Source organism: Thioclava sp. 'Guangxiensis' (assembly GCF_045348365.1).
Taxonomy (GTDB): domain Bacteria; phylum Pseudomonadota; class Alphaproteobacteria; order Rhodobacterales; family Rhodobacteraceae; genus Thioclava; species Thioclava kandeliae.
Map to the genome: position 1 here is coordinate 2375560 of NZ_CP155822.1, position 57032 is coordinate 2432591.

Here is a 57032-nt window from a genome sequence, read left to right on the forward strand (position 1 = left end):
CGAGAAAGATGCCGAACGCGCCGCGGCCATTCATGCCGCGATGGGCGAGGCAGATGTGGGGCAGGGATGTGTGGTCTCGAACGGGCTATGTCTGGCCGTCGAAACCCAGCCCGGCACCGATGCCATGCTCGAGTTCGTGGCACAGCACAAGGCGCTCAACCCGGGCGGCGGCGTGTTCTTCAAGGCCCCCAAGCCCACCCAGGACCGACGGATCGATCTGCCGGTGATCGGGCCGCAGACGGTTGCGCAGGTGGCCAGAGCGGGGCTCAAGGGCATCGTGATCGAAGCCGGCGGCGTGATGGTGCTCGATCAGGCGGCCACCGCTGCGGCTGCGACAGAAGCCGGTCTCTTCCTCTGGGTGCGTCCCTGATGCGGGTCTTCATCATCGCGGGTGAACCCTCGGGCGACAAGCTCGGTGGCGCGTTGATGGCGGGTCTGAAGGCGATGGTGCCGGAGGTCGAGTTCACCGGGATCGGTGGCCAGCACATGGAAGAAGAGGGGCTGTCCTCGCGCTTCCCGATGGAAGAACTCTCGGTCATGGGCATTGCCGAGATCCTGCCGAAATACCGCGAGCTGAAACGCCGCATCCGAGAGACTGCCGAGGCGGTCATCGCGGAGAGACCCGATGTGGTGATCTCCATTGACAGCCCCGATTTCTGCCTGCGTGTCCATAAGATCGTAAAACAGAGCCATCCGTCGCAGAAGGTCGTGCATTACGTCGCTCCATCTGTCTGGGCGTGGCGGGCAGGGCGCGCGGCCAAGATGGCCAAGACGGTCGATCATGTGTTGGCCCTGCTGCCTTTCGAACCGCCCTATATGGAAGAAGCCGGAATGAGCTGTGATTTCGTGGGCCATCCGGTCGTGACCGAGCCGTTGGCCAGCCGCGAGGAGGCGAGCGCCTTCCGCGAGACCCATATGATCGGGGCGGACCAGCCGCTCGTCCTGTGCCTGCCCGGATCGCGCAAATCCGAGGTCTCGCGTCTGGGGCCGCGGTTCGATGAGGCGCTGATGCAGCTGCGCGACCGGGAGCCGGGCCTGAGGGTCGTGGTGCCCACCGTGCGGGGGGTGTCGAAATTCGTGCGGCAGATGACGGCGCGCTGGCCGGTGGCCCCGATCGTGGTCGAAGCCACCGAGGACAAACGTGCGGCTTTTGCCGCAGCCGATCTGGCGCTTGCGGCCTCGGGCACGGTCTCGCTCGAACTGGCGGCCAATCGCACACCGATGGTCATTGCCTATGATGCCTCGCGCATCACATGGCATATCGTTTGGAACATGATGAAGATCGATACGGTCACGCTGGTCAATCTGGTATCGGATACCCGCGAGATCCCCGAGTTTCTGGGGCCCAACTGCCAGCCCCGACTAATTTCGGAGAAGCTTTCGCAGATCCTCGACGATCCCGAGACGCGGGCCGGTCAGGTGGCGGCGATGGAACTGACGATGCAGCGTCTGGGCGAGGGCGGCGAGGCCCCGGGTCTGCGGGCCGCCCGCTCCGTGTTGGAATTCATGGGCCGCTAGATTCGGGACAACGGCCTGCCGTTGGCATCACACCGCGTCAAGATGCGGGCGCGGGATCACATCCACGGCCTGTGTTGTCTTGGCGCCGCCCACACCGCGCAGCGCCCCGCGCACGGGGGCCACATCCGCGTAATCGCGACCATAACCCACGGTGATGTAATCGGTGCCCGCGAACTGGTCGTTGGTCGGGTCGAACTCGACCCAGCCCATCTCGGCACCGGCCCAGGCACGCACCCATGCGTGCATCGCATCCGCGCCCTCCAGCCGCTCCTGCCCTTCGGGGGGATTGGTGCGCAAAAAGCCCGAGACATAGCCTGCCGGAATACCGATCCCGCGCAAAGCGGTGATCATGATATGCGCGAAATCCTGACAGACGCCGCGCCGTGCCTCGAAGGCCTCATGCGCAGGCGTCTCGGCCGTTGTGGCAGAGGCGTCGAATTCCATCTCGCGATGGATGGCATGCCCGATTGCCGCAATCGCCTCATAGGTGCTCATGGCGGGGCTCACACAATCCGCGCCGAAAGCCGTGATGGCCGGCACGCGCGGAATGCGCGGCGAGGGATGGGTGAAATGGTGGGGCGCATCGGGTTTGAGTGACATCGACGCCGCCAGCTCACGCGGCAGGGCAGTCAGGCGCGCCGAGAAATCCATCTTGCGAGGGTCTTCCTTGCGCTCGACCTTGGCCCGCACCTCGAACCGCAGCGAGGACACGGGCCGCGCCCATGCCACCTGGGACATGCAGGTGCCGAAATAATCAGTCAGATCATGCTGTTCGTCAGGGACAGGATCGATGTGGAGGGTCGCTTCATGGACCGCTTGCACCCCCGCCAGGGAGCGGGGCATCAGCCGCAGCATATTGCGGGCGCGATCCGTTGGATAATCATAGTGATAGGCGATGACGAGTTTCAGATCATAGAACATGGGTCATCATCTCAGATAGGCTGTGGTCAGGAGATCGGACAGCTCGCCCAGTTCGCGTCGCAGCCGTGCAAGACGCTCGGGGGTCATGTCACGCGGCTCGGCACAGCTGAACTCGGTCGAGAGCTGCATCAGACGGCGCATCAAGGGCCCCGGACGGGCATGATCCATAGCGTTGGGCATCCTGCGCGCGATGTTCTCCATCCGGCAGATCAGGAAGGCGAGCGCACGCGGATTGTCACCATCGAGTGCGAGCAGGTCCAGCACCGTGTCACGGCTGGTTTCCACGCGGAAGCGCCGCTGATGGGTGATCACGCTGTCACAGACCTCGACCGCCAGATCGAGCCCGCCCTCGGGCGCGTCAGGGGCGGCGTAAAGCTCGAGAAGCGTCGCGGTGGCATCGGCACGTTCAAGCGCCCGCCCGAAGGACAGGAAATGCCATGCGGAGAAGCGATACATATTCTCGTGCACCAGCCCCGAGAAGCCGGTGATCTTGCGCAGGAACACCGACATCGCGCGCGCCGCGTCATCGCCGTTCTTGGTCTTGCCCTGCAGTCGGCGGGCGGTCTCCAGAAGATCGCTCAACGCATTCCAGCCATCGGTCGAGAACCGGTCCCGCACCTTGGCGGCACAGCTGCGCGCCATCTCGAACCGCCCCAGAAGCGTATCGGGGATCGCTTTCTCGAATGTATAGCCCACCGAGGACAGGTAGACGCGCATCAGCCTGAGCCGCGGATCGGCGGCATTGCCGGTGGCGGCAAGGCGCAGGTGATAGGCCCGCAGGAGCCGGATCGCATCCTCCGTGCGCTCGATATAGCGTCCGAGCCAATAGAGGTTATCGGCCGCGCGCGCGGGCAGGATGCCCTGATCGCTGCGCTGGAACCGTCCTGTGGTCTCTGCGGCAAGGCTCTCTTGCGGCACGGGTCGGTCAGACACCACCCAGACATCGGCCACCGATCCGCCGCGCTGCATCGCGAGTGCTGTCGGATCCTCGGACTGGCCGATACGGGCGTAGCCGCCATGCAGGAAGCGCCAGCCGTCTTCGGTGCGTGCGGCAAAGACCCGCACCGTCATCGGGCGCGGGGTGATCCTTGCCTGACCGTCTCCCTGGCGCGACCATGCGGGTGTGGTCGAGAGCGTGACGGCTTCCTGACCCACCAATGCGCGGCCTTCCTCCTCGAGCCACTGGCTGACAGAGCCTTTGGCGCGGCCACGAAACTCCCCGCCGAGCGCGGTTGTGGCGTTCAGGTCGAAGGGCAGATCCACCGCATAGGCCGATCCGATCATCATCCGCTTGACATTGGCTTCGACATAGGAGCGCGCCTCGGGTGCACCGCACCACCATGTGGCGATATTGGGGAGTTTGAGCGGCTCGCCCAGCATCACCTCGCTGATACGCGGCAGGAAGGCCAGCATCGAGCGCATTTCCATGATCCCCGAGCCGAGCGCATTGGCCATCCCCAGATGCCCGCGCCGCACGGCTTCCATCAGACCGGGTGTGCCGATCTGGCTGGTCTCGTCGAGTTCGATCGGGTCGGCAAAGCCCGAATCGATGCGCCGCCAGAGCGCCCCCAGCGGCTGCGGCCCCGAGATCGTGCGCACCTTGGCACGGCCATCCTCGACGACGATATCCTCGCCCTCCAGAAGCGGCACCCCAAGATAGCGCGCGATATAGGTATGTTCGTAATAGGCCTCGTTGGAGGGGCCGGGCGTGAGGATCGCGGGGATCGCCTGACGCTGGTCCCGATCCTCGGCCAGCCGCTCGGAGGCACCCAGAAATGCTCCGAAGAACCCTGCAAGCCGGTGGATATAGGCCCGCGGGAACCGCTCGGGGAAGGCACGCCCCGTGGCCATCCGGTTCTCGAGCGCAAAGCCCGCCCCCGACGTGGCCTGCGTCCGGTCCCCCAGCACGAACCACGATCCATCAGGCGAGCGCCCGATCTCGAAGGCCAGAAAATGCAGATAATGCCCGCCCTTGGGTTTGACCCCCACCATCGGGCGCAGGAACTGTTTCGACCCCGCGATCAGCTCGGCCGGCAGATGACCTTGCGCCACCAGATCGGCGGAGCCGTAAAGATCGGCCATTACATGTTCCAGCAGTTCGGCGCGCTGGGTGAGCCCCTCGCAGATATGGTCCCACTCGCTATCATGCAGGATCACCGGGATATGGCTGAGCGGCCAGCTGCGCTCGGTCAGCGGATCGTTGGAATATTGCCGGTAGAACACGCCCGCATCGCGCAGATAGAGATCGGCCCGCTCGAACCGCGCCTCGATTTCCTCGGGGCTCAGCCGCACAAAGCGGTCGATGAAACGCCGCCAGACAGGGCGCATGCGGCCCTGTGCGTCGAAGAGCTCGTCCGCGACCCCCTTTACAGGGCGATAGCCTGCCAGCAGGGCGCTGGCAGGATGCTGTTTTTTCTCGGCCATTGGTCTGCCTTGATAACTTCCGGGCTCAGATCAGCCCGATGGGACGTCGAAGGTCAAGCGTCAAGGGGAATTCGGGATGCGGATATTCCATCGGCGGCACATAGGCCCCCGGGGTATGCCCGAATGGCTGGAACCGCGCCAGACGCCGCGCCTCCGCCTCATTGGCATTGACAGGGAAGGTGTCGTAGTTGCGCCCGCCCGGATGGGCCACGTTATAGGTGCAGCCTCCGATCGCGCGGTTTGACCATGTGTCATAGATGTCAAACACCAAAGGCGCATTGGTAGGCAGGGTCGGATGCAGCGATTCCGGCGGCTTCCATGCCTTGTAGCGCACGCCCGCGACCGAGGTGCCCGAGGTGCCCGTGGGCGTCATCGGCAGGAAGCGCCCGTTGCAGGTGACCTTGTAGCGGTCCTGATGGAGCGAGGTCATCTTGACCTGCATCCGCTCGACCGAGCTGTCGGTATAGCGCACAGTGCCACCGATCGCGCCGGTCTCGCCCAGCACATGCCAAGGCTCGAGCGCCTGTTTCAGCTCCAGATGCACGCCCTCGACTGTGATCTGTCCGCAGAAGGGGAAGCGGAACTCCTCCTGCGCCACGAACCATGCCGGATCGAAGGCGTAGCCATGCTCTTTCAGCTCGGCCAGAAGGCTCAGGAAATCCTCCCAGATGAAATGCGGCAACATGAAGCGGTCATGGAGCACCGTGCCCCAGCGCACCGGACGCCCTTCGACGGGCGCTTTCCAGGCCCGCGCGATGATCGCACGGATCAGGAGCTGCTGGGCCAGCGACATGCGCGGATGCGGCGGCATCTCGAAGCCGCGGAACTCCACGAGGCCCAGACGGCCTGTCGGGCCATCGGGCGAGTAGAGCTTGTCGATACAGATCTCGGCGCGGTGGGTATTGCCCGTCACGTCGATCAGGATATTGCGCAGCAGGCGGTCGGTCAGCCATGGCGGCACGGCCATGCCCGGCTGGATCTGGTTCAGCGCGATCTCGAGTTCGTAGAGGCTGTCATGGCGGGCCTCGTCGATGCGGGGCGCCTGCGAGGTCGGGCCGATGAACATCCCCGAGAAGAGATAGCTGAGCGAGGGATGGCGCTGCCATGTCAGGATCAGCGATTTCAGAAGGTCGGGACGGCGCAGGAAGGGGCTGTCATTGGGCGTCTCGCCGCCCACCACCACATGGTTGCCGCCGCCCGTGCCGGTATGGCGTCCATCGATCATGAACTTGTCGGCCCCGAGCCGCGAGAGGCGCGCCTCCTCATAGATCGCCTCGGTCGTGGCCACGCAATCCTCCCAGGAATGGGCGGGGTGGATATTGACCTCGATCACGCCCGGATCGGGGGCCACGCGGATCACATTGAGCCGCGGGTCATGGGGCGGCGCATAGCCCTCGATATGGACCTTGAGCCCCAGATTGGCCGCAGCCGCCTCGGCGGCACGCAGCAGGTCGAGATAATCCTCGAGCCAGACCACAGGCGGCATGAACACACATAGCCGCCCGTCGCGCGGCTCCACCGAAAGCGCGGTGCGCACGAAGCCGTCGATCTCGGGCGAGCCCTGCGGTGTGAAGCCTTCCCCCATCGGTTCGGAAGGTATGAAAGAGGCCATCGGCTGGCTCAGCCGCTCGGCCGGTTTCACCGGATCGCGCTTGGGCAGGGGCGGGCGCGGGATCGTCGGGTCGGCGGGGTTGTGATAGGGGTATTGCGCCGCACTCAGATGCGGCAGCGAGGCCAGCGGCAGACGGTAGCCCGCAGGGCTGTCACCGGGAGCCAGAAGCATCGCGCCGCGCCGCAATCGCCAACGCTCCGAACGCCAGCCCGCGCCGCCCGCCTTGGCCTGCCAGCGCTGGACCGGCAGCACGAAGGCAGTGGGCGTGGTCAGGCCACGGTCGAAGACCCGCGCGATGCGGTGGCGCGCCTCGGCATCCTCCAGCTTGGAATTGGCCGGCGTGACGTTCTCGGGGAGCTGCGCCTCGCGCACCAGCCACTCGGCAGGGTCCTCATAGGCGGGAATGACGTAATTCTCGTCCACATCCAGCTGGCTCGCGATTTCCCGCATCAGCTCCTGCGCCTGCAGCGGCGTGGCATCTTGCGATGTGCCCTCGGGGGCGATCAGGTCAGTGTTCGACCAGACCGGCTGCCCGTCATGGCGCCAGTAGAGCGAGAAGGTCCAGCGCGGCAGCGTCTCGCCCGGATACCATTTGCCCTGACCGTAATGCAGGAAGCCACCCGGTGCGAAACGGTCCTGCAGCTTGCGGATCAGCACATCGGCACGGTCGCGTTTCTGTGGCCCCACGGCGGCGGTGTTCCATTCCTCGGACTGGAAATCATCGATGGACACGAATGTCGGCTCGCCGCCCATCGTCAGGCGGACATCGCCCGAGGCCAGATCGCGGTCGACCTGTTTACCCAGATCGTTGAGCGCCTCCCATGCCTCGTCCGAAAACGGCTTGGTAATGCGCGGGTGCTCGGCCACGCGGGTCACCTCCATGTCGAAATCGAATTCGACCTCGGGGGTGCCATCGGCGGTAAAGCCACCGGCGATAGGGGCGGCGGTGCGGTAATGCGGCGTGGCGGCCAGCGGGATATGGCTCTCGCCGGTCATCAGGCCGGAGGTCGGATCAAGCCCGATCCAGCCCGCACCGGGCAGATAGACCTCGACCCATGCATGCAGATCGGTGAAGTCATGCTCGGTCCCCGAGGGGCCATCGAGCGCCTTCACATCGGGTTTGAGCTGGATCAGATAGCCCGAGACAAACCGCGCCGCAAAGCCCAGGCGCCGCAGCACCTGCACCAGAAGCCAGCTGCTGTCACGGCAGGAACCCGATTTAAGCGTCAGCGTCTCCTCGGGCGTCTGCACGCCCGGTTCCAGCCGGATCGTGTAATCGACGAGGTTCGAGACCTGCATATTGAGGCCCACGAGGAAATCGACCGTGCGCTCCTTCTTGCGCGGGATGGTCGCAACGAATTCGTCGAGCGCCTCCGAGCCTTCCTCGGGTTTGCGGTAGACGGCAAGATCTGCGGCATAATCCGACGGATAGTCGAAGGGCCAGTATTCGGCACATTCCTCGACGAAGAAATCGAACGGGTTATAGACCGTCATATCGGCCACCAGATCGACCTCGATCTTGAACTCGCGCACCGGCTCGGGGAAGACAAACCGCGCCAGCCAGTTGCCATAGGGATCCTGCTGGAGGTTCACGAAATGCTCGGCCGGTGTGACTTTCAGCGCATGCGAGATCACCTTGGTGCGCGAGTGCGGCGCCGGTCGCAAACGGATGATCTGCGGGCCAAGCATGACGTCGCGGTCATATTTGTAATGGGTAAGGTGATGAATCGATGCGTAAATCGCCATAGCACGCAGTCCTTGGAAACAGGTTATGCCAAACTAGGCAAGTGCTGGGATCAAGGGCCAGTGTTTTCGACATTCTGGCCAAATTATCGCCGGATACGCTTAAAATTTACGCACTCTACAATAGCGACATGAGGGCGATCCAGCCGAGGATCTCGGAGGCCTGCTGGCTTGCGCCCAGCACATCGCCGGTCTGCCCGCCGATCTGGCGCTTGGCGAGATAGGCCACGGCCGCCCCGCCCAGCACCACGGCCAGCCCGATGAGCGGCGCATAGATGCCCGTCAGCGTCAGCCCCAGCGCGCCATAGACAAGCGCGAGGATCAGGGCGTTTTTCGGAACCCCGGTGGCGGCATGGCCCATCCCGTCGGGGCGGGCCACCGGCATCAGGCTTTGCCAGATGGCGATCTGCGCGCGCGAGGCCATGGCCAGCGCGATCAGCGCCGCTGCCGCCAGATGGGCGCCTTGGGCATAAAGCGTCGCGATACCGCAGGCGCGCAGGCCATAGGCCAGGATCAGCGCGGTTACCCCGTAGCTGCCGATCCGGCTGTCGCGCATGATATCGAGCTTTTTCTCACGCTCGCGACCACCGCCGAACCCGTCCGCCAGATCGGCCAGCCCGTCCTCATGGAGCGCGCCCGTCAGGAAGGTCAGCGTGACAAGGCACAGGAGGGCCGCCGCAAAGGGCGGCAGCCCCAGAAGGGCCGAGAGCCCCAGCGCCAGCGCTCCTCCCGTGCCGATCAGCAGACCCGCGATCGGATAGGCCCAGACCGTCTGGCCGAGATTGATCTTATCCTCCGGCAACCGGCCTGCAGGCAGGCGCGAGAGCAGGATGACGGCAAGCTGCAATTCGGCCAGACGGGCGCGGATCATTGGGCGGCATCCATGGTCGTGTCATCCTCGTGCGCTTCATCGACACCTGCCTCCGAGAAGGTCGCCATGCCGTTATGGCATTCGAGCGCCGAGCGCAGGATGCCGAGTGCAAGGGCCGCGCCGGTGCCTTCGCCCAATCGCATGTCGAAACCGAGGATCGGATCCTTTCCAAGGTGGCCAAGGATCTTCCGATGGCCGGGCTCGGCGCTGACATGGCCGACGAGGCAGTGCTCCAGAAGCCGCGCATCGACCCCGAAGAGGGGGGCGGCCGAGGCCGTGCAGATGAAGCCGTCAAGGAGCACCGGAATCCGGTAGAGCCGTGCGGCCAGCACCGCGCCGCAGATCGCAGCCTGCTCGCGCCCGCCAAGGGCGGCAAGCGTTTGCGCCGCGCTCAGGCCCTGATGGCGTTCGAGGCCACGTTCGATAGCCGAGATCTTGCGCGCGACCCCCGCATCGTCCGACCCCGTGCCACGCCCGACCCAATCGGCCACATCGCCCCCGAAGAGCGCCGAAGCCAGTGCCGCCGCAATGGTCGAATTGCCAATACCCATCTCGCCCAATATCAGCACATCCGCCTTTGGGTTCACGGATGCCGCCCCGCGATTGAGCGCCTCGAGCGTCTCGGCCTCGTCCATCGCGGGGCCTTGCGTGAAATCACGCGTGGGGCGGTCGAGATCGATGGCGACGGCCGACAACTCGGCCCCGTTCGCGCGGCAGAGCTGGTTGATCGCAGCGCCGCCATGTTCGTAATTGGCCACCATCTGCGCGGTGACCGATTGCGGGAACGGGTTTACCCCTTGCGCGCAGATCCCGTGGTTTCCTGCAAACACAATCGCCTGTGCCTTGCCGATGCGGGGCCTGTCGGTGACCCGCCAGCCTGCCATGAAGACCGCCAGATCCTCCAGCCGCCCCAAGGATCCCGGCGGCTTGGTGAGCTGGCCCTGCCGCGTGCGGGCCGCCTCGGCGGCCTCGTTGTCGAACGCGGGCAGCCTTTCGGCGAGACCGTCGAGCTGGGACAGGGTGGAAAGCGGAAAGAGGCTCATTGTGGTTTGACCTTTAGTGCATAGCCGCAGGTGACAAGATGGACCTCATCCGCCACGGCGGCTATTTTCTGGTTAAGCTGTCCTTGCGCGTCGCGGAAGCGGCGCGCAAGAGCGTTTTCAGGAACGATTCCCATTCCGACCTCGTTGGTGACGAAAATAACCGGCGCGTCGAGCTGTGGCAAACAGCCGATAAGGGCCTCTGTCTCCGCCTCGATATCGCGGTTCTCCATCATCAGGTTGGTCAGCCACATCGTCAGGCAGTCGACAAGACGCGGCGCGCCCCTGTCGGTATCCCTAAGAGCGCCGACGAGATCGAGCGGCGCCTCGATATCGCGCCAGCCCGTAAGACGACGGGCGCGGTGTTCCTCGACCCGCGCCTGTGTTTCGGCATCCCAGATCCGTGCCGTGGCAATATAGATCGCGGGAGAGCCGAGGCTCAGGGCCTGGTTCTCCGCGAGGCGAGACTTGCCTGAACGCGCGCCGCCGGTCATTAGAATGATCTTGCTCATCGGGCGATGAGAAAGCAGAAACGGGCTGGAAAGCAAAGAGGTAGTTTATGTCGATCACGCAGCCGTCAGCGCTCCCGCCGCCCGAGGACGGTCCGCAATGCGAGCTGGTGCTGATCCGGCATGCCCCCGTTATAGGCGATGGGTGTGTCTATGGACGCCGCGATCTGCGTGCAGATCTCGCGGACCGGGCGGCCTTGGCGCGGGTGGCGGAGGCGGTGCCAGAGCCCGCGCGCATCGTGGCAAGTCCCGCGCTGCGCTGTGTCCAGACCGCGCGCGCGCTCTGGCCCGATCTGCCGATCGGGACCGAGCCGGATTTCTGGGAACAGGATCTCGGGGAATGGGAGGGCCGTCCCTATGCCGAACTGCCCGATCTGGGGCCGCTACCGCTCGAGGTGCTGGCCGCACATCGACCACCCGGGGGCGAGAGTTTTCTCGATCTCTGCGCACGGGTGCCGCGTGGTCTTGCGCCGCTGTCGGGGCGGGTGACGGTGCTCGCCCATGCCGGAACCATCCGCGCCGTGCTGGGGCTGGCCCTGGAGGTGCCCGCTGCAGGGCTGCGCTTCGAGATCGCGCCGCTATCGCTCACGCGGGTGAGCTTCCTGTTCGGGGGCGCGGTGATCCACGAGGTCAATCGATGCGTCTGACCCCTAGCACGCGCCTGCGGGTGGCCGGACATTTCGGCGAGTTCCTGCAGGGACGGATCGGCAGCACGGGGCCGGTTGCGCTGGTCTCGGTGCCCTGTCCGGTGCTGGGCGTCACGCTCGATGTCAGAGCCGCACCCACAGGCCATGTGCATGACCCGCAACGCCTTCTGCCTGCGGGAGCACTGGCGCAGATCCAGCGGATGCTGCGGCGCCCCTTGCGCGGAGCGGTCCGGCTCGGCGCCTCGATGGTGGCGGGGGCGGGTTGTGGCGCCTCGACCGCCGCGCTGACGGCGCTGATCCGCCATATGGCGCCCGCGCTGCCCGCGTCGCAGATCATGCGGCTCTGCTGGAAGATCGAGGGCGCGAGCGATCCGCTGGCACATGCCTATCCGGACTGCCATCTCTGGGCCTCGCGTCAGGGAGAAAGCCTCGGCGTCTTGCCCGCGCCGCCGCCGATGCGCCTGATTGGCGGGCTCTGGGGTGCGCCCGAACCCACCCGTCCGCAAGATCAGCACTTTGCCGATATTTCGGATCTTCTGCCATCCTGGCGGGCGGCCTGCCTGCGCGGCGATCTGGCACAGGTGGCTGCACTGGCGGCCCAGAGCGCCGCGCGCACGACCGCTCTGCGGGGGCCCGCGGCCGATCCCACATCAGGGCTCGCATGCGAGGTGGGGGCCTTGGGCTATCTGCGCGCCCATACGGGATCGGCACGGGCGCTGGTCCTGCCACTTTCGGCGTCGCGCCAACAGTGCGATGCAATCCGTGACAGGCTGCGCGCGGCAGGCTATGGGCGAGTGGTGGAATTCACGCTCGGCCAGCGGAGGGGATCATGACCGGAGCGCTCATCATGCTGATCGGTTTCGGGATCGATGCGGTCCTTGGATGGCCCGCAGCCGTATTCCGGCGCATCGGCCATCCGGTGACATGGCTGGGGGCGTTGATCCATGCGCTGGAGGGGCGCCTCAATCGCGCGCATTGGTCCGATAACGGGCGGTTCTGGGGCGGGGTTGCGACCACGCTCTGCGCGATTTTCTTGCCCGTGATGCTCGCCATCACCATCACATGGCTTGCGCCCGCGAACTGGCTCGGGACGCTGATCCTGTCGCTTTGTGCTTGGCCGCTGATTGCCGCGCGCTCGATGTATAGCCACGTGGCCGCCGTTGCCCGCCCGCTTTCTGCGGGCGATGTGCCGCAGGCCCGCGTGGCGGTGTCGATGATCGTCGGGCGCGATCCGGCCCGGCTGGATGAGGCCGGGGTGGCGCGTGCGGCGCTCGAAAGCCTTGCCGAGAACAGTTCTGACGGGATCATCGCGCCGCTCTTCTGGGGGGCGCTTCTGGGGCTGCCGGGGATTGCGGCTTACAAAGCCATCAACACGCTCGATTCCATGATCGGCCATCGCAATGACCGCTATGAATGGTTCGGCAAATTCGCGGCCCGTCTGGATGATGGGGTGAACCTGATCCCCGCGCGTCTGACTGGGCTGATCTTTGCGCTGGTCTCCGCGCCTGTGCGGGCGCTCAAGGTGATGGCGCAGGATGCGGGCAAACACCGCTCGCCCAATGCCGGCTGGCCCGAGGCGGCATTGGCGGCGGGTTTGAACGTGCGCCTGTCGGGGCCGCGGGTCTATGGTGACCATGTGGCGCATGAACCCTATGTCAATGAAGGCGCCCCCGATCCGCGCCCGCAGGATCTGACGCGCGGGCTCTCCCTCTATCTCAGGGCGATGGGGCTTGCGGCCTTGTGTCTTGCCCTCCTGTCCTGTCTCTGAAAAGGCCCCGATATGCGTGATCACGGCGGAAATCTCGATTGGGCCATGGCCGAATATGGCCGGACGGGCGGGCAGGGCGAGTGGGTCGACCTCTCCACAGGGATCAACCGCGTGCCCTATCCCGTGGGCACGCTCCCGCCCGCGGCCTATACCGACCTGCCCACCGGCGCGTCCATGGCGGCGCTGCTGGCCGTGGCGCGCCAGAGCTACGGCATGACCGGTGGGGGGATCGCCGCGCTGGCCGGTGCACAGGCGGCCATCCAGATGCTGCCGATGCTGCTGGACGGCCCGCGCGAGGCCCGCGTCCTCTCACCCACCTATAACGAGCATGCCGCGTGCCTGCGTCAGGCGGGCTGGCAGGTCGAGGAGGTCCGTCACCTTCACGATCTGGAGGGCGCGCGGCTGGCCGTGGTGGTCAATCCCAACAATCCCGACGGGCAATGCCACAGCCCCGAGGCACTGATGGCCTTGCGCGGTAGGGTCGGCACGCTGGTGGTCGATGAAAGCTTCGCCGATCCGCGTCCCGATCTGTCGCTTGCGGGGCAGGTTGGAGAGGAGGATCTCTTCGTGCTGCGCTCGTTCGGCAAGTTCTACGGGCTGGCGGGGCTACGGCTTGGCTTTGCACTGGGGGCCGAAGCCCGGATCGCGCGGCTGCGCGAGATGGCAGGCCCTTGGCCTGTCTGCGGTGCGGGGCTTGCCATCGGCACCAGAGCGCTGGCAGATCGCGACTGGCAGAGCACCACGATCGCGCGGCTGGTTCAGGACATGGGCCGTATGGACGCGCTGGCCGCGCAGGCAGGCTGGGACCTTATGGGCGGGACAGAGCTTTTCCGGCTTTACGCGACCCCCGATGCGGTTCGGGCGCAGTCTCGACTGGCCCGCGCCCATATCTGGAGCCGCATCTTCCCTTGGCATCCGCGCTGGATCCGCCTCGGCCTTCCCGGCAACGAGACAGAATGGGCGCGCCTTGCGCATGCACTAACGGGCAAGGCCGAGTAAGCCGTCCACATCCAGATGCGCCTCCAGATGGGCGGCCAAGGCGTCGAGCGTGGCTTCCACCAGGGCTCCATGCGCAATATTGCCCGACCGCGCTCCGAGCGTGCCCAGCCATGCCGCACGGAACCCGTCCTCACCGAACATCCCGTGCAGATAGCTGCCCATGATCCGGCCATCGGGCGAGATTGCCCCTTCGGGCACGCTCGCGATCATCGCAAAGGGCCTTGCACGATCAGGCCCGTCACTACGCCCGATATGGATCTCGTAGCCCGAGAATCCGCATCCCGTCGGTGCATGGAGGGCCTCCACCCGTGTCAGGCGCTTGTCCTCTACCATCACCGTTTCGATATCGAGAAACCCCAGACCGGGATCGCTGCCCGCAGGCCCTTCAAGCCCGTGCGGATCATGCACGACACGCCCCAGCATCTGGTAGCCGCCGCAGATCCCGAGGATCCGCCCGCCACGCCGCACATGCGCCTGCAAGTCCACTTCCCAGCCCTGCGCGCGCAAAAAGGCCAGATCGCCACGGGTGGATTTGGAACCGGGAATGATCACCAGATCGGTATCACCGGGCAGGGGCTGGCCCGCCCGCAAAATGCTCAGCGACACATGCGGCTCCTGCATCAGCGGATCGAGATCGTCGAAATTGGCAATCCGCGAAAGCCCCAGACAGACCACCCTGAGCCCCGAGCCACCCGAGGCATTCGGCAAATCCAGCGCATCCTCGGCCGGCAGACGGCCAGCCTCCGCAAACCACGGCAAAACGCCAAAACCGCGCCAGCCCGTGCGCGTCTCGATCATCCGGTAACCTTCGTCAAACAGCCGCGGATCGCCACGGAACTTGTTGATGAGAAATCCTGCGATCTGCGCGCGGTCGGCCGCGTCCAGCACGGCCTGAGTGCCCACGATCTGCGCGATCACCCCGCCACGGTCGATATCTCCGGCCAGCACCACCGGCACATCCGCGGCACAGGCAAAGCCCATATTGGCAATATCACCCGCGCGCAGGTTCACCTCGGCAGGGCTTCCCGCCCCCTCGACGATGACCAGATCATGGGCGGCCTTTAGCCGCGCGAAACTCTCCAGAACCGGCGCCATCAGCGAGGGCTTCAGGGCCGCATAGTCGCGCGCCTTCACGGTCGCCCGCCGCTTGCCCTGCACGATCACCTGCGATCCGGTCTCGCTTTCGGGTTTCAAGAGGATCGGGTTCATATCGACCACAGGCTCCAATCCGCAGGCCATCGCCTGAAGCGCCTGCGCCCGCCCGATCTCGCCACCATCCACGGTGACGGCGGCATTATTGGACATGTTCTGCGGCTTGAAGGGCGCAACGCTCAACCCGCGCAGCCGTGCCGCGCGACACAACCCCGCCACCAGCATGGATTTTCCCACATTCGAGCCCGCGCCCTGGATCATCAGCGCCTTCATGATGCGCAACTGCCCGGACGCAAGGGCGGAGGCACCGCATCTCGACCGCGCCATTGGCAGCTGACTTCGGGAAATGCGGTGCGCCCACCTTCTGCCACCATCGGGACCCTGCCGAGTGAGGCAGCGCCTTTATCGCGCAACATCGTTAAGATTGCCTTGTTTTCCATTGTCCGAAAATATCCCGGGGGTGAATTGCGCCGATAGGCGCAAGAGGGGGCAGAGCCCCCGCTCAGAACTCGACGCCTTTCTGCCCCTTGATACCGGAGCGGAACGGATGTTTCACCAGCGTCATCTCGGTCACCAGATCGGCCAGCTCGATCAGCGGCTCCTTGGCATTGCGCCCCGTCAGCGCCACATGGGTCATGGCGGGCTTCTCGTCGCGCAGGAACGCCACCACCTCGTCGATATCGAGATAGTCATAGCGCAGCGCGATATTGATCTCGTCAAGCAGCACGAAGCGGATCTCGGGGTCGCGGATCAGCTCCTTGGCCTTTTCCCAGCCACGTTTGGCCATCGCCACATCCCGCGCGCGGTCCTGTGTCTCCCAGGTAAAGCCTTCGCCCATCGCATGGAACTGGCACAGGCCGGAGAAATGCTCCTCGATCAGCCGCCGCTCGCCGGTATCCCACGCGCCCTTGATGAACTGCACCACGGCACAGGGCATCTCATGGGCGATACAGCGCAGGATCATCCCGAACCCCGCCGAGGATTTTCCCTTGCCGGCGCCGGTATTGACGATGATCAGGCCCTTCTCGCCCTCTTTCGTCGCCATGATCTTGTCGCGGGCGGCCTTTTTCTTGGCCATCTTCATCGCGTGGCGGTCCTCGGTGGCGGTGTCCTGATCCGGCATTCCTTCGGGGGCGGTCTCGCTCATGGGGGATCTCCTTCCTTGACAAAGCGCGGGCTTGCGCGTCTTTTAAGCACGCACACAGGTTCCTGTTTATGACAGGTGAAAAGGGAATGCGATAGGGGACGGGATCCCCAAGCGCAGCCGCCCCCGCGACCGTGACCGAAGAGGTGACATGTCACTGGATAGACCCGGGCTTCCGGTTCCGTCCGGGAAGGCGTCACCGGCAGGCAAGGGCCCATGAGGCCGCCTGACTTCGCAAGCCGGGAGACCTGCCTGTGGCGAGAGACAGGAACGGGCGATCGGGGTGTGTCGCAGCGGGAAGAGGGGCAGAACCTTGTGGTTCCGGCGCTCGACCTTTGCTATGTGCGGCCCGAAAAAGGGAGAGCATATGAGCAATGTAACGGTCACGATCTGCACCACCTGCCGGCGCATGGGCGATGATACCAGCCCGCGTCCGGGCACAAGGCTGCGCGATGCGGTGGCGGGTGCTGGCATCGAGGGGGTGACAGTCAGGGGGGTCGAGTGCCTCTCGGCCTGCTCGCGCTCCTGCTCGATGGTGCTGTCCGGCGGGCCGGACCGCTGGAGCTATATCTATGGCGATCTCGACCCTGCCACCCATCTCGACGACATCCTCGCGGGCATCCGCGCCTATGGCGAGACCGCCGATGGTCTGGTGCCATGGCGCGCGCGCCCTGTCGTCTTCCGTAAACAATCCATCGCGCGTATACCGCCGCAGAACGATCCGCAGGAGTGATCCATGAGCAATCTCGCAAAAGTGCCGGTAACGATCGTCACGGGGTTTCTGGGGGCGGGCAAGACCACGCTGATCCGTCACCTGATGCAAAATCCGCAGGGCAAACGTCTGGCGGTTCTGGTCAATGAATTCGGGACCGCGGGTGTGGATGGCGACATCCTCAAATCCTGCGCCGACGAGAACTGCCCCGAGGACAATATTCTCGAGCTTGCCAATGGCTGCATCTGCTGCACCGTGGCCGATGAGTTCATCCCGACCATCGAGAGGCTTCTGGCGCTGCCGGAGACGCCCGACCATATCCTGATCGAGACCTCGGGTCTGGCGCTGCCCAAACCGCTTCTGAAGGCGTTCGAATGGCCCGCGATCCGCTCGCGGATCACCGTTGATGGTGTGGTGGCGCTGGCCGATGCCGAGGCCGTGGCCTCGGGCCAGTTCGCCCCCGATCTCGTCGCGGTCGATGCGCAGCGTGCCGCCGACCCCTCGCTCGATCACGAGACGCCGCTTTCGGAGGTCTTCGAGGACCAGATCGCCTGCGCCGATATCGTGCTTCTGTCGAAGGTCGATCTGGCGGGCGAGGAAGGTCTGGCCCGCGCCCGCGCCGTGATCGAGGCCGAGGCGCCGCGCAAGCTGCCGATCCTGCCGATGTCCGAGGGCGTGATCGACCCGCAGGTGATCCTCGGGCTCAATGCGGCCGCCGAGGATGATCTCGAGGCGCGCCCCTCCCATCATGATGGCCATTTCGACCACGAGCATGACGATTTTGACACGATCGTCGTCGATCTGGGCGAGATCGAGGATGTGGCCGCACTCGAGGCGCGGATGGTCGCCATGGCGGGCGATCTCAACATCCTGCGGATGAAGGGCTATCTGGCGGTCAAGGGCAAGCCGATGCGCTATCTGGTACAGGCCGTGGGCACCCGCCTGCGCGGGCAGTTCGACCAGCCCTGGGGGGCACGCGCGCGCGCCTCGCAGCTGGTGGTGATTGCCGAGCATGACCATATCGACCGCGCCTCCATCGAGGCGGCGCTGGGTCTGGCGGTGGCCTGACCGATGCATGTGGTCTTTCGCGAAACGCATGGGCTGGACCAGTCGGACCAGCCGCAGGATCTGGGGCAGAGCCCTGCCGATCTTGTGGCGCTGTCCTTCAGTGACAGCGACCTCGGTGCGTTCGCGGCAGGCTGGAAGCGGGCCGGCACTCTGCCGAGCCTACGCCTTGCCAATCTGGTGGCGCTGAAACATCCGCTCTCGGTCGATACCTATCTCGACCAGACCCTGCGCCATGCCAAGGGCATTCTGGTGCGCATCATCGGCGGCGAGAGCTACTGGCCCTACGGGCTCGCCTCGCTACAGGATATGGCGCGGCGGCAGGGCATAGCACTTGCGGTACTGCCCGCCGACGGGCGCGAGGATGCCCGTCTCGATGCGCTCTCCACGCTGCCTGTCTCCACATTGCGGCGCCTTCAGGCGCTCTGTGATGCGGGGGGCGCGGTGGCAGCGCAAGCGGCGCTGGCGCAGCTCTCGCTTGCGGCGGGGCTCTATGCGGGGCCGGTTGCGGGCGTGAAATCGGTGCCCGATTGCGGGTTCTATCTGCCACAGACGGGGATCGTGGCGGCACCGGAGGCGGGCAAGGATATCGCTCTGGTCACCTTCTACCGCTCCTATCTGACCGCCGCCGATACCGCGCCCGTGGATGCGATGATCGAGGCGCTTCGGGCGCGTGGCCTGAACGCCTATGGCGTCTTTGCGCCCTCTCTGAAGGCACCGGGCGTGCCGGAGTGGCTGCGGCGCGAGATCGCGCGGCTCGAACCGGTTGCAGTGGTCAATGCCACCGCGTTCTCGGCGCAAGGCGCCGAGGGTGGATCGCCTCTCGATGCGGCAGGTGTGCCGGTGGTGCAGGTGGCGCTTTCCACGGCGCGCAGGCGCGACTGGGCAGGCTCCGAGCGCGGGCTGGCACCCTCGGATCTGGCGATGCATGTCGTTTTGCCGGAGGTCGATGGCCGGATCTTCGGCGGGGTGATCTCGTTCAAATCTCCCTCGCAACGCGACCCCGATTTGCAATATTCGCGCTTCATTCATCGGCCCGATCCGGGCCGCGTGGCGCAGGTGGCCGATCGGGTCATGGCGCTGTGCCGCTTGGCGCGCCCTGCGGCAGAGAAACGACTGGCCTTCGTGCTCTCGACCTATCCGGGCAAGAGTTACCAGATCGCCCATGCAGTGGGGCTTGACGCGCTGGCCTCGGTGGAGGGGCTTGTCGCGGCGCTGCAGGCCGAAGGGTATCCCCTGACCAAGGTCAGCGACCTTGGCGCGGTGCTGCAACATGCAACCTTGGACTGGCCCATTGACGATTACCGTCTGGCGCTGGCCGATCTGCCCGATAGGTTGCGCGATGATCTTCACGAGGCTTGGGGTGCGCCCGAGGAGGATCCGCTCTATCGCGATGGGGTCTTCCGGTTTCCCGCCATCCAAAGCGGTTCGGGTCTTGTTGCGCTACAGCCGGAACGGGCGGATCGTGCAAGCCGCGATGCCGATTACCATGACCTCTCGCGCATGCCGCGCCATGGCTATGTGGCCTTCTACCTCTGGCTCCAGCGTCAGGCGGATGCGCTGATCCATATGGGGGCGCATGGCACGATGGAATGGCTGCCGGGGAAATCGGTCGCTTTGTCGGAAACCTGCTGGCCCGAAGTGCTGACCGGTTCCCTGCCGGTGGTCTATCCGTTTATCGTCAATGATCCGGGCGAGGCCGCGCAGGCCAAGCGCAGGATTGCAGCGCAGACCATCGGCCATGTGCCCCCGCCCTTGGCCCAAGGGCGGATGCCCGACACTCTTATCCGGCTCGAGACGTTGATGGATGAGTATTCCACCGCTGACGGGCTCGATCCCGCGCGCCGTGACCGGCTGATCGCCGATATCCGCGCGGAGGCTCAGGGACGGGGTGTCGAGGAGGACCTGGGGATCGAGGCTGCGGCCTCGCCCGCCGAGGCGATCACGCGGCTGGATGCTTTTGTCTGCGATATCAAGGAGAGCCAATATGCCGAAGGGCTTCATGTCTTTGGCACCGGTAGATACGGCGCGGATGAAACGCAAGGTGTGATCCGCGCGCTTGCGGGGCAGTTCGTGGCTCCCGGCCCGTCGGGCAGCCCGCATCGGGGGCGCTCGGATGTGCTGCCAACAGGGCGCAACCTCTTTACCACCGATCCGCGCTCTGTGCCCTCGCGCGCGGCCTATGCCCAGGGCGTGAAACTGGCCGAGGAGCTGGTGCGGCGCCATCTTCAGGATCATGGCGATTGGCCGAAAGGTCTGGTGGTCGATCTCTGGGGATCGGCCACGATGCGCACAGCGGGCGAGGAATTCGCCATGGCGCTGCATCTGGCAGGTGTCAAACCGGTTTGGGATGCGGGTTCCGAGCGGGTTTCGGGGATCGAGATCCTGCCGCTGGCGTTGATGAACCGCCCCCGGATCGATCTGACACTGCGGGTTTCGGGGCTTTTCCGCGACGTCTTCCCGGGGCTTGCGCAGATGTTCGAACTGGCCTGCGAGGCTTTAGCCCAGCGCGACGAGACGCCCGAGGACAATCCCTATCTGGCAAGGTCTCCCCGCGTCTTCGGTCCGAAACCCGGTCTTTACGGGCTGAATATGGGCGGTGCGCTCGAGGATTACACCGAAGAAGGCCGCGCTTTGGCGGGTGAGGCATGGCTCGATGCCTCATCGCATGCGATCGATGCGCAGGGCAATGTCACGCCCGCACGCGCGGCGCTGGAGCAACGTCTGGCGGGGGCAGACAGCTTCGTTCATCTGCAGGACCTGCCAGAAACCGATCTTCTGGTGGCCTCCGATTATGCCGCCCATGAGGCCGGATTTGCTGCGGCGCTGGCGCGTCTGGGGCGGCCTGCGCCTAAATCCTATCATCTGGATGCAACGCGCCCCGACCAGCCGCGTGCACGGGCACTGACCGAGGAGATCGCGCGTATTGTGCGCGCCCGCGCAGCCAATCCCGACTGGGCCGACAGCATGATGCGTCACGGCTTTCGTGGCGGGGCGGAGATCGCGGCGACGCTTGACCATCTCGCGGCTTTTGCCCATCTGTCGCGCGCGGTACCCGACCATCTGTTCGACCTCTATTTCGAAGCCACGCTTGGCCGCGCGGATCTGGTCGAGTTTCTCGGCCGCGAGAATCCGCAGGCTTTAAGGGCGCTCTGGGACCGTTTCAAGGCCCTTGCCGCGGCGGGGCTCTGGACGAGCCGGCGCAATTCCATACAGAATGCTCTGGCCGGTTCGAATTCCGGAGAGGTTTTTTCGGGAATGCAGGAATGGCAGTAAGCACCGCCTGGTATCGCAGCAAGGCAAAGATCTCACCGGCCGATCCGCAGATCCGTGGCTGGTGCCCGGGCGCGCGCCGTCCGATGATGTCGGGCGATGGTCTGGTTGTGCGGGTGCGCCCGTGGTATGGGCGTCTGACCAAGGGACAGGCAGGCGCGCTGGCGGGGATTTCCGCGCAGTTCGGCAACGGGTTGATCGACCTCTCCTCACGCGGCAATCTGCAGCTTCGCGGCATTCGACGCGAAGATCATGACGCGCTGCTGATGGCGCTGGCCACGCTCGGTCTGCTCGATGCCTCCGTCGCCGGAGAGACGCGGCGTAATGTGATTACGCAGCCGTTCTGGCAGATGGGCGATCTGACCCAACGGCTGGGCGATGATCTGAGCGCGGTCCTTTCGCAAGAGGACGGGCCGGAGCTGCCTGCCAAATTCGGCTTTGCGGTGGATTGTGGCCCCGTGCCGCTTCTGCAGGGAAGCTCTGCCGATATCCGCATCGAACGGACGCAGGATGCGCTGATCATCCGCGCTGATGGCGCCGAGCGTGGGCGCGCAGTCAGGCCCGAAGATGCGGTTGCGGCGGCACTCGAGATGGCACAATGGTTTCAGGACACTGGCGGCATTACAGATGGGCGTGGACGTATGGCGCGCCATCTGGAGGCGGGGGCCACGCTGCCTGCGGCATGGCGCACCCATGCCATGCACAGAGGCCTGCCTCCGCCGGCGCCCGGGATCTATGACGAGGGAGCGCTGTTTGGTGTGGGCTTCGGGCAGATCCATGCCGAGGAACTGGCCGAGATCGCCAGTATGGGCAAGCTTCGCCTGACCCCATGGCGGATGATCCTGATCGAGGGCGCGCGGGTCTTTCCCGAAGTTGCAGGGGCGGTCACCGTCCCCGATGATCCGCGGCTGCGGATTTCGGTCTGCACGGGCGCGCCCGGTTGTCCGCAAGGGGCGCAGCCGACCCGTGCGCTGGCGCGCCGGATCGCCCGTCAGGGACTGCCGGAGGGGCAGGCGCTTCATATCTCGGGCTGTGCCAAGGGATGTGCGCATGCCGGGGCTTGCGATCTGGTAGCGGTGGCGTCAAAGGAAGGCTGGGCATTTGGGCGCGACCAGCGTGCCCGCGACCTTACGCAAGGCACGCTCGACGAGCGCGCGCTGAGAGAAAAAATCAAGACGGGCCAGAAGTGAACTGGCACGAGGACGGGCACGGGGGACGACATGCCACATAGCTATGAAACCGACGGCGCGAAGATTTATGCCGAGAGTTTCGCCACGATCCGTGCCGAGGCAGATCTGGCGCGGTTCGATATGGATGAAGAACCGGTTGTCGTGCGGATGATCCATGCCGCCGGTCTGGTGGGGCTCGAACGCGATGTGGAATTTTCCACCGGAATGGCGAAGGCGGCGCGTGCTGCGCTGCAGGCGGGCGCACCTGTCCTGTGTGATGCGCGGATGGTCTCCGAAGGGATCACCCGCGCGCGGCTTCCGGCACAGAACGAGGTGATCTGCACGCTGCATGCGCCCGATATCGTCGAGCGCGCGAAAGCGATGGGCAATACCCGCTCGGCGGCAGCCCTCGAGCTGTGGCGTCCGCATCTGGAGGGGGCTGTTGTGGCCATCGGTAATGCGCCGACCGCGCTCTTTCATCTGCTGAACATGCTTGAAGACCCCGATTGCCCGCGTCCTGCGGCAATTATCGGCTGTCCGGTGGGTTTTGTGGGCGCGGCCGAGTCGAAAGCCGCGCTGATGGAGGACCAGCCTGTGCCCTCTCTCATCGTGCGCGGTCGTCTGGGCGGCTCGGCGATCACGGTGGCCGCCGTAAACGCGCTTGCCAGCCGGAAGGAATAAGATGGGACGGCTCATCTGTGTGGGGCTCGGCCCCGGTGATCCCGATCTGATGTCGGTAAAGGCGCATCGGCTGGTGTCGGGCGCGCGTCATGTGGCCTTCTTCCGCAAGAAGGGCCGGATGGGGCAGGCACGCCGTATCGTCGATGGGATGCTCTTGCCGGAGGCCGTCGAATATCCGATGGATTATCCTGTCACCACCGAGATTCCCTTCACCGATCCCGAATATAACCGTCTTCTTTCGGCCTTCTATGACGGTTGGGCGGAGCGGCTTGCTGCGCTTTGTGTCATGCAAGATGTGATCGTGCTCTGCGAGGGTGACCCCTTCTTCTACGGCTCCTTCATGCATCTTTATACCCGCCTCAAGGACCGGATTGCGGTCGAGGTGGTGCCGGGGATTACCGGCATGTCGGGCTGCTGGACGGCCACGGGACTGCCTGTGACATGGGGCGATGATGTGCTGACGGTTGCTATGGCGACACTCCCCGAAGAGGACCTGACCGCGCGGATCGGTCAGACCGATGCGCTGGTCGTCATGAAGATCGGGCGCAACCTGCCCAAGCTGGCCCGCGCCTTGCAGGCCGCCGGAAAATATGACGATGCGTGGCTTGTGACCCATGGCACGATGGCAAACCAGACCGTGCAGAAACTCTCCGAGATCAGCGGCGAGGTGCCTTATTTCTCGATCGTGGTCGTGCATGGTCAGGGGCGCAGGCCATGAGCGGGCGTCCCTCTGGCTGGGTGCAGGTAGCAGGGCTCGGCCCCGGTGACGAGGCTCTGGTGACGCCGCAGGTGCAGGCCGCCTTGGCCGAGGCCACCGATATCATCGGTTATATCCCTTATGTCCGCCGCGTGCCGGACCGCGCGGGCCTGACCAAGCATGAAAGCGATAACCGCGTCGAGCTGGAGCGCGCGACCCATGCGCTCTCGCTTGCGGCACGGGGTGCGCGGGTGGTGGTCGTCTCCTCGGGGGATCCGGGGGTGTTTGCGATGGCCTCGGCGCTCTTCGAGGCGCTGGAGGCAGGGCCGGTTGGCTGGCGTGATCTCGATATCCGCATCCTGCCGGGGATCACCGCGATGCTGGCAGCCTCCGCCCGGATCGGTGCGCCGATGGGCCATGATTTCTGCGCCATCAATCTGTCGGACAATCTCAAACCCTGGACGGTCATCGAGACGCGGCTGAGGCTGGCCGCGCGGGCGGGGTTCTCGATGGGGTTCTATAATCCGCGCTCGGCCTCGCGCCCGCACCAGTTCGGGCAGGCTTTGGCGATCTTGCGCGAGGAACTGCCGGCCTCCGTGCCGGTTTCATTCGCACGCAATGTCTCGCGTCCCGACGAACGGATCGTGACGGTGCCATTGGGGCAGGCGCAAGCCGAGATGGCGGATATGCGCACCGTGGTAATCGTGGGCACCGCCGAGACCCGTCAGGTCGGGCGGTTCTACTATACCCCGCGCTCGCTGGCACAGGAGCGTTAGAGCCCGTGTCCGAGCCAGCCCATCACATCCTCTGCCGCGTGGAAGACCAGCCGTGCCCCCGTTTCGGGGCGCTCGATCATGAGGACGGGCAGGCCGAGGCGCCGCGCGGCATCGATCTTGGCGCGCGCGCCCGTGCCTCCGGCATTCTTGGCCACCACCAGATCGATCCGGTGCTCCTGCAGCAGCGCCAGATCCTCATCCTCGAGAAACGGTCCCCGCGCCAGCACCACGCGGCAATCGGGCACAGGCAGCGGCAGGGTTGGGGGATCGACCAGCCGGAGCAGGTAATGGTGCTGCGGGACGGCGCCGAAAAGCCCGATATGCTGGCGACCGATGGCAAGAAACACGCGTCTTGCCTCGATGGGCAGGGCACTGGCGGCGGCCTCCATATCGGGCACAGAGGTCCAGCGGTCACCGGTTTGCGCAACCCATGGCAGCCGCTCGAACCCGCACAGCGCCACGCCTTGCGCGCGACAGGCCGCAATCGCGTTGCGGCTCATCTGCGCGGCAAAGGGATGGGTCGCATCGATCACATGGGTGATTGCCTCGCGCGCCAGATAGGCCCGCAGCCCGTCAACCCCGCCAAAGCCCCCGACCCGCAGGGGAAGCGGCTGGGCCACTGGCGATTGCGTGCGCCCCGCATAGGAATAGACCGCCCAGAGCCCTGCGCGCGCCAGAATGCGGGCCATTTCGGCGGCTTCGGATGTGCCTCCGAGCAAAAGGATACGCGGCATGGATAGGCCCTGGCTCCATATTATCGGTCTTGGCGAAGATGGACCGGCGGGGCTGTCGGATGCAAGCCGCGAAATCCTCTCTCAGGCTTCGGTCATCTTTGGCGGGCCGCGCCATCTGGTTCTGGTGGGCGCGGGCGCGCGAGGGCGGGCATGGCCTGTGCCCTTCGATCTGGCCCCGGTTCTGGCGCTGCGCGGGCAACGGGTTGTGGTGCTGGCATCGGGCGATCCGTTCTGGCATGGGGCGGGCGGGTCGCTGGCGGCCGCGCTGGCCCCTGAGGAGTGGATCTGTCATCCAGCGGTGTCCTCGGTCGCATGGGCGGCCGCACGGCTGGGGTGGCGGCTCGAGGAGGTCGAGACGCTGGGCCTGCATGCCGCACCTCTTTCGCGCCTGCGGCCCTATCTCGCCGGTGGCAGCCGCCTGATCGTGACCCTGCGGGGCGGGGCGCAGGTGGCCGAACTCGGGGCCTATCTCGACACTCTGGGCTTTGGTGCCTCGACACTCCATGTCTTCGAGGCGATCGGCGGACCGCGCGAGATCCGCCGCGATCTGCTAGCGGATGCGGTCACCGGAGAGTTCGGGCAACCTGTTCTGGTGGCGATTTCGGCGCAGGGCGGGCCCAGTCTGCCGCGTGGCTTCGGGCTCGACGATAGCCTCTTCACCCATCATGGCCAGATCACCAAACGCCCCGTCAGGGCATTGACGCTATCGGCGCTTTCGCCTCGTCAGGGCGAATATCTGTGGGATCTCGGCGCGGGTTCTGGCTCGATATCTGTCGAATGGGCGCTGGCGGGCGGGCGGGCCGCAGCTCTCGAGCCGCGCGCCGACAGGCTCGGCCAGATTACCGAGAACGCGATGAAATTCGGGATCGATCACCGGATCGATGTGCTTCAGGGCCACTGGCCCGAAACGCTGCCTGAAGTGCGTCCCGATGCGGTGTTCATCGGCGGCGGGCTTACGCGCGAGGGGTTTGCCGCGCTCTGGGAGCGGCTCCCGCAAGGCACACGGGTCACCGGTAACGCGGTGACGCTGGAAAGCGAGGCGCTTTACCTCGGATTGCAGGCCGAGCGTGGCGGAACGCTCCTGCGGATCGAGCTGGCCGAGAATGCTCCCTTGGGGCGCATGCGGGGCTGGGACCGCGCCCGCCCGATCCTGCAATGGAGTGTGACGCGATGAGCCGCGTGCTGGGTATCGGGCTGCGCAGGGAGGCGACGGCGGAGGCACTGGCGCAGGCAATTGCCGATGCGGGGCCGGTCGATCTGCTGGCCGTGCTGGGGGATAAGGGCGCGCATCCGGCACTCACCGCACAGGGAATCCCGCTGCGCCTCCTGCCGCGTGCGGCCTTGCGCGGAGTGCAGACCCCCACGGTGTCCTCCCGCATCATGAACGCATTCGGCACGGGCTCGGTGGCCGAGGCACTGGCGCTCGGGGCTGCCGGCGTGGGCGCGCGGATCCTGTCCCCCCGCAAGGTCTCGCCCTGCGGCACGATCACGACGGCGCTTGCCGGACAATATGACACCGGACCACTCGAAGAGGATCACCCATGACCGTCCATTTCATCGGCGCAGGCCCCGGTGCGGCCGATCTGATCACCCTGCGCGGGCGCGATCTGATCGCGCGGGCGCCTGTCTGTCTCTATGCCGGATCGCTGGTGCCCGAGGCGCTGCTGGTGCATTGCCCGTCAGGGGCGCGCATCATCAACACCGCCCCTCTGTCGCTTGACGAGATCATGACCGAGATCCGCCACGCCCATCAGGCGGGGCAGGATGTGGCGCGGCTCCATTCGGGGGATCTGTCGGTCTATTCGGCAATGGGCGAGCAACTGCGTCGTCTGCGGGCCGAGGGCATTCCCTACGAGATTTGCCCCGGTGTCCCCAGTTTTGCGGCCGCTTCTGCCGCGCTCGGCACCGAGCTGACCCTGCCCGGCGTCGCGCAATCGCTGGTGCTCACGCGGACCTCGGGGCGGGCCTCCCCCATGCCCGACACCGAGACGCTCGAGAATTTCGCGGCAACCGGCGCGACGCTCGCGATCCATCTCTCGGTGCATGTGCTCGAGGAAGTCGTCGCGCGGCTCTTGCCGCTTTATGGCGCGGACTGTCCGCTGGCCGTCGTCTGGCGCGCGAGCTGGCCCGACCAGAAGATTGTGCGCGCCACGCTCGGCACAGTGCTTGTGGCATCGGAGGGCATGCGGGGGCGCACCGCGCTTATTCTGGTGGGACGGGCGCTGGCGCAGGAGGGGTTTGACGAGAGCCGTCTCTATGCCGGCGATTACGACCGCCGCTACCGCCCCGTAGGGACCGATCCGCGTTTTCCGGAGGGAACTGAATGAACGGGCTCATCATCTCGGCCACTGGGTCAGGCACCGGTAAGACCACGCTCACTCTGGGCCTGCTGCGCGCCTATCACCGTGCGGGTGTCGGGGTCCGTTCCTTCAAGGCGGGGCCGGATTATATCGATCCGGGCTTCCATCTGGTGGCGTCCGGCCTGCCTTCGGCCAATCTCGACAGCTGGGCGATGCCCGAGGGGGTGATGGCGCGGATCATTGCGGGCGCCGAAGGGGCGGATCTGGTGATTGCCGAAGGGGCGATGGGGCTCTTTGACGGGGTCGCGCAAACCGGGGCCACCGCGCGTGGCAGTGCCGCGGATCTATCGGTGCTGACAGGCTGGCCGGTGGTGCTGGTGATCGATGCGGGCGGGCAGGCGCAATCGGTGGGCGCGGTCGCCTTGGGGTTCGCGCGGCTGCGTCCCGAGGTCAAGATCGCAGGGGCCGTGGTCAATCGCGTGGCCAGCCCGCGCCACGAGATGATGGTCCGCGAGGGGCTGGCCGAGGCTGGCATTGCCTGCCTCGGATGCCTGCCGCGCCTGAAGGATCTCGAGATGCCCTCGCGCCATCTGGGGCTCGTGCAGGCCTCCGAGCGGCCCGAGCTTGACGCGCAGATCGAGGCGATGGCCGATCTGGTGGCAGGGCATCTCGACCTTGCGGCGCTACGCGCGCAAGCCGCGCCCACACGCGCGCTTGCGGGTGCTGCGGCTCCGCTCACGCCCCCCGGCCAGCGCATTGCCATCGCCCGCGATCAGGCCTTTTCCTTCCTCTATCCTCATCTTCTGGACGGCTGGCGGCAGGCCGGTGCGGAGATCGGTTTCTTCTCGCCGCTCGAGGACCAGTCACCCGACCCGACGGCCGATTGTGTCTGGCTCCCGGGCGGCTATCCCGAACTCCATGCGGGGCGGCTTGCCGGAAAGGCGAGCTTCCTGAAGGGGCTTCGCGACTTCGCGCAGACCCGTCCCGTGCATGGCGAATGCGGCGGCTATATGGTGCTGGGGCAGGGGCTGGTCGACAAGGACGGAACACGCCACGCGATGGCGGGGCTTCTGGGGCTCGAGACCTCCTATGCCAAACGTAAGATGCATCTGGGCTATCGTCACGCGCGGCTTCTGGCGCCCATTCCGGGGCAGGCCGAAGGCATGGCGCTGCGCGGGCACGAGTTCCATTTCTCGTCCATCCTGTCGCAGCCCGATGCGCCTCTGGCCAGCGTGACCGATGCGGCCGGTCTTTCGGTGGTGGAAACCGGATCGCGCAGGGGTTATGTCACGGGCACCTTCTTCCATCTGATTGCGGAGGATATATGAGCGGGTTCGTCAGTTTCGTCTCTTCCGGTCCGGGGGATCCCGAACTTCTGACCCTGCGCGGGGCCGAGCGTATCCGGCAGGCCGATGCGATCCTCTTCGACGATCTCTCTGCCGGTCCGATCCTCGATCTGGCGCGGCCCGAATGCGATCTGATCGGCGTGGGCAAACGGGCCGGACGTCCGTCGCCAAAACAGGACCATGTCAGCCAGCTTCTGGTCGATCATGCCCGCGCGGGCGGCAGGGTCGTGCGGCTGAAATCGGGCGATGGCGGCATTTTCGGGCGGCTCGAGGAAGAGCTGAGCGCCTGTCGTGCGGCGGGGATCGGGTTCGAGATCATCCCGGGGGTGACGGCGGCCTCGGCGGCAGCGGCGGCGGCACAGATCCCGCTCACGCGACGGCTGACCGCGCGCAGACTGCAATTCGTGACCGGCCATGACGTCACGGGTGCGCTGCCCGAGGAGTTGAACATGGCGGCACTGGCCGATGCGCAGGCGGTCACGGCGGTCTATATGGCGCGGCGCACCTTTGTGGCGCTGGCACAGCGGCTGGAGGCTGCGGGGCTGAGCCTCGAAACGCCGGCCATGATGGCGGAATCGATTTCCCATCCCGACGAGGTGATCTGGCGTGGGACAATGCGCGAGCTGGCGGCCCAGATCACCGAACAGGCCGCGAGTGGCGCGATTCCAGTCAAGCCCGCGCTGATCTTCTATGGCGCGCTGGCCTGAACGGGCCAATTCTTGTCCGGCTGTGCCAATTTCTGCGCTTCCGCTTCGCGCGGCTTGACCTAACGACCGCGTTCGCCAAGAGTGATCCCACGGTTTCCGGTGGCCGAGAGGTGCTGCCGGATGAAAAGGGAATCCGGTGCGGTGTAGCCATCAGGCGCCAAATCCGGAACTGCCCCCGCAACTGTAAGCGGTGAGCCTGCTCCGGAATGCCACTCCGCAAGGGGGAAGGCGGCATGCAGGTGACGAGTCGCGAGTCAGGAGACCTGCCGTGGATATGGGCCGCTGGCCCGTCGTCAGTCACCATAAATGCCGTCGGGGTCGACGGCAGGGAGAACGTATATGCATATCGAACCGGGCATCGTGCATGGTGCCAAACTTCTTCTGAGCTACGCCACCGCCGCAGGTGCCGCCACTTATGTCGCCCATGAGGGGGTCAGGACGCTCAAAACCGGAGAGCTGCCGATGATGGCGGCCCGTGCCGCGGCCGCAACCGCTGCGGTTTTCGTCTCGTTCCAGATCCTGCCGCATCATCCGGCGGGCGTGTCTGAGGTCCATCTGATCCTCGGTTCCACGCTGTTTCTGATGCTGGGCTTCGTGCCGGCGGCCATTGGCCTGGCGCTGGGGCTTCTGACGCAGGGGCTGTTCTTCGAGCCGCAGGATCTGCCGCAATATGCGATGAATGTCACCACGCTTCTGGTGCCGCTCTTCGCGCTTCAGGCGCTGGCCCAACGCCTGATCGCCCCCGATACCGCCTATGCCGATATCACCTATAAACAGGCGCTTGCGCTTTCGACGGCCTATCAGGGCGGGGTAATCGCATGGGTCGCGTTCTGGGTGCTTTACGGTGAGGGTGTGTCGGTTGCAACGCTGGCCAATGTCGGCACCTTCGGCATCGCCTATATGTCGGTCGTGCTGGTCGAGCCGCTCATCGATCTGGCCGTGCTGGCCGGTGCCAAGGCGCTGGGGCGCAACCGCTTCGTCCTCGCACGCGTCTATTCCGCCTGAGTGCTGGCACAGCCCTGGCGCACCTGCTAAGGATCCGACCGCAGCCTGTCACGGGCTGCGGTTTTCTTTTGCGGTTCTTTTTCTGCGAAACGTCTGGGGGCGGTAATGTGGGCAATCTCTCTGATCGGGATCGGGGCCGGTAACCCTGACCATCTGACGCTTCAGGCCATCGAAGAGATGAAAGCCTGCGAGGTGATCCTGATCCCGCTCAAGGGTGCAGCAAAGGATGATCTGGCACAGGCACGACGCGCGATTTGCGCGCGTGTATTGCCCGATAGCGGGCCTGCGCTGCGCGAGTTCACCCTTCCGGTGCGCGATGCGTCCGAACCCGATTACCAGCGCCGCGTGGCGGATTGGCATGACGCCATCGCGAGGATCTGGGAAGAGGAGTTGCGCGCCGCTCTCCCGCAAGGCGGGCGCGCGGGCTTTCTCGTCTGGGGGGATCCATCGCTCTATGACAGCACGCTCCGGCTGGCCGAACGGGTGGCCGCGCGGATGCCGCTCGAGCTTCGCGTCATTCCCGGAATTACGGCCATTCAGGCGATGACGGCGGGCCATGCCATCCCGCTCAATACGGTCGGCGGGCCGGTGACCATCACTACGGGGCGCAATCTGCGCCATAACGGCTGGCCCGAGGGCGCCGAGAGTGTCGTGGTCATGCTCGACGAGGGTGGGGCCTTCACCGCGATCGATCCGGAGGGGGTGGAGATCTGGTGGTCGGCCTATGCCGGAATGGCGGAAGAGCTGCGGTTGTCCGGCCCGCTTGCCGAGGTCTCGGAGCGAATCCTGACCGCGCGGGCCGAGGCCCGCCACCGCCATGGCTGGATCATGGATATCTATCTGTTGAGAAAATCCCGATAAGACATCGGGGCGCGCGCGGCCAGGGAGTGGTGCGCGAACAGCAAGAAAAGGTCACTCGTTACGCCTTCTACAACGTCGAAGGTTGCGTCGGTTATACGGGCTTGGTGCTGGCGCACAACTCACGTTTGCGCGCGGTAGATATGCACAACGGGCAATAGACATGCGATCGAATTTCTGATAAGGATATCAGATACATCTAAGAAATAGATTGATGACGAGCAGCTTTCTGGCATGAAGATTTCATTATGCCGTATCTGGGCTTGGCGCAGCGATCCGCAGCCACTGTGATTGATGCATTCCGGGACCTGTCCACCGGCCCTTCCTGTCGCGACACCAGCCCTGAATTTTCATAGCTTTTTAATTAAGCCGTCAGGTTTTGTGGCGTATTTAGCTCTCCGTTAATTCTTTGGGGCGATCTCTTGCTGGATGATGCAACCCAGAAGAGTAATTTCTCACATGATGGTCAGCGAGATCACGATTGCCAATGCCAAGGCCGTCGCCAGCCAGCTCGACAAGGCACTTGTCGCTGGTGCGTCCATCCGCCTGGAGACCGCCCGATGGACGGCCTGCGACATGGCAGGAATGTCGGTGCTGATCGCGGCCTTCCGCACGGCGCAGCTCCGCAAGGCGCGGCTTCAGGTCACGCTGGAGGATACCTCTCCTGTGCCCGCGATACTTGCGCAGTCCGCGCTCACCGATGACCAGCTCAAACGCGATCCGGATGGTGTCTGGGTCGATATCATTCCCTGTTAGTTTCCCGTCCCGCGGCACCGCACCTGATCCGTGACGGCGCATCTGTCGCAGGGCCCCAATCCAAGGCCGCACTTCATGACCAAAACGATTGTCACCATCGATGATTCTCCCTCCGTCCGCCAGATGGTCAGTGCAACGCTGACCCGCGCGGGCTATCGGGTGATCGAGGCCGCTGATGGTGAGGATGCACTGGCCAAGCTGCAGGGCGAGCGACCCAATGCGATCCTGACCGACCAGAACATGCCCAAGATGGACGGTCTGACCTTCATCCGCACCTATCGTGCGCGCCCCGAGGCGCTTGGCGTGCCGATCGTCTTCATCTCGACCGAAACGCGCGACGATCTGAAACAGCAGGCGAAGGCGGCAGGGGCGATGGGCTGGATGGTAAAACCCTTCGACCAGCAGCAGCTTCTGAATGTGGTCAAGAAGGTCGCGGGCTGATGTCGATGGATGACGACGCTGCCCAGATCTTTCTTGCCGAGGCGCTGGAGTTGCAGGCCTCGATCGAGGCAAACCTGCTGGATCTGAAATCGCGTCCTGCGGATCGGGAGCTGATCGATTCCCTTTTTCGGGAATTGCATACGCTCAAAGGGTCGAGCGCGATGTTCGGGCATTCAGCGCTGTCGGCCTTCGTGCATGAATTCGAGACTGCTTTCGAGACCCTGCGCCAGCCCGGTGCCTGCGCGACCGATGCGCTGATCAAGGTGGCGCTTGCAGCCTGCGATCAGTTCCTCGCGCTGCTCGATACGCCCGAACTGGCAGCACCGGCCAGTCCCGCTCTCCTGCAGGCGCTGGCGGATGCGCTGTCCCAGAAGGCGCCGCTGGCTGTGCCGGCAGCTTCAGGAGGGCCCGGTTGGCGGGTGACACTTGCAGCGGGTCCCGCGGCATTGGGGCTGGGGATTTCGATCCCCGCGCTCCTGCAGGAACTGCGCGAACTGGATCCGGAGGTCACACTGCGCGCAGATCTCTCCGAGGTTCCCCCGCTCGAGGCGCTGAACCCGCTGGTGCCACCGATCCGCTGGTCGATCAGGCTGCCATCGGGGGTGACGCGCGACCAGATCGATGGGGTTTTCGTGTTTTCCGCGGATGATCTCGTGCTCGACATCCGGCAGGAAGATGGTTCTCCCGAGCTGACCGTGGCGACGGGTTCCCCCCAGCCGGAGGCCGGCGAGACGGGTGGGGGCGATGCCCCGCCAACGGGGCGGGAAGCGGCGCTATCGACCATGCGGGTCGCGACCGAGAGACTGGATGAGCTGATGGACCGTGTGGGCGAGCTGGTCATTGCCGAGGCCCGCCTGCATGACCTGAGCCAGGAGATGCGCCTGCCATCGCTGATGTCGGTGGCCGAGGATATCCGACGGCTGACATCGGGTATGCGCGATACCACCATGTCGATCCGCATGGTGCCGATCGGCACGCTATTCGGGCGGTTCCGTCGCCTGATCCATGATCTCTCCGACCGCCTTGGCAAGCCCATCGACTTCGTGACACTCGGGGGCGAGACCGAATTGGACAAGACGGTGATCGAGACGCTGGCCGATCCGCTGGTCCACCTGCTGCGCAACTCCATCGACCATGGTCTCGAGGATAGCGCCACGCGCGCGGCGCAGGGGAAATCCGGCAATGGCCGGATCGAGCTTTCGGCCACCCATGCCGGTGCCGAGGTGCTGGTGCGTATCCGCGATGACGGGCGGGGCCTCGATCTGGCGCGCATCCGTGCCCGTGGCCTCGAGCGCGGCCTGATCACCGAGGACCAGATCGTCACGCAGCAGGACCTGCGGATGATGATCTTCGCGCCGGGTTTCTCGACCGCGGAAACCGTCACCGATCTTTCGGGGCGTGGCGTGGGTATGGATGTGGTGCGCTCTGTCATCGAAGGCCTGCGGGGGCAGATCGAGGTGTCCTCCGAGCCCGGCTATGGGACGGAGATCACCCTGCGTCTGCCGCTGACACTCGCTATTATCGACGGCCTGCTGATCGAGGTCGGACAGGAGCGCTATACGATCCCTGTTGCGGCGGTCGAGGAATGTGTCGAGCTGCCGCCTGAATTGGCGCAGAGCGATACCAGCTCGAATTTCCTCAATGTCCGTGGGGGCATGGTGCCCTTTATCCGGCTCGCTGATCTCTTCGATGTTCCGGGCCCGCGCTCCGATTTCCAAAAAGTGGTGATCGTGACGGCGCTCGGTGGGCGCGTGGGCGTCGTGGTGGACCGGCTGGTGACCAATAACCAGACGGTGATCAAGCAGCTCTCGCGGCTACATGCGGGGCTCAAGAGCTTTTCGGGTGCGACCATCCTTGGCGATGGCACCGTTGCCCTGATCCTTGATGTCGCAAATCTCGTCGCGGCGGGCCGGTCAATGGAAGAGGCGCTCCGTATGCGCGAGAGGGTCGCATGATGAAGGTCGTCACACTCATCCTTGGCACCGAAACATTGGCGATCCCGACCTCGGCGTTGCGCGAGATCCTCGAGCCGGTCCCCGTTACGCGGGTGCCGCAGGCGGGGCGCTTTGCCACCGGTCTGATCAATGTGCGCGGCGGGGTCGTGCCCTTGGCCGATTTGCGGATCGCGCTGAATATGAAAACGCGCGAGCCGGACGAAAACACCCGCATGTTGGTGCTCGATATATCGCTTGCGGGCGAGGTGACGACGGTGGCCGTGCTTGCCGACCGTGTGCTGGATGTCACCGATATCGACGATGGCGCCATCGATCCGATCCCCGAGGTCGGTATGCGATGGCCGCCAGATTTTGTGAAGGGCATCGCCCTTATGGACGAAAAATTCGTCATCATACCCGATCTCGAACGGATCTTTGCCATTGCCGTGCCGGGGAGTGCGGCTCATTCCCAAAACGAACAGGAACCGGCCAAATGCGTTTGACCATTAAAGTGAAGCTTGCGCTTGCCTTCGCTGCCATCATCGTGATGGTGGGCGTGGCCCAGATGATCGCGATCCGTGATCTCGGGAATCTGAACCAGAGCCTCAATACCGTCGTCGACGAGGATGCCCTGCGCGTCCGTCTGACCGAGGAGCTGATTTCCGAACAGCTCAAGGTGCAGCGCGATGTGCGTGACTATCTGCTGACCAGCGATCAGTCAGGCAAGGAGCGGATCATGGAGCGGATGACGCAAGGCCGTGCAATAGCGCTCAGCTATCGGGAACGGCTCGAGGCGATCGCGACCGAGGAAGGCAAGACCCAACTGGCCGAATACGAGCGCGTCGCGCAGGAGATCAAAGCGACGAATGACCGCGCGATCGCTCTGAGCGATAGCGGCAATCTGGCAGCTGCCACACGCATCCTCACCGTCGATGCGGAGAGGCTCTGGTCCGAGATGCAGTCCTCCCTCGCCGTCATCCTGCAGGAAAACATGAGCCGGATGAGCGAGGCGTCGGCCCGCACCGACGAGATCTATGCCGATGCGCGCATATTGCTGTTCACGATGCTCTCTGTCGCGGTAATCGTCGGACTTATCTCTGCCATCTGGCTTGTCACCTCGATCTCCCGCGGGCTGCAACGCGCAATCGATCTGGCGCGAGAAGTGTCCAAGGGCAATCTTACCGAAACGGCCTATCTGCGTGGCAATGACGAAGTGACCGATCTGATGAGGGCGCTTAATTCGATGGTCGAACAGCTACGCGAGACCGTGTCCGAAGTGACCGGTGCGGTGCGTAACGTCGCCGCGGGTGCCGACCAGATGGCTTCGACCTCCGAAGAGATGAGCCAGGGCGCAACCGAACAGGCCAGCTCGACCGAACAGGCATCGGCGTCGATGGAGCAGATGGCGGCCAATATCCAGCAAAATGCAGATAATGCGAGCGAGACCGAAGCGATGGCCAAGAAATCGGCCCTTGATGCGCGCGAGAGCGGTGAAGCGGTCGCGCGGGCTGTCGAAGCGATGCAGACCATTGCCGAGCGGATTCTGGTGGTGCAGGAGATCGCCCGCCAGACCGATCTGCTGGCGCTCAATGCTGCCGTCGAGGCGGCCCGTGCAGGCGAACATGGACGCGGCTTTGCCGTGGTGGCCTCCGAGGTCCGCAAACTGGCCGAACGCAGCCAGACCGCTGCGGGCGAGATCTCGAGCCTGTCTGGCAACACGGTAAAGGCTGCGCAGGAGGCGGGCCAGATGCTCGCGGGTCTCGTGCCCGATATCGAAAAGACCTCCGAACTGGTCGCGATGATCTCGCGCTCGACGCAGGAACAGGCCACGGGCGCGTCGCAGGTCAATCTCGCGATCCAGCAGCTCGACAAGGTCACGCAGGAAAACACCTCGGCCTCCGAGGAACTGTCGGCCACCGCAGAGGAGCTGACCAGTCAGGCAGAGCAGCTGCAATCCGCCATCGAGTTCTTCCGCGTCGCGGCCTCTTCGGGCAACCAGGTCAAACCCAAGATGCGCAAAGCTCCGACCAAGGCGAAACGGCAGAATGTCGGGTTCGATTTCGATCTGGGGTCTGCCGAGGATGCGCTTGATGCGGAATTCACACAACATTCCCGCAAGGACCGCGTCGCATGAGCGGTGAGGGAGCCGGGCTGGGGCAGGTCGTGATACTAGGTGTGGCGGAGGATCTCTTCGCCATTCCTGTGAGCCGCGTTCAGGAAATCCTCGACCGCCGTCAGATTGCGCGGTTGCCCGATGCACCGCCGCATGTATTGGGTGTGATCGATGTGCGTGGTGCAGGGGTCTCGGTGATCGATCTGCGCTCCATTCTCGGACTCGCGCCAAAAGCCGAGGATGACAGCACGCGCATCCTCGTCCTCTGGATCGAGGAGGGCGGACGCAAGGCACGGATCGCCATGCGGGCGGATCGGGTGATCGAGGTCCGCGAGCTGGATAATGACCGGCTCGATCCTGTGCCGGAGGCAGAGCTTCTTCACTGGGACCATCGCACGATAGCGGGCCTCGGTCGGCGCGCAGGCGAGTTTGTGTCGGTGCTCGATATCGACCGTTTGCAACAGGTCTTTGGCGGATCGGTTCCACAGGCGCCCCGTATCAGTGCGGCCTGACAGACAGCATTTGCTTCCCCCCAACCAGTTTATCCCTCATGAATCTCAATTCCGTGCAAAGCGCCAAACACCTCTATCATCAGTTCACCAGCTTCGTGCAGGACGAGATCGGCGTGCAGTTGGGCGAGAGCAAACGCACCATGGTCGAAAGTCGCCTGCGTCACAGGATGGCCCAGTTGGGGCATGCAACTCTGGACAGCTATCTGCATTATCTTTTCGAGGAAAATGCCCTGGCCGAAGAACGCGCTGCGATTTTCGATGCGGTGACGACCAACAAGACGGATTTCTTCCGCGAACCCGCGCATTTCAACCATCTGATGAATGTGGCACTTCCCGAGGCCGTGGAGCGCAAACGGTTGGAGGGACAGAGCGTGAAGCTCTGGTCGGCCGCCGCATCGAGCGGTGCCGAAGCCTGGACCATCGCCTTTTGTGCCGCGACCTGGGCTGCGACCCATCGGGAGTTCCGCTGGTCGATCGTGGGGACCGATATCAATCGGGAGGTGCTTGATCTCGCGCGCATGGCGATCTATCGCGATGCTCTACTGGAGCCTGTGCCGCAGAATATGCGCGAGGCGTTCCTGATGCGCGGGACGGGGCGGCTGGAGGGGCAGTCACGGGTTATTCCCTCATTGCGCCGACATGTGCGCTTCCACCAGATGAACCTGCTCGATGACAGCCTGCCGCTCGATCGCGATGTCGATGTGGCCTTTTTGCGCAATGTGTTGATCTACTTCTCGCCTGCGGATCAGACACGGGTGATACGCTCTGTAACGCGCCATATTTCTCTGGGCGGTTATCTATATCTTGGGCATTCGGAATCCATGATGATGCGCGACCCGCAGCTCGAACAGACCGCCCCCGCAATCTTCCGGAAAATTGGATAATTCACGATGCAATCCGATCCGATCAAAGTCATGATTGTCGATGACAGCCCCTCCGTGCGGCGGATGTTTGCATCGCTGATCGCCGATGAGGCCGATATGGAGCTGTTCGCGCAGGCCGAGGATCCGTTTGTCGCGGTCGAGCAGATGCGCAGTGTTCTTCCGGATGTGATCCTGCTCGATCTGCATATGCCACGGATGGACGGTTTGACGTTCCTGCGCAAGATCATGTCGCAGCGCCCGATCCCTGTGGTGGTCATCTCATCGCTCGCGCAGGAAGGATCGGAGACGATGATGAAAGCGCTGGAATATGGAGCGGTCGAGGTGCTCGAGAAGCCCCGCCCGCGCACACCGGATGAACGACAGGAAATGGTGATCCGCATCTCTGATGTGATCCGTGCTGCCGCGCAATCGCGCCGTGCAAAGCGCCGTCCCGCGACGCCGATCAAGCCCGTGGGCGAACGGCATACCGCAGATATCATCCTGCCCAAACTCTCCCATCCGCCGCGGGTGGCAGGGCCGCCGCTGATCGCCATCGGGGCCAGCACGGGCGGGACAGAGGCCTTGAAAGCGGTGCTGGAGACATTGCCGCCCACATTGCCGCCGATTGCCATTGTCCAGCATATGCCGCGCGCCTTTACCGCGGCCTTCGCCGAACGGCTGGACCGCTATAGCGCGCTCGAGGTGTTCGAGGCCTCAGAAGGTCGCACGCTCGGTCGGGGGCAGGCGGTGCTTGCGCAGGGCGACCGGCATCTGCTGCTGGGTCGCCACGGGACCGGCTACAGGGTGCAGTTGAATAACGGGCCTGCGGTGGCGCGCCACCGGCCGTCGGTGGACGTTCTGTTCCGCTCGGTCTCGCAGGTGGTAGGTGGATCGGCGCTGGGGATTATCCTGACGGGGATGGGGGACGATGGTGCCGCCGGAATGGCCGAGATGCGGGCGGGCGGCGCGCGGACCTTGGCGCAGGACGAGGCGAGCTGTGTGGTTTATGGTATGCCCCGTGCCGCGATGGAGACGGGGGCGGCCGAAAAGGCGGTTCCTCTGTCGCAGGTGGCCGAGCAGATCATCAGATGGGCCGCGGCGCAGGAAAGGGCAGGTGTGTGATGTCTATTGCCCGCGCCGCCACGCTGCCTGGTTCCGGTGTCTCATGGCCGGTGGTCCAGCAGATCCAGCGACAGATCGAATCGCATTTCCTCGATATGGGGTCGCTCCTGCTGCGCACGGGCCATGCGCTTGACGAGCAACGGGTGCCGATCGACGAGCTGACGCGGTTGAAGGATGACATGATCGAGGCGACCTGCCGCAGGCTTGCTCAGGCCAAGACCGGCAGCCATGATCTGGAACAGGCCATGGTGACCTCGATGGAGGCGGTAAAGACGCTTGATACGCAGGTGGAAATCCTTGCGCGCGAGCTTAAATGCCTCTGGCGCTCCGTGCGCACGATGAAGATCGTGGGCCTGAACGCCAAGGTTTCGGCCTCGGAGCTTGCAGGGCGCCACAAGGGGTTGAGCGTCTTTACCACGGCAACGGGCGAGATCGTGCAGAATTCCGAACAGGTGCTGACCGATGCGGATACGCTGGTCGAGAAGATCCGTGACCGGATCGCCCGACTGGCGACATCGGGCTTCGGGCGCCAGCTGGAGGATATGCGCCAGTTCACCCAGAATCTTGTGGCATTGGCGGAGATGTTCGAAGGACTGACAAACGGCAATGAGGCGCAGTTACAGCTTGGCGGGGCGCTTTTACAGCGCAATGCCGATCTCGCGGCGGCGTTGGGCGAGGGGCTGGTCGCGTTGCAGGTGGGCGATGCCACGCGCCAGAGGCTTGAACATTGCGAGCAGATCCTTTCGCTGCCGGATCCTGCCGGTCATTCCCAGATCGAGGATCTGGCCTGTGCACAGCTGCGGGTGGCGAGCGATACATTCACGCTCGAGGCCGACCGGCTGTCGGAGAAGCTTGTCGAAGCGCTTCGGATCTCGCAGGAGCTCGCCGGCAAGGGTGGCGGGCGCCAGAGCAAGGGGACTCTTTTCTCGCAGGTTGGCGATATTACAGCAGCAGCAGAGACACAGCTTGGCCTGATCCGTATGGTCCTACTGGAGACGGGGCGGCAATCCTCCACGCTTTTCTCAGAATTCGGGCAACTCTCGGATCGCCTACGCGATATAGGCGCACTGGAGGAGCAGATGCGGATCGTCGGGATGAACGCGATTATCGGCTGTGGCCAACTGGGCGATGACGGCATGGCACTGAAGGAGATCGCCCGTCAACTCGGGCAGCTCGCAGCCGAGAACTCCCGGATCTATAATGATGTAAAGGCCGCATTGAACGGGATCGAGACCCATATCGGCAAATTCATAACGATGATGGAACAGCCCGCGGAACTGGTGGACAGGATCGAGATCGAGACGCGTGCGATCATCGACGAGAGCGGCAAGTTGGTCCGGTCGGGCCAGCAGTTGCGGGCGGGGCTGGTCGCTGCGGTCACCGAGGTAGGTGAGGGTCTGCCGAGAGCGCGCCGCGAACTGGATCAGCTCAAGCGCCGTCTTGCAGAGGAGGCGCGCAAGGCACAGCCATCGCAGTCGCTCCAGGCACTGCCCGAGGCGCTCGATGCCAAGATCATGGAGATCTACAGCATGGAAGAGGAGCGCGCGCTTCACCGTGCGCTGTTCGGCAAAGAGGATGCAGCGGCCTCGCCGCCACCCGCTGACGATATTTTCTTCTGATTGTGTGTGGGTGTGAGCGCGCTTTCGTGGAACCGCTTGCCAAAGCAAAGCTTTTCCCAGTCACCGGCCATGATCCTGAGGAGAGTTCCCATGACACAAACGCAGCGTAGCTTTACCATTCGGGAAACAGCGGCAATACCGTTCGATGGAGAAGTTTTCGGCTGGCTTCCGGTTATGCCGATGGCACTCGGTATGCTGGGGATGTTCTTTTTGCCCGGAGCATGGCAGGGGGTCTGCACCGCGGCAACTGCGGTCTGGGGCAGTGCGATTCTGCTCTTTCTGGCAGGTGTCCGCAGGGGGCTCAGTTTCCGCACGCCGGGCGGGGTCAGAGCTGTCCAGCTGCTGACGATGCTGGTCTATTTCCTGTGGGGGCTTGCGAGCCTTCTTGCACCGCTCTCCGTTTCACTCTGGATGCTGTGTCTTGGCTACGCGGCGATCGCATTGATCGATCCGATCGCGGCACGCCGCGGCGAGGCGCCGCTCTATTTTGCGCGCCTGCGTCCGGTCCAGATGGGCGCTGCGGCAGTCATTTACGGCGCGGTGGCACTCGGGTTTTAAAACCAAAGGAGACGCGCTTTTCAAACCGTTTTGAACGACTGTAATGTAAAATATCTGTAAATGTGGCTCCGGCGGTAGGGATCGAACCTACGACCAATTGATTAACAGTCAACTGCTCTACCGCTGAGCTACGCCGGAACTGGCTCCCTCTCTCGGTCATGTTCACCAACATCCCCGATCGGGGAAAGGATGTTGGCTCCGGCGGTAGGGATCGAACCTACGACCAATTGATTAACAGTCAACTGCTCTACCGCTGAGCTACGCCGGAACATGTGGCGCTGTATAGCGACGGGTTTTCGGGCATGCAAGAGCCAAAATGACGTTTTTTTGGCAGAAAATCATCGCAGCCCGAAAATTGCCCGATCGGTGATGACACCGTCAACGGAAACCTGATCTTTTTCCATCATGTCAATAAGATGGGCGAGGCAGTTGCGGGTGGCTGCGGCCATCACACGCGGCGGCAGATCGCCATAGACCTGCATGGCAATGCCCTGAGCCGAGGCAGGACCGCCGGTAAGCACATTGAGGATCTGTGCATGACGAGCAAGCCGGTGCGCGCGCAGATCGTCAATCCGTTTTGCAGGCTCGCGCACCGGATCGCCATGACCGGGCAGGAAAAGCGTGGCCTTGCAGGCCTGCAGCCTGTCGAGGGCGCGGAAATACGATCCGAGATCCCCATCGGGAGGCGAGATGACCGTAGAAGTCCAGCCCATCACGATATCGCCGGTCAGCACCGTATCGCCAATCTCGAAGCTCAGATGGTTGCCGAAATGGCCCGGTGTATGATGTGCGGATACAGACATCCCGCCCAAATCCAGACAGTCGCCATCAGCGAGGGTGATATCAGGGGTAAATCCATGATCCACCCCTTCGCCGCCGCCCAGATGCCCCTCCTCGGCCAGCCGTTCCATTAGCGCGCTGCGCCCTGCGGTGACCCCGCCGAAGCCATAGACCGGGGCGTTATGTGCAACGGCGAGGGCGCGGGCGGAGGCACTGTGATCGACATGGGAATGCGTCACCAGCACGGCTGCGATCCGCTCCCCCGGCGCGAGGCAAGACTGGAGTGCGGCCAGATGGCTTGCCTCCATCGGTCCCGGATCGACGACCGCCACATCGCCTCGGCCGAGGATATAGCTGTTGGTGCCCTGATGGGTCATCGGCGAGGGGTTCGGGGCCAGCACATGCCGGATTCCATCGGGCAGGGAAATCTGCCCGCGACGCTGACCTGGCGCGGAATTTTCATCTGACATGTGCATCGTGACTTTTCCTTTCCACAGAGCCTCGTTACGGTTCTGCCATGAAATTCCACTGGCTGAAACAACTGATGCCGCGCGGGCTTTATGGTCGCGGCGCCCTCATCCTCCTGCTGCCGATCGTGACGATCCAGCTGGTCGTCTCTGTCGTATTCATCCAGCGCCACTTCGAGCGGGTGACAGAGCAGATGACGGGGTCGATGCTGCTCGAGATCGATCTCATGATCGATACCGTTGATGACGCGGTCGATCTGGGGGAGGCGCAGACGAAGCTGTCGGCGCTTGGAAAACCGCTACAGATCCGGACCGATCTGCCGGCCGTGCTTGACGAGACCCGTGGCGATCACCGGCGGTTCTATGACCTGACAGGGCTCGTGGTCATGGATGTGCTCCATCAGCTGGTGCGTCCGGTGCAGGCCATCGACCTGACCGACGGGGATCGGGTCGTTCTCTGGGTAATGACCGATAAAGGTCTGATGAAAATCGACTTCGCGCGCGGGCGGGCCTCGGCGTCCAATCCACACCAGCTTCTGGTGCTGATGATGGTGGTGGGGCTTCTGATGAGCGTCATTGCCTATCTTTTCCTGCGCAACCAGCTCAAGCCGATCCGGCATCTGTCGATGATGGCCGAGGCGTTCGGGCGCGGGCAATCAGTGCCCTACAGGATATCGGGGGCCACCGAGGTCCGCTCGGCGGGCGCGGCCTTTCTGGATATGCGCAACCGGATCGAGCGCCATATCGAGCAGCGGACCATGATGCTATCGGCGATCAGCCATGACCTGCGCACGCCCTTGACACGGCTCAGGCTCGGATTGTCGATGCTGCCGCGGAACGAGGAGGATGCCAAGGATATCGAGGATATGGAGATGGATGTGGCCGAGATGGGACGGCTGATCGATGCGTTTCTCGAATTCTCGCGCAATCAGGCACAGGCTTCTGCTCCGGATGATACAGATATCGGCGCTCTGGTGCGCGATGCGGTGCAATATGCACAGCGTAGCGGCAAGCCGGTCATTCTGGGCAATTGTCCACCCGATGGCGAGGTGATCGTGAAACTGCGCAGCGAAGCGATCCGCCGCGCGCTGGACAACCTCATCGGCAATGCGCTGCGCTATGGCGGGCAGGCCGAGGTTACGGTGACACTGGGCGGGAAAGTGCTGAAGATTTCGGTGGAGGATCCGGGGCCGGGCATTCCGCCCGAACGCCGCGAGGAGGCCTTGCGGCCCTTCACGCGGCTCGATCCCGCGCGCAATCAGGATCTGGGGCAGGGCGTCGGGCTGGGGCTGTCGATTGCGTCCGACATCGTGCGCGCGCATGGAGGCTCGCTGAATCTGCGCAAAAGCGAGTCGCTTGGCGGCCTTCAGGCCGAGATCGTCCTGCCGCTCTGAGCGCAGGTCAGGCGAGATGCCAGAGCACGAGAGCTGCAAGCGAATAGGCTGCAAGGCCCAGAGCTGCGCCCGGCAGGATCCACCATCCTTGAGGCTGCTGCAGCGGAAGGATCTTGGCGACCGCCATGCTGCGCGGTGCCATGCGTTGGCTTTGCCGGTTATGGAGGCGCTGCGGGGTCATTCTGTCGATCCTTTCAGATTTTCTGCGGGTAGCGTATTTATGAATTATAATTACCATGTAATTTAGTAATTGGCAATATTGTTGCGGGCGCGGTGGTGAAATAATCTTCGCCCCGATGCGTTCCATATATCGCCATCCGCGTATGGGTGGCGTAACATTTGCGTAACGCAGAGGTGGTTGAACCGGCACGGGACGCCGCCTATCTATTGCTGGACTAGGGAAGAGACGGGGCTGCCTATCCGGGGCCGGTGCTCTTTCGCCATATAAGGAATGACCATGACCGAAATCTCCTCGCAAACCCATCCGGTCCTGCCGCTGCGCGATATCGTTGTGTTCCCGCATATGATCGTGCCGCTGTTTGTGGGCCGTGAAAAATCGGTGCGTGCGCTGGAAGAGGTGATGGCCGAAGATCGTCAGATCCTTCTGGCCAGCCAAGTCGATCCCAGCGTCGACGAACCCGATACCGATGGCATCTTCCGCATCGGCGTTCTGGCAAATGTGCTCCAGCTCCTCAAGCTGCCCGATGGCACCGTAAAGGTGCTCGTCGAGGGTAAAACGCGCGTGCGGATCACCGAATTCGTCGAGAACGAAGAATTCTTCGAAGTCCATGCCGAGGCGCTTGAGGAAGTGCGCGGCGATGAGGAGACGATCTCCGCGCTTCTTGGCTCGGTCGCCGAAGAGTTCGAGCGTTATGCCAAGATCAAGAAGAACATCCCCGAGGAGGCGCTGACGGCTGTCTCCGACACGCATGAGCCTGCCGAACTGGCAGACCTTGTTTCAGGTCATCTAGGCCTTGAGGTCGGGCGCAAGCAGGAGCTTCTGGAGACGCTCGACATCTCGGCGCGCCTGGAAAAAGTCTATGGTCTGATGCAGGGCGAGGTCTCGGTTCTGCAGGTCGAGAAAAAGATCAAGACCCGCGTCAAGAACCAGATGGAGAAGACCCAGCGCGAATACTACCTGAATGAGCAGATGAAGGCCATTCAGAAGGAGCTGGGTGACGGCGAGGAGGGTCAGAACGAGATCGCCGAGCTGGAAGAGAAGATCGCCAATACCAAGCTCTCGAAAGAGGCGCGCGAGAAGGCTGATGCCGAGGTCAAGAAGCTCAAGAATATGAGCCCGATGTCGGCCGAGGCGACCGTTGTGCGCAACTATCTCGACTGGATGCTCTCGATCCCATGGGGCACAAAATCGCGCGTCAAGAAGGATCTTGGCCGTGCCGAGGACATCCTCAACGCCGATCACTACGGTCTGGAAAAGGTCAAGGAGCGCATCGTCGAGTATCTCGCGGTACAGGCCCGTTCGGCCAAGCTGAAAGGCCCGATCATGTGCCTTGTCGGCCCTCCGGGTGTGGGTAAGACCTCGCTGGGCCGGTCCGTTGCCAAAGCCACGGGACGCGAGTTCATCCGCATCTCGCTGGGCGGCGTGCGCGACGAATCCGAGATCCGCGGTCACCGCCGGACCTATATCGGCTCCATGCCGGGCAAGATCATCCAGGCGCTCAAAAAGGCGAAAACCACGAACCCGCTCATCCTGCTCGATGAAATCGACAAGATGGGTCAGGACTTCCGTGGCGATCCAGCCTCGGCCATGCTCGAGGTGCTCGATCCCGAACAGAACGGCACCTTCGTGGACCATTATCTGGAGGTCGAATATGACCTCTCGGATGTCATGTTCCTGACCACGGCCAATAGCTACAACATGCCGGGCCCGCTTCTGGACCGGATGGAGATCATCTCGCTGTCGGGCTATACCGAGGACGAGAAGCTCGAGATTTCCAAACGTCACCTGCTGCCCAAGCAGGTGAAGGCGCACGGGCTGAAGAAATCCGAGTTCGAGATCGAGGATGAGGCGATCACCGATATCGTGCGTTACTATACGCGCGAGGCCGGTGTTCGGAGCCTCGAGCGCGAGATGGCCAAGGTGGCGCGTAAAGCCGTGACCGAGATCATCAAGTCCAAAGGCCAGACCAAGCATATCGATGTCGATAGCGCCAAACTGGAAGAGTATTTGGGCGTGAAGAAGTTCCGCTATGGCCTGGCCGAGAAGGAAGATCAGGTGGGGGTCGTGACCGGCCTTGCCTGGACCTCCGTGGGGGGCGATCTCCTGCATATCGAGGCGCTGCGTCTGCCCGGTAAGGGCCGGATGAAGACCACCGGTAAGCTGGGCGATGTGATGAAGGAATCGATCGATGCCGCGTCGAGCTATGTCCGCTCGATCGCGCCGGAGATCGGGGTCAAACCGCCGCGCTTCGAGCAATGGGATATCCACGTCCACGTCCCCGATGGCGCAACGCCGAAGGATGGCCCATCGGCCGGTCTGGCGATGGTGACCTCCATCGTTTCGGTGCTCACCCAGATCCCGATCCGCAAGGATATCGCGATGACAGGTGAGGTGTCCCTTCGCGGGAATGCGATGCCGATCGGTGGCCTGAAAGAGAAACTCCTCGCCGCGCTGCGCGGTGGCATCAAGACCGTGTTCATTCCCGAGGAGAACGAGAAGGATCTGGCCGATATTCCTGACAATGTGAAGGAAGGGCTGAAGATCATTCCCGTGACCCATGTGCGCGAGGTTCTGGAACAGGCGCTGGTGCGCAAGCCCGAGCCTGTCGAATGGGACGAGGAAGCCGAGGAGGCCGCCGCTGCCGCCAAGGCCGCTTCGGAGGCCACATCGGGGCAGGGCGCCATCGCACACTGAACCTTGAACGGATGCTGGAAAGGCGCGGGGCTTCCCGCGCCTTTTCCATTTGCCACTGCAGCAATTCCCGCTAGCCTGAAAGGTGCCGGTGCTGATTCAGCGTGGCCGGCAGAAAAGGATTCTGGATATGTCCTCAGACGACACTCAAACCGCCGAAGGTCTTGCGGCGATGCCCGTCGATGCCGATGCCGCGACGCCGCCGCAGGCCCAGCTGGCGCTTCGCAAGAAGGATCTGGTCGATCGCGTGGTCGAGCGCAGCGGGCTGAAAAAGCCACAAGTCAAAGCCGCGCTCGATGCCCTGCTCGAGGAACTGGGCGAGCAGCTGGCCGAAGATACGCCGCTGATCCTGCCGCCTCTGGGCAAGCTGCGCGTGACGCGGCGTGACGCCAAGGGGCAGGGCGAGGTTCTGGTGCTCAAACTGCGCCGCTCCGCACCGGCCTCCCATGGTGCAGGCGACGACGAAAAAGAAGTGTGAAAAACTTCACATAGCCTCTTGCGCCCCCGAGCGCGGGAGGCTAAACACCGCGCCACGGAGGGCGATTAGCTCAGTGGTAGAGCGCATCGTTCACATCGATGATGTCGGGGGTTCAAATCCCTCATCGCCCACCATCCCTTCCTTTGAGTATGTGGCAAGTAATTTTTTGCCTTGTATCATGCGCAGCGCGCATGTCGCACTTTGCTATGCGAAATATCCGAACGCTTTCTATCGCGCCCTCTAATGGGTGATTGCTGGATTTCCTGAAGTTAGCCGTGAGTAGGAAACCGCGCAGCTGGTATGCCTCTTGCTGCAGCGGGCAGCTCCCGCTGATCGAGATTGCAACATACCTAGTTGCCTCGCAGGAATGCGGATCAAGATGGAGCGTGCGCTCCAGACCAGTTTCCAAATCGGTTTGGATGATTGTTTAGCCCTCGTTTACTTGGCTGTGGCGAATCCTGAAGGGCGTCATGCCGCCAGCAATAGGGCGCAGGGCTGATCGCGCGCCAGGCCCGCACACATCTACCGCAGATCCACGATTCGATCTTTCAAGGCAGCAGCAGGTTGCACTGCTCCGCCATAGCCAGCGGCAGGCATTGTTTTTCGCTGATCCGGAGAAATACACTGCCACTACCAAGTTGCTCGGCGCCGCTATCCTCGACAGTCGCAGTCCGGGTTTTCCCGACTATCTCACCATGACGGGCCGTGACCGCATCGTCGGCCAGAAAGACCCGCGAGCCTGCGAGAGGCAAGTTGATATATCTGTAAAATTGGGGGGTAGTGGCGGACAGGAAGGGATTCGAACCCTCGAGACGGTTCCCCGCCTACACACTTTCCAGGCGTGCGCCTTCGACCACTCGGCCACCTGTCCGAGGGGGTGTCTAATTAAAACGAACGGGGCGTGCAAGAAGGTTTTTTCAAAAATGTCATTTCTTTTTTTCAAGCCCTTAGAAAGCAATCCTGCACGCGTTCTTGTTTTGCCATGCGCGGGAATTTAGGGTGGGAAAACAGCGAATGGGATCATGGGATACCCCTGTTGAACCACGCAGTATCTAGCCGACGGGATTGCCATGCCAGACGATATCTCCCCCCAACCGCGGCTTGGTTTGCGCCGCGAACCGCGCCAGCTGACCAATACTCTTCTGGGAATCATCGCCTTCGTATTGATGCTGTTCCTGCTGACGCAGGCGCGTTTCGTGCTGATCTCGCTGGCGATCGCGATCATCCTGTTTTCTCTGACCTCCGAGGCAATCAATGCCATCGCGCGGCTCAGGATCGGGCCCGTGCGAATCCCGATGTGGCTGGCCTCGATCTTTGCCATGGTGCTGATCGCGACCGGTTTGATTTCGGCATCGGCCTTTATTTTGGCGCAGGCCAATCAGGTGCTGACCCTCGCGCTGACCTATACCGAACCCGCACAACGCGCCATCGCCCAGATCTTCAGCTGGATGGGGGCCGATGTGGAGCAGGCGGTGTTGCAATATATGCAGAATATCAAGATCGGCGGTTACCTGACAGCACTTGCGGGGCAGGCTTCCTCGCTGCTTTCCGGCGCGATCCTGATCACACTGTTCGTGGGCTTTCTCTTTGTCGAGCGGATCTGGTTCCGCTCGAAGCTCCTGAGCCTTCTGGGCGGTGAAGGGGCGCGGGCGGACCGGATCGCGGCCATGGTCGAGCGTATCATGCAACTGGTGAACCATTACCTGCTGGTGAAAGCCATCGTCTCCGCCGCCACGGCACTGGCGGTCTATGCGGTCTTCTTCTTCGGCGGGCTGGAGCTGGCACTGCCGGTGGCGATTCTGACCTTCTTCCTGAATTTCATTCCCTCGATCGGCTCGATCATCGCGACCGTCATTGCGGGACTTGCGGCCTATATCCTGACCGGCGATCTCACCTCGGCCTTTATTGTCTTCGCGATTGCGGGTGGCATCCAGTTCGTAATCGGCAATATTATCGATCCTATGCTGATGGGACATGCGCTGCGGCTCTCGAGTTTCGGCATCATCATCTCTCTGGCGTTCTGGGGAGCCGTCTGGGGTCTGCCGGGGATGTTTCTGGCGGTCCCGATCATGGTGGCTCTGATGATTTCCTGCGCCCATTCGCCGACGCTTCGCCCGCTGGCGATTCTTTTGTCGCGCGAGGGACTACCGGATTGATTTGGTTTCCTCTCTTAGGTTCACATTCCGTTCTTGAAACGTGATCACGCTCATCAAGAGCCATGCCCGCAAGGGAGTGCGGCAATTTTGCCAAGCACCCCTTGCAGAAAAGTCACTTCTAAAAGATTTCTCAATTTAACCAAAGCCATGCGTCCTATTCCTGAGTTTTCGCATCAGGGCGGTTCCATCACATTTTGCACAATGAGCAGATTTTCGCCGAGCTTAGTTCTCCTCACTTTCCCTTAACGATGTTTTTGGGCACAAAACTCCCGTGCTCCGAGCCAGATCCGAACCGGCTAGGCGTGCCCATAAAAAACAGTCGAGGTCCCGAGCGTGACAGGCGTTCTTTCCACTTTGCGTGGGCCGGCACTTGCTGCCGCAGCCCTACTATCTCTTGCGGCTTGCTCGTCAAAAGGCGATCTGGGCCAGATGAGTTCGATGAATTTTGCTTCGGCGCGGATGGATCGTCAGGCAACGATCGGCCTCGATCCGGCTCGCCGCGACGCAGCCGTGCAGATCGCGGCAGCAATGCGAGCCAAGGGCGAACGCGTCTGGTGCGTGCCCTTCGCCCGCAATGCAAGCGGCATCGAGCTTCGCGGCAATGCACGCACCTGGTGGGGTCAGGCCGACGGGTCCTACCTGCGCCGCCACAGCCCGGCACCCGGCGCGGTGATGGTGTTCAAGGGCACCAAGCGTCTGCCGATGGGGCATGTGGCCGTGGTGTCCAAGGTCGTCGATAGCCGCAAGATCCTTGTCGATCACGCCAATTGGAAGCGCAATCAGGTCTCGCTCGGCATGGAAGTGATCGATGTCTCCGCCAAGAACGACTGGTCCGAGGTGCGGGTCAAATCCACCAAAGCCGCTTTTGGCAGCGAATATCCGGTCTATGGCTTCATCCAGAACGTCCATCGTGGCTGATATCAGACCCCACCCATCGCGGTGGGGTTTTTGAATCCAACTCATATAGTTCTTGACCAATATGAGTTGGATTTACATTTCGCGACGGGCTATGTAACCCACTCTGGAACCAAAGGAGTGCTGTCAGCCGTGTCCCGTAAAGCCATGACCCGTTCTGCCGTTTTTGACCAGATCAGATCCGCCGCCAAAGACCGTATCCTGATCCTCGACGGGGCGATGGGCACGCAGATCCAGAAGCTCCATCTGTCAGAACCCGATTTCCAGATCTCCGAACGCAGTGGTCCTTTCGAGGCGCATCTCGAGGGCAATAGCCATCCGCAGCAGGGCAATAACGACCTCCTCAACCTGACGCTGCCCGAAGCGATCGAGGAGATCCATTACAAATACGCGATGGCGGGCGCCGATATCGCCGAGACGAATACCTTCTCGTCCACCACGATCGCACAGGCCGATTATGCGCTTGAAGGCGCGGTCTATGACCTGAACTTCCAGGGCGCGCGTCTGGCCCGCAAGGCGATGGATCGCGCCGAGGCCGAGGATGGCCGTAAGCGATTTGTCGCAGGCGCTCTTGGACCGACCAACCGCACCGCATCGATCAGCCCCGATGTGAATAATCCCGGCTACCGTGCTGTTACCTTTGATGATTTGCGCATCGCCTATACGCAGCAGATCAATGCGCTCATTGATGGTGGCGTCGATATCCTTCTGATCGAAACGATCTTCGACACGCTTAACGCCAAAGCTGCGATCTTTGCCTGCGAGGAGGTCTTCGTCGAGCGCGGGATCGAGATGCCGGTGATGATCTCCGGCACGATCACCGACCTTTCGGGGCGCACGCTCTCGGGGCAGACGCCCGCGGCTTTCTGGAACTCGGTTCGTCATGCCAGCCCGCTGACCATCGGCCTGAACTGTGCGCTAGGTGCCGAGGCGATGCGCGCGCATATCTCCGAACTCTCTGGCGTGGCCAACACGCTGATCTGTGCCTATCCCAATGCCGGTCTGCCCAACGAGATGGGCGAGTATGACGAGTCGCCCGAGCATATGGCCGAGCAGGTCGCCAGCTTCGCGCGTGATGGACTTGTCAATATCGTGGGCGGCTGCTGCGGCTCGACTTTTGATCATATCCGCGCCATCGCCCAAGCCGTGAAGGATATCGCCCCGCGCGAAATCCCCGAGCCTGCGGTCCTGATGCGCCTGTCGGGGCTCGAGCCCTTCACGCTGACCTCGGATATTCCCTTCGTCAATGTGGGCGAGCGGACCAATGTCACGGGCTCCGCCAAATTCCGTAAACTGATCACCGCCGGCGATTATGCAAGCGCTTTGGATGTGGCCCGCCAACAAGTCGAGAACGGCGCGCAGATCATCGACATCAACATGGACGAGGGTCTGATCGACTCGAAGGCCGCGATGGTCGAGTTCCTGAACCTGATTGCTGCCGAGCCCGATATCGCCCGCGTGCCGATCATGATCGACAGTTCCAAATGGGAGGTGATCGAGGCCGGTCTGAAATGTGTGCAGGGCAAGGCGATCGTCAACTCGATTTCGATGAAGGAGGGCGTCGAGGCCTTTGTCCATCACGCGCGCCTCTGCAAGGCTTACGGTGCTGCCGTGGTGGTGATGGCCTTCGACGAGCAGGGGCAGGCCGATACTTGTGCCCGCAAGGTCGAGATCTGCCAGCGCGCCTATAAGATCCTCACCGAGGACGTGGGCTTTGCCCCCGAAGACATCATCTTCGATCCCAACGTCTTTGCTGTGGCGACCGGCATCGAGGAGCACGACAATTACGGCGTCGATTTCATCGAGGCCACCAAGATCATCACCGAAACCTGCCCGCATGTGCATATCTCGGGCGGCGTCTCGAACCTGTCCTTCTCCTTCCGCGGCAACGAGCCCGTGCGTGAGGCGATGCACGCGGTCTTCCTCTACCACGCCATTCAAAACGGTATGGATATGGGGATCGTCAATGCGGGGCAGCTTGCGGTCTATGACCAGATCGATGCCGATCTGCGCGAAGCCTGCGAGGATGTGGTTCTCAACCGCACGCCCGCCAATGGCGGCTCGGCCACCGAGAACATGCTCGAGATCGCCGAGAAATATCGTGGTCAGGGCGGTGCCAAGGGCCGTGAGAAGGATATGACGTGGCGCACATGGGGCGTCGAGAAGCGCCTCGAGCATGCGCTGGTCAATGGCATCACCGAATTCATCGACGAGGATACCGAAGAAGCCCGTCAGAGCGCCGAGCGTCCGCTGCATGTGATCGAAGGCCCGCTGATGGCGGGGATGAACGTGGTAGGCGATCTCTTTGGCGCGGGCAAGATGTTCCTGCCACAGGTGGTAAAATCGGCCCGTGTGATGAAACAGGCCGTGGCCGTGCTTTTGCCCTACATGGAAGAAGAGAAGCGCCAGAACGGCACCACGGAAAGCGAGGCGGCCGGTAAGGTCCTGATGGCGACCGTAAAGGGCGATGTGCATGATATCGGCAAGAACATCGTGGGCGTCGTGTTGGCCTGCAACAATTATGAGATCATCGATCTGGGCGTGATGGTGCCCGCCGAGAAGATCCTCGAGACCGCCAAGCGCGAGAAGGTGGATATCATCGGGCTCTCGGGGCTCATCACGCCCTCGCTTGACGAGATGGTGCATGTGGCCTCCGAGATGGAGCGGCTCGGCATGGATCTGCCGCTGCTGATCGGCGGGGCGACCACCTCCAAGGTGCATACCGCCGTGAAGATCAATCCGCGCTATAACAAGGGGCAGGCTATCTATGTCACTGATGCCTCGCGCGCGGTAGGTGTGGTCTCGCAACTGCTGTCCAAGACGCAAAAACCCGATTATGTCGCGAGTATTCAGGCGGATTACGCCGAGACGGCCGAGAAACACGCCCGTGCCGAACTGGCCAAGAAGCGGCTGTCATTGGCGGATGCCCGCGCCAATGCCTATAAGGCCGATTTTGCGGATTATACACCCAAAGCGCCCAGTTTCCTTGGCACCAAGACCTTTGAAAACTGGGATCTGGCCGAGCTGGCCCGCTATATCGACTGGACGCCCTTCTTCCAGACCTGGGAGCTGAAAGGCGTCTATCCGAAGATCCTCGAGGACGAGAAACAGGGCGAGGCAGCGCGGGCACTCTTTGCCGATGCACAGGCGATGCTGGCCAGGATCATTGACGAGAAATGGTTCACGCCCAAAGCGGTTGTGGGCTTCTGGCCCGCCAATACGGTGGGGGATGACATCCGTCTTTATACCGGCGAGGACCGCGGCACCGAATTGGCGACCATGCACACGCTGCGCCAGCAGGTGACCAAACGCGAGGGCCGCCCCAACGTGGCGCTGTCGGATTTTGTCGCACCCGAAGGCAGCAAGGCCGATTATCTGGGTGGCTTCGTGGTGACCGCAGGCCCCGAGGAGCAGGCGATTGCGGAGAAGTTCGAGGCCGCGCATGATGACTATAACTCGATCCTCGTGAAGGCATTGGCTGACCGTTTTGCCGAAGCCTTCGCCGAGCGCCTGCACGAGTTTGTCCGCAAGGAACTCTGGGGCTATGCTCCTGACGAGGCCTGCGACAACGCCGCTCTGATTGCCGATAAATATGACGGTATCCGCCCAGCACCGGGCTATCCGGCACAGCCCGATCACACCGAAAAAGAGACGCTTTTCAAGCTCCTGGACGCGACTTCTCAGACAGGGGTCGAACTGACCGAAAGCTATGCGATGTGGCCCGGTTCGTCCGTGTCGGGGATCTATATCGGCCATCCGGAAGCCTATTATTTCGGGGTTGCACGGGTCGAGAAAGATCAGGTCGAGGATTATGCCCAGCGTAAGGGCATGGACCTGTCCGAGGCCGAGCGCTGGCTTGCGCCGATCCTGAACTACACGCCGAAAGCGCCCGACGCCTGATGGCAGTCCCGCGCTATGCGATCTATGCCGTCCCCGAAGGCGTGTTTTACGCACGGGGGGCGGCATGGTTGGGTTGGGACAGCGCGGCGGGCAGGGACATCGCGCAACCCGCGCTGGCGGGTCTATCGCCGGAAGTGACCGCACGGCCTGCACGTTACGGGTTTCACGCAACGCTTCGTGCGCCCTTCGTCCTGCAAGACGGGGTCAGCTATGAAGACCTTGTAACACTGTGCAAAAATCTCGGCCGGAGCTTGCCCGCTCTGAGCATCGGGCCGCTACAGCTCGTTCGGCTCGGACGGTTTCTTGCCCTCATTCCTGAGCCACAACCGGAAATTACCGCGTTTGCCTCAGAGATCGTGCGCAGAACCAACGACATCCGCAAGCCTCTTTCGGAAGAGGAAATCGAAAGACGAAGCTCGGATCGCTTCGGGAGTTCTGATCGGGACTATTTGATACGCTGGGGCTATGCGCATGTCATGGACCGGTTCAAACTGCATTTCACGCTGACCGACAAGCTGGGGAAAACGCAGCTCGACACCTTGGAGTCCGCCGCGACAGATTGGTTCCAAAGCGCTTTGAATGACCATCTAGCCATCAATTCGCTGTGTATTATGGGCGAGGAACCGCATAGCAAACGTTTCCGGCTTCTCCACAGGATCTCTCTCAAAGGCTGATGAGGCGCGGGTGCTCAGGCGCCCCAAGACCGGACCGGACCGCAATCCATATGCACGAAGTTCGAGCGACTGTATTTGCCGACGCCCCCCGCATGGCAGGCCATGGCCGCTTTATACATCTGGTTGACCGAACGCGACTTGAGCCGCAGATCTGCTGCCTGACCGCGCATATGGAGGGAGTTCCGGGCCACGCCGCCGGACCGCGAGCGCAACATCGCATTGGTCTTTGGAGAACGATACCCCGAAAGCATGATATAGGGCTCTTGGATATCCATCAGATTATGCGAGGCTGCGGCGATATCGATCGTGCGGCGGTCGATCGTTTTCTTTGTGCCGGTACGCCAGTCCCGCATGAAATGGGTGATCTCGTTGAGCGCATCGTCGATATATTCACCATCAATCCAGTAGACTGTATTGATGCTCTCACCTGTGCGGCCCGAATACATGCGGATACGACGCACATCGCCCGCGCCGCGCAAAAAACCGAACGCATTGGACATGGTAGGCGCTGCGACGACTGCGGTAGCTGCAAAAGCCCCGAGAAGACCACGGCGGGTGAACAATAGGTTGCTTGCCATTTTTATGCCTGCCTAAGTTTTTTTGCGCGCCGCTTATCTGCGACTTTACGCGTGCCTCTCGTCAGATCGCGATCACGTTAGGTCCCCCACGTCTTCGCGATCAACTGTGAATTCTCTAGTTAACGAATGGTCAACTAGGATTTAGGCGGAAAATTGCCACTCATGGCGCCACAAGGGGACGATTGTTGAGGTAATGCGACATAGTTGCCATGAAAATGGTTAACAAAGCCTTGATGCTGGACATTCGTGATGCTGCGCGCGATCCCTCATGTAGAATGTGCAGATGACTTTCAGCAGGCGGACGATGATCGATTCTCTCAGATATGCGGGTCTGGCCGGCTTATTGGCGGCGTCCTTCGGCAGCAGCCTCCATGCCCAGACCAATCTCGCAACAGTGGCCGGTGCGGTGCCCGCATCGCAGATAACCATCTCCGGCTTCATGCAGGCCGTGGCCGAAGGGGCGACCGACCATCCGGCGCTTGTACAGTTCTATTCCGCACGCGACTACCAGCCGATATGGACCGGCGCAGGCGATGCCTCCCGCCGCGCCGCCTTTTTCCGCGTGCTGGATCAAGCTGGCGCTCAGGGGCTTCCGAGTGAACGCTATGACGCGCAGGGGCTGCGTCAGGCCTTTGGCGAGCTGCGCTCGGAACGCCAGCGCGGGCAGCTCGAGATCCGGATGTCGGAAACTTTCCTACGCTACGCACAGGATCTCTCGCGCGGCATATTAACGCCCAAGAAGGTCGACCCGACGATCGTGCGCGAGATCGACCGGCCCGATAATCTTACCCTGATCCGCGCATTCAGCCAGAGCCAGACGCCTCTGGCATGGCTGCATGCGCTCGCGCCCCGCAGTCCGGCCTATGCACAGCTCGTCAAAGCCAAGCTCGATCTCGAGACCACGATTGCCGATGGTGGCTGGGGGCCCGAGGTCCATGCCGGTATCCTGCGACCTGGCGCCCAAGGGGATGCAGTCATTGCGCTACGCAACCGGCTTCAGAATATGGGGTATCTCGGCTCCCATCCGACGGCCAGCTATGACGGCGCGATGCAGAAGGCTGTCCAGCAGTTTCAGGAGGATCAGGGGCTGATCACCGATGGCGTGGCCGGAAGCTCGACTCTCGAGGCGTTGAACGCGGCCCCTCAAGAGCGGCTGAAATCCGTACTTGTGGCGCTTGAACGGATGCGCTGGATGAACGGCACTGATCTCGGCAAGCGCCATATCTGGG

At 63.3% G+C, this 57032-nt stretch carries 50 protein-coding genes, 4 tRNA genes and 2 riboswitches (2 of these 56 only partly in view); of the genes, 39 read left to right on the forward strand and 15 right to left on the reverse strand.

Annotated elements, in window-relative coordinates; all coding sequences use genetic code 11:
• Together ABEB22_RS11755 and lpxB are read left to right on the forward strand one after the other, a co-directional pair.
• Positions 1-370: the end of a UDP-2,3-diacylglucosamine diphosphatase LpxI domain-containing protein gene (locus tag ABEB22_RS11755; RefSeq protein WP_350935794.1), read on the forward strand. The gene continues 428 nt to the left of window position 1, outside the view; 370 of the gene's 798 nt are visible here — the last part of the coding sequence; its start codon lies off the left edge, out of view; it ends in the stop codon at positions 368-370.
• On the forward strand, positions 370-1518 hold the full coding sequence (lpxB, locus tag ABEB22_RS11760) for a lipid-A-disaccharide synthase (RefSeq protein ID WP_339112642.1): 1149 nt from the start codon (positions 370-372) through the stop codon (positions 1516-1518). Before ABEB22_RS11755 ends, lpxB begins: the two co-directional genes overlap by 1 nt.
• A 27-nt stretch (positions 1519-1545) precedes the next feature.
• Here lpxB and ABEB22_RS11765 read toward each other — a convergent pair whose 3' ends face one another.
• From ABEB22_RS11765 to cobU, 6 genes are all read right to left on the reverse strand, one after another.
• The gene (locus tag ABEB22_RS11765; protein WP_350935790.1) at positions 1546-2439 is read right to left on the reverse strand and encodes a transglutaminase family protein; all 894 of its coding nucleotides are present in this window, start codon (positions 2437-2439) and stop codon (positions 1546-1548) included.
• Between the two features lie 6 nt (positions 2440-2445).
• Positions 2446-4863: a circularly permuted type 2 ATP-grasp protein gene (locus tag ABEB22_RS11770; RefSeq protein ID WP_339112640.1), complete on the reverse strand. Its 2418-nt coding sequence runs from the start codon at positions 4861-4863 to the stop codon at positions 2446-2448.
• A gap of 25 nt (positions 4864-4888) precedes the next feature.
• Positions 4889-8221 (reverse strand): DUF2126 domain-containing protein, encoded by a 3333-nt coding sequence (locus ABEB22_RS11775; protein WP_406870354.1) that lies wholly within the window; start codon positions 8219-8221, stop codon positions 4889-4891.
• A 115-nt stretch (positions 8222-8336) separates the two neighbouring features.
• Positions 8337-9089, reverse strand: coding sequence for an adenosylcobinamide-GDP ribazoletransferase (locus ABEB22_RS11780; protein WP_406870355.1), 753 nt, complete (start codon positions 9087-9089; stop codon positions 8337-8339).
• On the reverse strand, positions 9086-10132 hold the full coding sequence (gene cobT, locus ABEB22_RS11785) for a nicotinate-nucleotide--dimethylbenzimidazole phosphoribosyltransferase (protein WP_406870356.1): 1047 nt from the start codon (positions 10130-10132) through the stop codon (positions 9086-9088). The genes ABEB22_RS11780 and cobT overlap by 4 nt, the downstream gene beginning before the upstream one ends.
• A complete protein-coding gene (gene cobU, locus ABEB22_RS11790) occupies positions 10129-10623 on the reverse strand; it encodes a bifunctional adenosylcobinamide kinase/adenosylcobinamide-phosphate guanylyltransferase (protein WP_406870357.1) in 495 nt (164 codons plus the stop codon). Before cobU ends, cobT begins: the two co-directional genes overlap by 4 nt.
• Before the next feature lie 65 nt (positions 10624-10688).
• Here cobU and ABEB22_RS11795 point away from each other — a divergent pair, with 65 nt between their 5' ends.
• The 4 genes from ABEB22_RS11795 to cobD are packed head-to-tail and all read left to right on the forward strand — an operon-like array spanning position 10689 to position 14052.
• The gene (locus ABEB22_RS11795; RefSeq protein WP_406870358.1) at positions 10689-11285 is read left to right on the forward strand and encodes a histidine phosphatase family protein; all 597 of its coding nucleotides are present in this window, start codon (positions 10689-10691) and stop codon (positions 11283-11285) included.
• The gene (locus tag ABEB22_RS11800; protein ID WP_406870359.1) at positions 11276-12118 is read left to right on the forward strand and encodes a propanediol utilization protein; all 843 of its coding nucleotides are present in this window, start codon (positions 11276-11278) and stop codon (positions 12116-12118) included. The genes ABEB22_RS11795 and ABEB22_RS11800 overlap by 10 nt, the downstream gene beginning before the upstream one ends.
• Positions 12115-13053 (forward strand): adenosylcobinamide-phosphate synthase CbiB, encoded by a 939-nt coding sequence (gene cbiB / locus ABEB22_RS11805; RefSeq protein WP_406870360.1) that lies wholly within the window; start codon positions 12115-12117, stop codon positions 13051-13053. Before ABEB22_RS11800 ends, cbiB begins: the two co-directional genes overlap by 4 nt.
• Before the next feature lie 12 nt (positions 13054-13065).
• Complete coding sequence (cobD, locus tag ABEB22_RS11810) at positions 13066-14052, forward strand: threonine-phosphate decarboxylase CobD (RefSeq protein ID WP_406870361.1); 987 nt, start codon at positions 13066-13068, stop codon at positions 14050-14052.
• Here the strand turns inward: cobD and ABEB22_RS11815 are convergent.
• Together ABEB22_RS11815 and cobO are read right to left on the reverse strand one after the other, a co-directional pair.
• A complete protein-coding gene (locus ABEB22_RS11815; RefSeq protein ID WP_406870362.1) occupies positions 14032-15477 on the reverse strand; it encodes a cobyric acid synthase in 1446 nt (481 codons plus the stop codon). The genes cobD and ABEB22_RS11815 overlap by 21 nt on opposite strands.
• Positions 15478-15706: 229 nt before the next feature.
• Positions 15707-16351 carry a cob(I)yrinic acid a,c-diamide adenosyltransferase gene (gene cobO / locus ABEB22_RS11820; RefSeq protein WP_406870363.1) on the reverse strand — a complete coding sequence of 215 codons (645 nt, stop codon included), beginning with the start codon at positions 16349-16351 and terminating at the stop codon, positions 15707-15709.
• A gap of 39 nt (positions 16352-16390) precedes the next feature.
• Positions 16391-16619: riboswitch (cobalamin riboswitch) on the forward strand.
• Positions 16620-16715: 96 nt separating this feature from the next.
• On the opposite strand from cobO, the gene ABEB22_RS11825 reads away from it, so the two are divergent.
• The 7 genes from ABEB22_RS11825 to cobJ are packed head-to-tail and all read left to right on the forward strand — an operon-like array spanning position 16716 to position 24721.
• The gene (locus ABEB22_RS11825; RefSeq protein WP_406870364.1) at positions 16716-17081 is read left to right on the forward strand and encodes a DUF1636 family protein; all 366 of its coding nucleotides are present in this window, start codon (positions 16716-16718) and stop codon (positions 17079-17081) included.
• Between the two features lie 3 nt (positions 17082-17084).
• On the forward strand, positions 17085-18128 hold the full coding sequence (cobW, locus tag ABEB22_RS11830) for a cobalamin biosynthesis protein CobW (RefSeq protein WP_406870365.1): 1044 nt from the start codon (positions 17085-17087) through the stop codon (positions 18126-18128).
• A gap of 3 nt (positions 18129-18131) precedes the next feature.
• Positions 18132-21401, forward strand: a complete 3270-nt coding sequence (cobN, locus tag ABEB22_RS11835) for a cobaltochelatase subunit CobN (protein WP_406870366.1) — start codon at positions 18132-18134, stop codon at positions 21399-21401.
• On the forward strand, positions 21392-22588 hold the full coding sequence (gene cobG / locus ABEB22_RS11840; RefSeq protein WP_339112627.1) for a precorrin-3B synthase: 1197 nt from the start codon (positions 21392-21394) through the stop codon (positions 22586-22588). Before cobN ends, cobG begins: the two co-directional genes overlap by 10 nt.
• Positions 22589-22618: 30 nt before the next feature.
• Positions 22619-23248 (forward strand): precorrin-8X methylmutase, encoded by a 630-nt coding sequence (locus ABEB22_RS11845; protein WP_406870367.1) that lies wholly within the window; start codon positions 22619-22621, stop codon positions 23246-23248.
• A gap of 1 nt (position 23249) precedes the next feature.
• Positions 23250-23966: a precorrin-2 C(20)-methyltransferase gene (gene cobI, locus ABEB22_RS11850; RefSeq protein WP_350935758.1), complete on the forward strand. Its 717-nt coding sequence runs from the start codon at positions 23250-23252 to the stop codon at positions 23964-23966.
• Complete coding sequence (gene cobJ, locus ABEB22_RS11855; protein WP_350935756.1) at positions 23963-24721, forward strand: precorrin-3B C(17)-methyltransferase; 759 nt, start codon at positions 23963-23965, stop codon at positions 24719-24721. Before cobI ends, cobJ begins: the two co-directional genes overlap by 4 nt.
• Here cobJ and ABEB22_RS11860 read toward each other — a convergent pair.
• Positions 24718-25455 carry a cobalt-precorrin-6A reductase gene (locus ABEB22_RS11860; RefSeq protein ID WP_406870368.1) on the reverse strand — a complete coding sequence of 246 codons (738 nt, stop codon included), beginning with the start codon at positions 25453-25455 and terminating at the stop codon, positions 24718-24720. The genes cobJ and ABEB22_RS11860 overlap by 4 nt on opposite strands.
• Here ABEB22_RS11860 and cbiE point away from each other — a divergent pair.
• The 17 genes from cbiE to ABEB22_RS11945 all read left to right on the forward strand — a co-directional run bounded on the left by cbiE (position 25454) and on the right by ABEB22_RS11945 (position 41589).
• The gene (cbiE, locus tag ABEB22_RS11865) at positions 25454-26629 is read left to right on the forward strand and encodes a precorrin-6y C5,15-methyltransferase (decarboxylating) subunit CbiE (protein ID WP_406870369.1); all 1176 of its coding nucleotides are present in this window, start codon (positions 25454-25456) and stop codon (positions 26627-26629) included. The two genes, ABEB22_RS11860 and cbiE, sit on opposite strands and share 2 nt — an antisense overlap.
• A complete protein-coding gene (locus ABEB22_RS11870) occupies positions 26626-27000 on the forward strand; it encodes a cobalamin biosynthesis protein (protein ID WP_406870370.1) in 375 nt (124 codons plus the stop codon). Before cbiE ends, ABEB22_RS11870 begins: the two co-directional genes overlap by 4 nt.
• Positions 26997-27782, forward strand: coding sequence for a precorrin-4 C(11)-methyltransferase (gene cobM / locus ABEB22_RS11875; RefSeq protein WP_406870371.1), 786 nt, complete (start codon positions 26997-26999; stop codon positions 27780-27782). Before ABEB22_RS11870 ends, cobM begins: the two co-directional genes overlap by 4 nt.
• Positions 27779-29083, forward strand: coding sequence for a cobyrinate a,c-diamide synthase (locus ABEB22_RS11880; RefSeq protein ID WP_406870372.1), 1305 nt, complete (start codon positions 27779-27781; stop codon positions 29081-29083). Before cobM ends, ABEB22_RS11880 begins: the two co-directional genes overlap by 4 nt.
• Positions 29080-29808, forward strand: coding sequence for a uroporphyrinogen-III C-methyltransferase (cobA, locus tag ABEB22_RS11885; RefSeq protein ID WP_406870373.1), 729 nt, complete (start codon positions 29080-29082; stop codon positions 29806-29808). Before ABEB22_RS11880 ends, cobA begins: the two co-directional genes overlap by 4 nt.
• A gap of 73 nt (positions 29809-29881) precedes the next feature.
• Positions 29882-30094: riboswitch (cobalamin riboswitch) on the forward strand.
• 53 nt (positions 30095-30147) lie between these two features.
• Positions 30148-30813: an energy-coupling factor ABC transporter permease gene (locus ABEB22_RS11890; RefSeq protein WP_406870374.1), complete on the forward strand. Its 666-nt coding sequence runs from the start codon at positions 30148-30150 to the stop codon at positions 30811-30813.
• Positions 30814-30918: 105 nt separating this feature from the next.
• A complete protein-coding gene (cobF, locus tag ABEB22_RS11895; protein WP_406870375.1) occupies positions 30919-31674 on the forward strand; it encodes a precorrin-6A synthase (deacetylating) in 756 nt (251 codons plus the stop codon).
• Positions 31675-32130: 456 nt separating this feature from the next.
• Positions 32131-32427 carry an STAS domain-containing protein gene (locus ABEB22_RS11900; RefSeq protein ID WP_339112615.1) on the forward strand — a complete coding sequence of 99 codons (297 nt, stop codon included), beginning with the start codon at positions 32131-32133 and terminating at the stop codon, positions 32425-32427.
• 75 nt (positions 32428-32502) lie between these two features.
• Positions 32503-32868 (forward strand): response regulator, encoded by a 366-nt coding sequence (locus ABEB22_RS11905; RefSeq protein WP_339112614.1) that lies wholly within the window; start codon positions 32503-32505, stop codon positions 32866-32868.
• Positions 32868-34823, forward strand: coding sequence for a chemotaxis protein CheA (locus ABEB22_RS11910; protein ID WP_406870376.1), 1956 nt, complete (start codon positions 32868-32870; stop codon positions 34821-34823). Before ABEB22_RS11905 ends, ABEB22_RS11910 begins: the two co-directional genes overlap by 1 nt.
• Complete coding sequence (locus ABEB22_RS11915) at positions 34820-35305, forward strand: chemotaxis protein CheW (protein ID WP_406870377.1); 486 nt, start codon at positions 34820-34822, stop codon at positions 35303-35305. The genes ABEB22_RS11910 and ABEB22_RS11915 overlap by 4 nt, the downstream gene beginning before the upstream one ends.
• Positions 35296-36936, forward strand: coding sequence for a methyl-accepting chemotaxis protein (locus ABEB22_RS11920; protein WP_350935732.1), 1641 nt, complete (start codon positions 35296-35298; stop codon positions 36934-36936). Before ABEB22_RS11915 ends, ABEB22_RS11920 begins: the two co-directional genes overlap by 10 nt.
• Positions 36933-37427: a chemotaxis protein CheW gene (locus tag ABEB22_RS11925; RefSeq protein ID WP_339112610.1), complete on the forward strand. Its 495-nt coding sequence runs from the start codon at positions 36933-36935 to the stop codon at positions 37425-37427. The genes ABEB22_RS11920 and ABEB22_RS11925 overlap by 4 nt, the downstream gene beginning before the upstream one ends.
• Positions 37428-37465: 38 nt before the next feature.
• Entirely contained in the window at positions 37466-38311 is an 846-nt protein-coding gene (locus ABEB22_RS11930; protein ID WP_339112609.1) for a CheR family methyltransferase, read from the forward strand.
• A gap of 6 nt (positions 38312-38317) precedes the next feature.
• Complete coding sequence (locus ABEB22_RS11935) at positions 38318-39412, forward strand: chemotaxis response regulator protein-glutamate methylesterase (RefSeq protein WP_339112608.1); 1095 nt, start codon at positions 38318-38320, stop codon at positions 39410-39412.
• A complete protein-coding gene (locus ABEB22_RS11940; protein ID WP_406870378.1) occupies positions 39412-41031 on the forward strand; it encodes a hypothetical protein in 1620 nt (539 codons plus the stop codon). Before ABEB22_RS11935 ends, ABEB22_RS11940 begins: the two co-directional genes overlap by 1 nt.
• A 90-nt stretch (positions 41032-41121) precedes the next feature.
• The gene (locus ABEB22_RS11945) at positions 41122-41589 is read left to right on the forward strand and encodes a DUF3429 domain-containing protein (protein WP_406870379.1); all 468 of its coding nucleotides are present in this window, start codon (positions 41122-41124) and stop codon (positions 41587-41589) included.
• A gap of 63 nt (positions 41590-41652) precedes the next feature.
• Here ABEB22_RS11945 and ABEB22_RS11950 read toward each other — a convergent pair.
• The 3 genes from ABEB22_RS11950 to ABEB22_RS11960 all read right to left on the reverse strand — a co-directional run bounded on the left by ABEB22_RS11950 (position 41653) and on the right by ABEB22_RS11960 (position 42845).
• Positions 41653-41727 (reverse strand) — tRNA-Asn (locus tag ABEB22_RS11950).
• Between the two features lie 55 nt (positions 41728-41782).
• Positions 41783-41857: transfer RNA gene (locus ABEB22_RS11955), tRNA-Asn, on the reverse strand.
• 70 nt (positions 41858-41927) lie between these two features.
• Complete coding sequence (locus ABEB22_RS11960; protein ID WP_406870380.1) at positions 41928-42845, reverse strand: MBL fold metallo-hydrolase; 918 nt, start codon at positions 42843-42845, stop codon at positions 41928-41930.
• A gap of 41 nt (positions 42846-42886) precedes the next feature.
• On the opposite strand from ABEB22_RS11960, the gene ABEB22_RS11965 reads away from it, so the two are divergent.
• Complete coding sequence (locus ABEB22_RS11965; protein WP_406870381.1) at positions 42887-44230, forward strand: ATP-binding protein; 1344 nt, start codon at positions 42887-42889, stop codon at positions 44228-44230.
• A 7-nt stretch (positions 44231-44237) separates the two neighbouring features.
• On the opposite strand, the gene ABEB22_RS11970 is transcribed toward ABEB22_RS11965, so the two are convergent.
• On the reverse strand, positions 44238-44411 hold the full coding sequence (locus ABEB22_RS11970; protein WP_406870382.1) for a hypothetical protein: 174 nt from the start codon (positions 44409-44411) through the stop codon (positions 44238-44240).
• A gap of 276 nt (positions 44412-44687) precedes the next feature.
• Between ABEB22_RS11970 and lon the strand changes: the two genes are divergently transcribed.
• The 3 genes from lon to ABEB22_RS11985 all read left to right on the forward strand — a co-directional run bounded on the left by lon (position 44688) and on the right by ABEB22_RS11985 (position 47714).
• Positions 44688-47105 carry an endopeptidase La gene (lon, locus tag ABEB22_RS11975; protein WP_406870383.1) on the forward strand — a complete coding sequence of 806 codons (2418 nt, stop codon included), beginning with the start codon at positions 44688-44690 and terminating at the stop codon, positions 47103-47105.
• A gap of 127 nt (positions 47106-47232) precedes the next feature.
• Complete coding sequence (locus ABEB22_RS11980) at positions 47233-47580, forward strand: HU family DNA-binding protein (RefSeq protein WP_339112601.1); 348 nt, start codon at positions 47233-47235, stop codon at positions 47578-47580.
• Positions 47581-47639: 59 nt separating this feature from the next.
• Positions 47640-47714: transfer RNA gene (locus ABEB22_RS11985), tRNA-Val, on the forward strand.
• Between the two features lie 647 nt (positions 47715-48361).
• On the opposite strand, the gene ABEB22_RS11990 is transcribed toward ABEB22_RS11985, so the two are convergent.
• Positions 48362-48451 (reverse strand) — tRNA-Ser (locus ABEB22_RS11990).
• Between the two features lie 199 nt (positions 48452-48650).
• Between ABEB22_RS11990 and ABEB22_RS11995 the strand changes: the two genes are divergently transcribed.
• From ABEB22_RS11995 to ABEB22_RS12010, 4 genes are all read left to right on the forward strand, one after another.
• The gene (locus ABEB22_RS11995) at positions 48651-49736 is read left to right on the forward strand and encodes an AI-2E family transporter (protein WP_339112600.1); all 1086 of its coding nucleotides are present in this window, start codon (positions 48651-48653) and stop codon (positions 49734-49736) included.
• 429 nt (positions 49737-50165) lie between these two features.
• Entirely contained in the window at positions 50166-50654 is a 489-nt protein-coding gene (locus ABEB22_RS12000; protein ID WP_339112599.1) for a CHAP domain-containing protein, read from the forward strand.
• A gap of 144 nt (positions 50655-50798) precedes the next feature.
• Complete coding sequence (metH, locus tag ABEB22_RS12005; RefSeq protein WP_406871150.1) at positions 50799-54551, forward strand: methionine synthase; 3753 nt, start codon at positions 50799-50801, stop codon at positions 54549-54551.
• The gene (locus tag ABEB22_RS12010) at positions 54551-55225 is read left to right on the forward strand and encodes a DUF1045 domain-containing protein (protein ID WP_406870384.1); all 675 of its coding nucleotides are present in this window, start codon (positions 54551-54553) and stop codon (positions 55223-55225) included. Before metH ends, ABEB22_RS12010 begins: the two co-directional genes overlap by 1 nt.
• A gap of 14 nt (positions 55226-55239) precedes the next feature.
• Here ABEB22_RS12010 and ABEB22_RS12015 read toward each other — a convergent pair whose 3' ends face one another.
• Complete coding sequence (locus ABEB22_RS12015; protein WP_339112597.1) at positions 55240-55803, reverse strand: DUF882 domain-containing protein; 564 nt, start codon at positions 55801-55803, stop codon at positions 55240-55242.
• 304 nt (positions 55804-56107) lie between these two features.
• On the opposite strand from ABEB22_RS12015, the gene ABEB22_RS12020 reads away from it, so the two are divergent.
• A protein-coding gene (locus tag ABEB22_RS12020) for a murein L,D-transpeptidase (RefSeq protein WP_406870385.1) crosses the window boundary here: on the forward strand, positions 56108-57032 show its 5' portion. Its footprint extends 713 nt past the window's final position; only the first 925 of its 1638 coding nucleotides appear in the window; it begins with the start codon at positions 56108-56110; the stop codon falls past the right edge of the window.

Coding starts and splice junctions, on each gene's coding strand:
- lpxB (WP_339112642.1), top strand. CDS start 370: ATGCGGGTCTTCATCATCGCGGGTGAACCCTCGGGCGACAAGCTCGGT.
- ABEB22_RS11765 (WP_350935790.1), bottom strand. CDS start 2,439: ATGTTCTATGATCTGAAACTCGTCATCGCCTATCACTATGATTATCCA.
- ABEB22_RS11770 (WP_339112640.1), bottom strand. CDS start 4,863: ATGGCCGAGAAAAAACAGCATCCTGCCAGCGCCCTGCTGGCAGGCTAT.
- ABEB22_RS11775 (WP_406870354.1), bottom strand. CDS start 8,221: ATGGCGATTTACGCATCGATTCATCACCTTACCCATTACAAATATGAC.
- ABEB22_RS11780 (WP_406870355.1), bottom strand. CDS start 9,089: ATGATCCGCGCCCGTCTGGCCGAATTGCAGCTTGCCGTCATCCTGCTC.
- cobT (WP_406870356.1), bottom strand. CDS start 10,132: ATGAGCCTCTTTCCGCTTTCCACCCTGTCCCAGCTCGACGGTCTCGCC.
- cobU (WP_406870357.1), bottom strand. CDS start 10,623: ATGACCGGCGGCGCGCGTTCAGGCAAGTCTCGCCTCGCGGAGAACCAG.
- ABEB22_RS11795 (WP_406870358.1), top strand. CDS start 10,689: ATGTCGATCACGCAGCCGTCAGCGCTCCCGCCGCCCGAGGACGGTCCG.
- ABEB22_RS11800 (WP_406870359.1), top strand. CDS start 11,276: ATGCGTCTGACCCCTAGCACGCGCCTGCGGGTGGCCGGACATTTCGGC.
- cbiB (WP_406870360.1), top strand. CDS start 12,115: ATGACCGGAGCGCTCATCATGCTGATCGGTTTCGGGATCGATGCGGTC.
- cobD (WP_406870361.1), top strand. CDS start 13,066: ATGCGTGATCACGGCGGAAATCTCGATTGGGCCATGGCCGAATATGGC.
- ABEB22_RS11815 (WP_406870362.1), bottom strand. CDS start 15,477: ATGAAGGCGCTGATGATCCAGGGCGCGGGCTCGAATGTGGGAAAATCC.
- cobO (WP_406870363.1), bottom strand. CDS start 16,351: ATGAGCGAGACCGCCCCCGAAGGAATGCCGGATCAGGACACCGCCACC.
- ABEB22_RS11825 (WP_406870364.1), top strand. CDS start 16,716: ATGAGCAATGTAACGGTCACGATCTGCACCACCTGCCGGCGCATGGGC.
- cobW (WP_406870365.1), top strand. CDS start 17,085: ATGAGCAATCTCGCAAAAGTGCCGGTAACGATCGTCACGGGGTTTCTG.
- cobN (WP_406870366.1), top strand. CDS start 18,132: ATGCATGTGGTCTTTCGCGAAACGCATGGGCTGGACCAGTCGGACCAG.
- cobG (WP_339112627.1), top strand. CDS start 21,392: ATGGCAGTAAGCACCGCCTGGTATCGCAGCAAGGCAAAGATCTCACCG.
- ABEB22_RS11845 (WP_406870367.1), top strand. CDS start 22,619: ATGCCACATAGCTATGAAACCGACGGCGCGAAGATTTATGCCGAGAGT.
- cobI (WP_350935758.1), top strand. CDS start 23,250: ATGGGACGGCTCATCTGTGTGGGGCTCGGCCCCGGTGATCCCGATCTG.
- cobJ (WP_350935756.1), top strand. CDS start 23,963: ATGAGCGGGCGTCCCTCTGGCTGGGTGCAGGTAGCAGGGCTCGGCCCC.
- cbiE (WP_406870369.1), top strand. CDS start 25,454: ATGGATAGGCCCTGGCTCCATATTATCGGTCTTGGCGAAGATGGACCG.
- ABEB22_RS11860 (WP_406870368.1), bottom strand. CDS start 25,455: ATGCCGCGTATCCTTTTGCTCGGAGGCACATCCGAAGCCGCCGAAATG.
- ABEB22_RS11870 (WP_406870370.1), top strand. CDS start 26,626: ATGAGCCGCGTGCTGGGTATCGGGCTGCGCAGGGAGGCGACGGCGGAG.
- cobM (WP_406870371.1), top strand. CDS start 26,997: ATGACCGTCCATTTCATCGGCGCAGGCCCCGGTGCGGCCGATCTGATC.
- ABEB22_RS11880 (WP_406870372.1), top strand. CDS start 27,779: ATGAACGGGCTCATCATCTCGGCCACTGGGTCAGGCACCGGTAAGACC.
- cobA (WP_406870373.1), top strand. CDS start 29,080: ATGAGCGGGTTCGTCAGTTTCGTCTCTTCCGGTCCGGGGGATCCCGAA.
- ABEB22_RS11890 (WP_406870374.1), top strand. CDS start 30,148: ATGCATATCGAACCGGGCATCGTGCATGGTGCCAAACTTCTTCTGAGC.
- cobF (WP_406870375.1), top strand. CDS start 30,919: ATGTGGGCAATCTCTCTGATCGGGATCGGGGCCGGTAACCCTGACCAT.
- ABEB22_RS11900 (WP_339112615.1), top strand. CDS start 32,131: ATGATGGTCAGCGAGATCACGATTGCCAATGCCAAGGCCGTCGCCAGC.
- ABEB22_RS11905 (WP_339112614.1), top strand. CDS start 32,503: ATGACCAAAACGATTGTCACCATCGATGATTCTCCCTCCGTCCGCCAG.
- ABEB22_RS11910 (WP_406870376.1), top strand. CDS start 32,868: ATGTCGATGGATGACGACGCTGCCCAGATCTTTCTTGCCGAGGCGCTG.
- ABEB22_RS11915 (WP_406870377.1), top strand. CDS start 34,820: ATGATGAAGGTCGTCACACTCATCCTTGGCACCGAAACATTGGCGATC.
- ABEB22_RS11920 (WP_350935732.1), top strand. CDS start 35,296: ATGCGTTTGACCATTAAAGTGAAGCTTGCGCTTGCCTTCGCTGCCATC.
- ABEB22_RS11925 (WP_339112610.1), top strand. CDS start 36,933: ATGAGCGGTGAGGGAGCCGGGCTGGGGCAGGTCGTGATACTAGGTGTG.
- ABEB22_RS11930 (WP_339112609.1), top strand. CDS start 37,466: ATGAATCTCAATTCCGTGCAAAGCGCCAAACACCTCTATCATCAGTTC.
- ABEB22_RS11935 (WP_339112608.1), top strand. CDS start 38,318: ATGCAATCCGATCCGATCAAAGTCATGATTGTCGATGACAGCCCCTCC.
- ABEB22_RS11940 (WP_406870378.1), top strand. CDS start 39,412: ATGTCTATTGCCCGCGCCGCCACGCTGCCTGGTTCCGGTGTCTCATGG.
- ABEB22_RS11945 (WP_406870379.1), top strand. CDS start 41,122: ATGACACAAACGCAGCGTAGCTTTACCATTCGGGAAACAGCGGCAATA.
- ABEB22_RS11960 (WP_406870380.1), bottom strand. CDS start 42,845: ATGCACATGTCAGATGAAAATTCCGCGCCAGGTCAGCGTCGCGGGCAG.
- ABEB22_RS11965 (WP_406870381.1), top strand. CDS start 42,887: ATGAAATTCCACTGGCTGAAACAACTGATGCCGCGCGGGCTTTATGGT.
- ABEB22_RS11970 (WP_406870382.1), bottom strand. CDS start 44,411: ATGACCCCGCAGCGCCTCCATAACCGGCAAAGCCAACGCATGGCACCG.
- lon (WP_406870383.1), top strand. CDS start 44,688: ATGACCGAAATCTCCTCGCAAACCCATCCGGTCCTGCCGCTGCGCGAT.
- ABEB22_RS11980 (WP_339112601.1), top strand. CDS start 47,233: ATGTCCTCAGACGACACTCAAACCGCCGAAGGTCTTGCGGCGATGCCC.
- ABEB22_RS11995 (WP_339112600.1), top strand. CDS start 48,651: ATGCCAGACGATATCTCCCCCCAACCGCGGCTTGGTTTGCGCCGCGAA.
- ABEB22_RS12000 (WP_339112599.1), top strand. CDS start 50,166: ATGAGTTCGATGAATTTTGCTTCGGCGCGGATGGATCGTCAGGCAACG.
- metH (WP_406871150.1), top strand. CDS start 50,799: ATGACCCGTTCTGCCGTTTTTGACCAGATCAGATCCGCCGCCAAAGAC.
- ABEB22_RS12010 (WP_406870384.1), top strand. CDS start 54,551: ATGGCAGTCCCGCGCTATGCGATCTATGCCGTCCCCGAAGGCGTGTTT.
- ABEB22_RS12015 (WP_339112597.1), bottom strand. CDS start 55,803: ATGGCAAGCAACCTATTGTTCACCCGCCGTGGTCTTCTCGGGGCTTTT.